51 protein-coding genes and 12 pseudogenes are annotated in these 57032 nt (G+C 61.1%); 38 read left to right on the top strand and 25 right to left on the bottom strand.

The window, feature by feature from the left end:
- Window positions 1–599 precede the first annotated feature (599 nt).
- Together RI103_RS14395 and RI103_RS14390 are read left to right on the top strand one after the other, a co-directional pair.
- Window positions 600–746, top strand: coding sequence for a hypothetical protein (locus RI103_RS14395; RefSeq protein ID WP_310812627.1), 147 nt, complete (start codon window positions 600–602; stop codon window positions 744–746).
- On the top strand, window positions 740–877 hold the full coding sequence (locus RI103_RS14390; RefSeq protein ID WP_310812626.1) for a hypothetical protein: 138 nt from the start codon (window positions 740–742) through the stop codon (window positions 875–877). The genes RI103_RS14395 and RI103_RS14390 overlap by 7 nt, the downstream gene beginning before the upstream one ends.
- Before the next feature lie 38 nt (window positions 878–915).
- Here RI103_RS14390 and RI103_RS14385 read toward each other — a convergent pair whose 3' ends face one another.
- Together RI103_RS14385 and RI103_RS14380 are read right to left on the bottom strand one after the other, a co-directional pair.
- Complete coding sequence (locus RI103_RS14385) at window positions 916–1281, bottom strand: DUF2244 domain-containing protein (protein ID WP_310812625.1); 366 nt, start codon at window positions 1279–1281, stop codon at window positions 916–918.
- A 436-nt stretch (window positions 1282–1717) separates the two neighbouring features.
- Entirely contained in the window at window positions 1718–2239 is a 522-nt protein-coding gene (locus RI103_RS14380) for a hypothetical protein (RefSeq protein ID WP_310812624.1), read from the bottom strand.
- Window positions 2240–2461: 222 nt separating this feature from the next.
- Here RI103_RS14380 and RI103_RS14375 point away from each other — a divergent pair.
- A pseudogene (locus RI103_RS14375) lies at window positions 2462–2711 on the top strand (DUF1488 domain-containing protein).
- A gap of 94 nt (window positions 2712–2805) precedes the next feature.
- A complete protein-coding gene (locus RI103_RS14370; RefSeq protein ID WP_310812623.1) occupies window positions 2806–3363 on the top strand; it encodes a hypothetical protein in 558 nt (185 codons plus the stop codon).
- A 128-nt stretch (window positions 3364–3491) separates the two neighbouring features.
- Here the strand turns inward: RI103_RS14370 and RI103_RS14365 are convergent, their stop codons facing one another.
- Genes RI103_RS14365 through RI103_RS14345 form a run of 5 tightly spaced genes read right to left on the bottom strand, consistent with a single transcriptional unit; the run spans window position 3492 to window position 8073 of the window.
- On the bottom strand, window positions 3492–3833 hold the full coding sequence (locus RI103_RS14365) for a cytochrome C oxidase subunit IV family protein (RefSeq protein ID WP_149671693.1): 342 nt from the start codon (window positions 3831–3833) through the stop codon (window positions 3492–3494).
- An 8-nt stretch (window positions 3834–3841) separates the two neighbouring features.
- Window positions 3842–4549 (bottom strand): heme-copper oxidase subunit III family protein, encoded by a 708-nt coding sequence (locus RI103_RS14360; protein WP_310812622.1) that lies wholly within the window; start codon window positions 4547–4549, stop codon window positions 3842–3844.
- Window positions 4546–5157, bottom strand: a complete 612-nt coding sequence (locus RI103_RS14355; protein WP_310812621.1) for a cytochrome c oxidase subunit 3 — start codon at window positions 5155–5157, stop codon at window positions 4546–4548. Before RI103_RS14355 ends, RI103_RS14360 begins: the two co-directional genes overlap by 4 nt.
- Complete coding sequence (gene ctaD, locus RI103_RS14350; protein ID WP_149671696.1) at window positions 5154–6911, bottom strand: cytochrome c oxidase subunit I; 1758 nt, start codon at window positions 6909–6911, stop codon at window positions 5154–5156. Before ctaD ends, RI103_RS14355 begins: the two co-directional genes overlap by 4 nt.
- Window positions 6912–6924: 13 nt before the next feature.
- Window positions 6925–8073, bottom strand: coding sequence for a c-type cytochrome (locus RI103_RS14345; protein ID WP_310812620.1), 1149 nt, complete (start codon window positions 8071–8073; stop codon window positions 6925–6927).
- Window positions 8074–8375: 302 nt separating this feature from the next.
- Here RI103_RS14345 and RI103_RS14340 point away from each other — a divergent pair.
- From RI103_RS14340 to RI103_RS14330, 3 genes and pseudogenes are all read left to right on the top strand, one after another.
- Window positions 8376–8865 (top strand): annotated as a pseudogene (locus RI103_RS14340) (DUF1269 domain-containing protein).
- A gap of 1039 nt (window positions 8866–9904) precedes the next feature.
- The gene (locus tag RI103_RS14335; protein ID WP_310812619.1) at window positions 9905–11425 is read left to right on the top strand and encodes a transglycosylase SLT domain-containing protein; all 1521 of its coding nucleotides are present in this window, start codon (window positions 9905–9907) and stop codon (window positions 11423–11425) included.
- Window positions 11426–11727: 302 nt separating this feature from the next.
- A pseudogene (locus RI103_RS14330) lies at window positions 11728–12546 on the top strand (IS110 family transposase); the annotation flags it as partial.
- A 248-nt stretch (window positions 12547–12794) separates the two neighbouring features.
- On the opposite strand, the pseudogene pqqA reads toward RI103_RS14330, so the two are convergent.
- From pqqA to RI103_RS14320, 4 genes and pseudogenes are all read right to left on the bottom strand, one after another.
- Window positions 12795–12869, bottom strand: a pseudogene (gene pqqA, locus RI103_RS14325) (pyrroloquinoline quinone precursor peptide PqqA).
- A 165-nt stretch (window positions 12870–13034) separates the two neighbouring features.
- Entirely contained in the window at window positions 13035–13193 is a 159-nt protein-coding gene (locus RI103_RS39650; protein WP_409076946.1) for a PQQ-binding-like beta-propeller repeat protein, read from the bottom strand.
- Window positions 13194–13434: 241 nt separating this feature from the next.
- A complete protein-coding gene (locus tag RI103_RS39645) occupies window positions 13435–13536 on the bottom strand; it encodes a hypothetical protein (RefSeq protein WP_409076945.1) in 102 nt (33 codons plus the stop codon).
- Window positions 13537–13951: 415 nt separating this feature from the next.
- Window positions 13952–14770 carry a DNA-binding transcriptional regulator gene (locus RI103_RS14320; protein WP_310812618.1) on the bottom strand — a complete coding sequence of 273 codons (819 nt, stop codon included), beginning with the start codon at window positions 14768–14770 and terminating at the stop codon, window positions 13952–13954.
- A gap of 213 nt (window positions 14771–14983) precedes the next feature.
- Between RI103_RS14320 and RI103_RS14315 the strand changes: the two genes are divergently transcribed.
- The 7 genes from RI103_RS14315 (at window position 14984) to RI103_RS14285 (ending at window position 22808) form a co-directional block, all read left to right on the top strand.
- A complete protein-coding gene (locus RI103_RS14315) occupies window positions 14984–16825 on the top strand; it encodes a bifunctional 3-(3-hydroxy-phenyl)propionate/3-hydroxycinnamic acid hydroxylase (RefSeq protein ID WP_310812617.1) in 1842 nt (613 codons plus the stop codon).
- A 1-nt stretch (window position 16826) separates the two neighbouring features.
- Window positions 16827–17789 carry a 3-carboxyethylcatechol 2,3-dioxygenase gene (locus tag RI103_RS14310; RefSeq protein WP_310812616.1) on the top strand — a complete coding sequence of 321 codons (963 nt, stop codon included), beginning with the start codon at window positions 16827–16829 and terminating at the stop codon, window positions 17787–17789.
- Window positions 17779–18567 (top strand): 2-keto-4-pentenoate hydratase, encoded by a 789-nt coding sequence (gene mhpD / locus RI103_RS14305; protein ID WP_310812615.1) that lies wholly within the window; start codon window positions 17779–17781, stop codon window positions 18565–18567. Before RI103_RS14310 ends, mhpD begins: the two co-directional genes overlap by 11 nt.
- A gap of 8 nt (window positions 18568–18575) precedes the next feature.
- Window positions 18576–19517, top strand: a complete 942-nt coding sequence (locus tag RI103_RS14300) for an acetaldehyde dehydrogenase (acetylating) (protein ID WP_310812614.1) — start codon at window positions 18576–18578, stop codon at window positions 19515–19517.
- 12 nt (window positions 19518–19529) lie between these two features.
- Window positions 19530–20552, top strand: a complete 1023-nt coding sequence (mhpE, locus tag RI103_RS14295; protein WP_310812613.1) for a 4-hydroxy-2-oxovalerate aldolase — start codon at window positions 19530–19532, stop codon at window positions 20550–20552.
- A 69-nt stretch (window positions 20553–20621) separates the two neighbouring features.
- Window positions 20622–21857: a 3-(3-hydroxy-phenyl)propionate transporter MhpT gene (gene mhpT / locus RI103_RS14290; protein ID WP_310812612.1), complete on the top strand. Its 1236-nt coding sequence runs from the start codon at window positions 20622–20624 to the stop codon at window positions 21855–21857.
- Window positions 21858–21938: 81 nt separating this feature from the next.
- The gene (locus RI103_RS14285; protein WP_310812611.1) at window positions 21939–22808 is read left to right on the top strand and encodes an alpha/beta fold hydrolase; all 870 of its coding nucleotides are present in this window, start codon (window positions 21939–21941) and stop codon (window positions 22806–22808) included.
- 634 nt (window positions 22809–23442) lie between these two features.
- Here the strand turns inward: RI103_RS14285 and leuD are convergent.
- Window positions 23443–24084, bottom strand: coding sequence for a 3-isopropylmalate dehydratase small subunit (leuD, locus tag RI103_RS14280; RefSeq protein ID WP_310812610.1), 642 nt, complete (start codon window positions 24082–24084; stop codon window positions 23443–23445).
- Complete coding sequence (gene leuC / locus RI103_RS14275; protein ID WP_310812609.1) at window positions 24085–25491, bottom strand: 3-isopropylmalate dehydratase large subunit; 1407 nt, start codon at window positions 25489–25491, stop codon at window positions 24085–24087.
- Window positions 25492–25636: 145 nt separating this feature from the next.
- Between leuC and RI103_RS14270 the strand changes: the two genes are divergently transcribed.
- Window positions 25637–26554: a LysR family transcriptional regulator gene (locus RI103_RS14270; RefSeq protein ID WP_310812608.1), complete on the top strand. Its 918-nt coding sequence runs from the start codon at window positions 25637–25639 to the stop codon at window positions 26552–26554.
- 178 nt (window positions 26555–26732) lie between these two features.
- Window positions 26733–27104, top strand: a pseudogene (locus tag RI103_RS14265) (ISNCY family transposase); the annotation flags it as partial.
- A gap of 100 nt (window positions 27105–27204) precedes the next feature.
- Here RI103_RS14265 and RI103_RS14260 read toward each other — a convergent pair.
- On the bottom strand, window positions 27205–27888 hold the full coding sequence (locus RI103_RS14260; RefSeq protein ID WP_310812607.1) for a glutathione S-transferase N-terminal domain-containing protein: 684 nt from the start codon (window positions 27886–27888) through the stop codon (window positions 27205–27207).
- Between the two features lie 14 nt (window positions 27889–27902).
- Between RI103_RS14260 and RI103_RS14255 the strand changes: the two genes are divergently transcribed.
- From RI103_RS14255 to RI103_RS14230, 6 genes are all read left to right on the top strand, one after another.
- Window positions 27903–28454, top strand: coding sequence for a hypothetical protein (locus RI103_RS14255; protein ID WP_310812606.1), 552 nt, complete (start codon window positions 27903–27905; stop codon window positions 28452–28454).
- Window positions 28455–29187: 733 nt separating this feature from the next.
- Window positions 29188–29964, top strand: coding sequence for a citryl-CoA lyase (locus tag RI103_RS14250; RefSeq protein ID WP_310812605.1), 777 nt, complete (start codon window positions 29188–29190; stop codon window positions 29962–29964).
- Between the two features lie 51 nt (window positions 29965–30015).
- The gene (locus tag RI103_RS14245) at window positions 30016–31149 is read left to right on the top strand and encodes a CoA transferase (protein WP_310812604.1); all 1134 of its coding nucleotides are present in this window, start codon (window positions 30016–30018) and stop codon (window positions 31147–31149) included.
- Between the two features lie 77 nt (window positions 31150–31226).
- Window positions 31227–32573, top strand: coding sequence for an MFS transporter (locus RI103_RS14240; RefSeq protein WP_310812603.1), 1347 nt, complete (start codon window positions 31227–31229; stop codon window positions 32571–32573).
- A gap of 196 nt (window positions 32574–32769) precedes the next feature.
- Window positions 32770–33309, top strand: coding sequence for a porin (locus RI103_RS14235; protein WP_310815241.1), 540 nt, complete (start codon window positions 32770–32772; stop codon window positions 33307–33309).
- Between the two features lie 90 nt (window positions 33310–33399).
- On the top strand, window positions 33400–34233 hold the full coding sequence (locus tag RI103_RS14230) for an IclR family transcriptional regulator C-terminal domain-containing protein (protein ID WP_310812602.1): 834 nt from the start codon (window positions 33400–33402) through the stop codon (window positions 34231–34233).
- 297 nt (window positions 34234–34530) lie between these two features.
- Here the strand turns inward: RI103_RS14230 and RI103_RS14225 are convergent.
- Together RI103_RS14225 and RI103_RS39640 are read right to left on the bottom strand one after the other, a co-directional pair.
- Window positions 34531–35128, bottom strand: a pseudogene (locus RI103_RS14225) (IS6 family transposase); the annotation flags it as partial.
- Window positions 35128–35238: pseudogene (locus tag RI103_RS39640) on the bottom strand (aconitase family protein); the annotation flags it as partial. The pseudogenes RI103_RS39640 and RI103_RS14225, both read right to left, overlap by 1 nt.
- A 438-nt stretch (window positions 35239–35676) precedes the next feature.
- Here RI103_RS39640 and RI103_RS14215 point away from each other — a divergent pair.
- Window positions 35677–36189 carry a cupin domain-containing protein gene (locus RI103_RS14215; RefSeq protein ID WP_310812601.1) on the top strand — a complete coding sequence of 171 codons (513 nt, stop codon included), beginning with the start codon at window positions 35677–35679 and terminating at the stop codon, window positions 36187–36189.
- 214 nt (window positions 36190–36403) lie between these two features.
- Complete coding sequence (locus RI103_RS14210; protein ID WP_310812600.1) at window positions 36404–37621, top strand: serine hydrolase domain-containing protein; 1218 nt, start codon at window positions 36404–36406, stop codon at window positions 37619–37621.
- Window positions 37622–37627: 6 nt separating this feature from the next.
- Here the strand turns inward: RI103_RS14210 and RI103_RS14205 are convergent.
- Window positions 37628–37983 (bottom strand): annotated as a pseudogene (locus RI103_RS14205) (DDE-type integrase/transposase/recombinase); the annotation flags it as partial.
- A gap of 514 nt (window positions 37984–38497) precedes the next feature.
- On the opposite strand from RI103_RS14205, the pseudogene RI103_RS14200 reads away from it, so the two are divergent.
- A pseudogene (locus RI103_RS14200) lies at window positions 38498–38899 on the top strand (recombinase family protein); the annotation flags it as partial.
- A gap of 573 nt (window positions 38900–39472) precedes the next feature.
- Here RI103_RS14200 and RI103_RS14195 read toward each other — a convergent pair.
- Window positions 39473–39946 (bottom strand): annotated as a pseudogene (locus RI103_RS14195) (IS21 family transposase); the annotation flags it as partial.
- 66 nt (window positions 39947–40012) lie between these two features.
- The gene (locus RI103_RS14190; RefSeq protein ID WP_310812599.1) at window positions 40013–40186 is read right to left on the bottom strand and encodes a hypothetical protein; all 174 of its coding nucleotides are present in this window, start codon (window positions 40184–40186) and stop codon (window positions 40013–40015) included.
- Between the two features lie 831 nt (window positions 40187–41017).
- Here RI103_RS14190 and RI103_RS14180 point away from each other — a divergent pair.
- The 8 genes and pseudogenes from RI103_RS14180 to RI103_RS14145 all read left to right on the top strand — a co-directional run.
- Window positions 41018–42238 carry a hypothetical protein gene (locus tag RI103_RS14180; protein ID WP_310812598.1) on the top strand — a complete coding sequence of 407 codons (1221 nt, stop codon included), beginning with the start codon at window positions 41018–41020 and terminating at the stop codon, window positions 42236–42238.
- A 37-nt stretch (window positions 42239–42275) separates the two neighbouring features.
- Window positions 42276–42929 (top strand): hypothetical protein, encoded by a 654-nt coding sequence (locus tag RI103_RS14175; RefSeq protein WP_310812597.1) that lies wholly within the window; start codon window positions 42276–42278, stop codon window positions 42927–42929.
- Window positions 42919–43383, top strand: a complete 465-nt coding sequence (locus RI103_RS14170; protein ID WP_310812596.1) for a hypothetical protein — start codon at window positions 42919–42921, stop codon at window positions 43381–43383. The genes RI103_RS14175 and RI103_RS14170 overlap by 11 nt, the downstream gene beginning before the upstream one ends.
- A 93-nt stretch (window positions 43384–43476) precedes the next feature.
- The gene (locus tag RI103_RS14165) at window positions 43477–44586 is read left to right on the top strand and encodes a hypothetical protein (RefSeq protein WP_310812595.1); all 1110 of its coding nucleotides are present in this window, start codon (window positions 43477–43479) and stop codon (window positions 44584–44586) included.
- Window positions 44577–45683, top strand: a complete 1107-nt coding sequence (locus tag RI103_RS14160; RefSeq protein ID WP_310812594.1) for a hypothetical protein — start codon at window positions 44577–44579, stop codon at window positions 45681–45683. The genes RI103_RS14165 and RI103_RS14160 overlap by 10 nt, the downstream gene beginning before the upstream one ends.
- Before the next feature lie 33 nt (window positions 45684–45716).
- Complete coding sequence (locus RI103_RS14155) at window positions 45717–46382, top strand: hypothetical protein (protein WP_310812593.1); 666 nt, start codon at window positions 45717–45719, stop codon at window positions 46380–46382.
- Between the two features lie 296 nt (window positions 46383–46678).
- Window positions 46679–46807 carry a hypothetical protein gene (locus tag RI103_RS14150; protein WP_310812592.1) on the top strand — a complete coding sequence of 43 codons (129 nt, stop codon included), beginning with the start codon at window positions 46679–46681 and terminating at the stop codon, window positions 46805–46807.
- A 16-nt stretch (window positions 46808–46823) separates the two neighbouring features.
- A pseudogene (locus tag RI103_RS14145) lies at window positions 46824–47915 on the top strand (IS91 family transposase); the annotation flags it as partial.
- A 423-nt stretch (window positions 47916–48338) separates the two neighbouring features.
- Here the strand turns inward: RI103_RS14145 and RI103_RS14140 are convergent.
- Both RI103_RS14140 and RI103_RS14135 read right to left on the bottom strand, forming a co-directional pair.
- Window positions 48339–48542, bottom strand: a pseudogene (locus tag RI103_RS14140) (transposase domain-containing protein); the annotation flags it as partial.
- A 234-nt stretch (window positions 48543–48776) separates the two neighbouring features.
- Complete coding sequence (locus RI103_RS14135; RefSeq protein ID WP_310812591.1) at window positions 48777–49076, bottom strand: hypothetical protein; 300 nt, start codon at window positions 49074–49076, stop codon at window positions 48777–48779.
- A 110-nt stretch (window positions 49077–49186) separates the two neighbouring features.
- Here RI103_RS14135 and RI103_RS14130 point away from each other — a divergent pair, with 110 nt between their 5' ends.
- Window positions 49187–49759, top strand: coding sequence for an HD domain-containing protein (locus RI103_RS14130; RefSeq protein ID WP_310812590.1), 573 nt, complete (start codon window positions 49187–49189; stop codon window positions 49757–49759).
- Window positions 49760–50046: 287 nt separating this feature from the next.
- Here the strand turns inward: RI103_RS14130 and RI103_RS14125 are convergent, their stop codons facing one another.
- Together RI103_RS14125 and RI103_RS14120 are read right to left on the bottom strand one after the other, a co-directional pair.
- The gene (locus tag RI103_RS14125) at window positions 50047–50583 is read right to left on the bottom strand and encodes a hypothetical protein (protein WP_310812589.1); all 537 of its coding nucleotides are present in this window, start codon (window positions 50581–50583) and stop codon (window positions 50047–50049) included.
- 298 nt (window positions 50584–50881) lie between these two features.
- Window positions 50882–51298 carry a hypothetical protein gene (locus RI103_RS14120; RefSeq protein ID WP_310812588.1) on the bottom strand — a complete coding sequence of 139 codons (417 nt, stop codon included), beginning with the start codon at window positions 51296–51298 and terminating at the stop codon, window positions 50882–50884.
- 1762 nt (window positions 51299–53060) lie between these two features.
- On the opposite strand from RI103_RS14120, the gene RI103_RS14115 reads away from it, so the two are divergent.
- The 3 genes from RI103_RS14115 (at window position 53061) to RI103_RS14105 (ending at window position 55574) form a co-directional block, all read left to right on the top strand.
- Complete coding sequence (locus RI103_RS14115) at window positions 53061–54206, top strand: hypothetical protein (RefSeq protein ID WP_310812587.1); 1146 nt, start codon at window positions 53061–53063, stop codon at window positions 54204–54206.
- 6 nt (window positions 54207–54212) lie between these two features.
- Window positions 54213–54431, top strand: a complete 219-nt coding sequence (locus RI103_RS14110) for a hypothetical protein (protein ID WP_310812586.1) — start codon at window positions 54213–54215, stop codon at window positions 54429–54431.
- A gap of 396 nt (window positions 54432–54827) precedes the next feature.
- Complete coding sequence (locus RI103_RS14105) at window positions 54828–55574, top strand: YoaK family protein (protein WP_310812585.1); 747 nt, start codon at window positions 54828–54830, stop codon at window positions 55572–55574.
- Here RI103_RS14105 and RI103_RS14100 read toward each other — a convergent pair.
- Window positions 55527–55730 (bottom strand): hypothetical protein, encoded by a 204-nt coding sequence (locus RI103_RS14100; RefSeq protein WP_310812584.1) that lies wholly within the window; start codon window positions 55728–55730, stop codon window positions 55527–55529. The genes RI103_RS14105 and RI103_RS14100 overlap by 48 nt on opposite strands.
- A 561-nt stretch (window positions 55731–56291) precedes the next feature.
- Here RI103_RS14100 and RI103_RS14095 point away from each other — a divergent pair.
- Complete coding sequence (locus RI103_RS14095; RefSeq protein ID WP_310812583.1) at window positions 56292–56546, top strand: hypothetical protein; 255 nt, start codon at window positions 56292–56294, stop codon at window positions 56544–56546.
- A 57-nt stretch (window positions 56547–56603) separates the two neighbouring features.
- On the opposite strand, the gene RI103_RS14090 is transcribed toward RI103_RS14095, so the two are convergent.
- Window positions 56604–56852 carry a hypothetical protein gene (locus tag RI103_RS14090; protein ID WP_310812582.1) on the bottom strand — a complete coding sequence of 83 codons (249 nt, stop codon included), beginning with the start codon at window positions 56850–56852 and terminating at the stop codon, window positions 56604–56606.
- Window positions 56853–57032 lie beyond the last annotated feature (180 nt).

Here is a 57032-nt window from a genome sequence, read left to right as displayed (position 1 = left end):
CGATTGTTCTGTAGTCTTGCATGATTGGATGGATGCCGTTCGTGCTGACGAGCGGGTCGCCATCGTGTGCCGATGGTCCCTGTGAGATTCAAAGGGGTGCATAGAGATGGTGGCGGCTTCACCCGAACGAGCGCGCCACCCGCTGGCTCTTCGACCTCAACACGCAACGTCCGCTTACGATCGGTCATCGGCCTTTGGACCCTGAGCGACAATGCCCGCTGTGGGTCGGTTTTGCGACGATCGCCTGTCGCTAACGTGCTTTACTTTCCGTTTTCTGAAGCGCCCCCTATCACTGTCGGCGGTCGTCGAAAGGGGCCTGTCGGCCGCAGACCGCGATGCCGAGCGTCGCGATACCGCGTTCGATGCCGTGCTGACCCAGTTGCTGACCGCAGCCGTGCTGGTCACGATGGCGGAGCGAAGAACGCCGGACATGTGCCGCTGCATGACGTCGGACAAATCGCCGACGCGCTTTATGCGCTGCTGGGCGGGGCGGTCTTTGTATGGGCGCGCTCGGCGCCACGATGGTGGCGGCGCTCGTGTCGTCCCTCGCCCTCGCGTGGGGCTTCGGTGAAATCGCGGGCTAGCGCCGTTCACTGGCCTTGCATCTGTTCGAGGCGCGACGGTTCTACGGGGTCAACGGTGACCGCAGTGTGGTGTTCGTCGCGCGCGTGCCGGACCCTCTGTCGCTCAACATCGTCGCCCAGGTGCTCAACGCTTTGCTGCTGCTGTTGGTTGCAGGATGCTGATCGCGCTGGCGAGCGGCACTGTGTTGCCCGCTGCAGAGCGAGTGCGCGGCGCATTTCGCGTGGCGCCGATCATTGGCGTGAGCATCGCGTGCGGCATCGGCATCGTCGGGGCGCTGGGCGTGTTGCTGTAAGGCCGATCGGACATGCCGGGCGATCATCGGCCGGCATGTCAACAGTCGGCCAAGATAAAGCGGCGCAATTGACGCACAAACTCCGCGCGGGCGGCGGCAGGCAGTTGCCGTCCGACGGGAATACGCTGCCAGCCGTCGCAAAGGTAGACGGCGCCATCGCTGTCGCCGACAGACACGGTCAAGCGGGCCGCGATCATCCGATAAATCGTGCGGCGTCCGCGCTCGTGTACTTCGACGATCACGAACGGGGGCGCGAACGTCAGCACCTCGCCGTCCGTCGCGTGCCTGGAGTAGGCGATAAAGGCGGTGCCGACGGCCACGGCGCAAAGCATCGAGAATGGAAGCGTGAGCCACGCGCCGAATGCGAATGCCGCTGCCACGCCGATCGCGAGGTCGAGCGCCATGAGGAACACGGTCGCGGCGAGCGACTGCCGCGGCGTGAGGGAGCAGTTGCGCTTGATGCGCCACTCCCGGCTCGGTAGACCTCCCTCGCCGTCGAAAGGGCCAGGCCCGTACGAACGCCTGAAGTATGCGTACATGATGCAAAGTCCCGCGTCGTGGTGCCATTCGTGACGCGCAATGCGCATGCCGCCAGCGTCCACGCCGCTTGCGATGTCACCGTTCCGCTCGCTGCGGTATCTACCTGTGGCACTTCATCTGCGTGCCGTTCGTCGCGACGGTGCCGGCGGTGCTCGCCGCGTCTATCGCGCAGCATCCTCGCACATGTCGACCGGCGCTATCACCGGAGCGGCCGAGCATGACGATCTCGACGAGGCGCTCATGTTGTTGCGCGGCGAGCCTTTTCTGCTCTGGAGACCGGTCGATCAACACGGCACCGGACTACGACGGGCCGCCCGCGTCCGCCTTGACCCTAGCGGATGCGTTGCGCTCCAGTCTCATGTACAGGTTCGCCGCCACGATACCGAAGACGATGTGATTGAACAGGCTGGCCCAGTTGCGCGCTTCTGCGAACCACGGAAAGAACCGTGTCATGCCGTAGAAATTAATCAGGTAAACGGCTACAGCGAAAGCGCCACCCGCCAGTGAAGCCATCCACATGCTCGAGTCAAGGTTGAACGACGTCATGATCAGACCGAGGACAAGCGCGAATACGATTGCAAGGGCAAAATGCACCACAAAGGCCGCGAGCACGATGCCAATTGAGAATGCTTGCGGCGATTGCAATGCGCCTCGCCCCAGAATGATCGCGGCGACCATGCGTGGGGGCTCCAGCACACTTCCTTCCGTCATCAGTGCCATCAGGATGACCCCTAACGCTAGGAACACAACGCCTGCAATGACGCCTGCCAGCACGGCTGCCCGCCAGTCGGGCTGGCCGTGTGTGAAATGATGGGAATCCATGTGAAGTTGCACAATTTGTCTCCCGATTGATTCGAATAATTCATTCTAGTCCTCCAACTCGCGAGACTGATAGCGTCGCATGGCTATCGACACCCCGACGGATGATCCTCGTTCTGGCGACGACGTGGCGTGATGAACTGTATGCGCAGGAGGCCCTTGAGGCACGTCAGTTGTTGGCCGCGGCAGACCTGTCAGCGGATCGATAATTAGTCTTTTCAAACACTGCGCTTTACGGCGCCCGTCGACGGCGAGCCGGTTGAGTGCGGCAATTACCGCCGAGGCGCTGGAAGTTCATTTCGGCGTCCATTCCGCGCTGGAATCCGCCTTAATGGCTGCTTTCGACAACGGCCGCAATCCTATCCGCTCGGTTTGCGCGGAATTGATCGACCAGAACGGCGGCAAAGGAGTAGTGTTACATAGCGGACTGTTCAGAGTGGGCGGCATGGAATCCGATCGCGGCATCACGGCATAGTCCCGGCGCGTGCCACCGCATGCACCCCTGTCTCGGCGCGGGTGAGGCGGGCGCCATAGTCTGCAACCGCTAGTCAACGATGGACGGAGGCCACATGTCACTCATCGTCGCAGCACGCTTTACGACATTCCCCGCCGCTGAAAACGCGGCGCAACGGCTCTTCAATGCCGGTTTTGTCGAGGAGGACGTCACACTGTTTTTCGTCAATCCGGTCGGCCAGCACGCACGTTTTCGGCCCGGCGGCGCTATCAGCGCCGACACAGACGCGACGGAGTCGCCGAAGGGTGCCGAGATGGGCATCACGATTGGCGCAGCGGTTGGCGCCGTGGTCGGCGTCGGGATCTTCGCGGCGTTTTCGGCGCCGCTTATCATGTCGCTGATCGCGGCCGGGGTGGGTGCGTATGTCGGTTCATTGGTCGGCGCGGTGATGCGCACGCGTGAAGCCGGCGACGAAGGAACCCGTGATTCCGGCGTGCTGGTGGCCGTACACGTGTCGCCGGACAGCCAGTTGGACGCCGCACGGGTGCTGCGCGATGCGGGAGGCGCGGCGATCGAACGCGCGACCGGCCGCTGGCAACAAGGGCGGTGGGCCGACTTCGATCCGCTCAAGCAGCCTGAGCTGCTCAACGAATTCAGCGAGAAGCACGCCTGATTTGAAGGTGTTTTTCGCTGAGATTTTCAGCGAGCCAGGAAACAAAAACGGCCCGGCATTTGTCGGGTCGTTTTGTATTCAGAGCGGTGCGTTCCAGGCACTCGCCTGAGGAACGGTCGGCGCAGGGGTCAGTGGAAGAAGAGTTCCCGCATGCCGAAGGTGTGATGCGCTTCGGCAGCCATCAGCACCATCAGCACCAGCAGGCCCAAGGGCGGCATCAGGATGGCGTACACCAGCGCCAGCCGCTCCCACATCATGTGCATGAAAATCGACACAATCAGCCCGGCCTTGGCGATCATGAGCACGACGATCAGCGCCCAGCGCAGCAGGCCCTGCACGTGGAAGTAATCCACCATGTACGACATCGTGCTCAGTACGAACAGCAGGCCCCAGATTTTCAGGTAGATGCCGATCGGATGCTGCTGGCCGTGCGCGGCGTCGGGTCGACGGGCGGGATCGGTGTGGTCCATGGTCTGCCTCACCACAAATAGAACAGCGCAAAGATGAACACCCACACCAGGTCGACGAAGTGCCAGTACAAGCCGGCAATCTCCACGATCTGGAAGTTGCCGTGCTCGGTGAACCCCGGCTGCAGGATCTTGCGTGCGATCAGCAGCAGGTAGATCACACCGCAGCTCACGTGAAAGCCGTGGAACCCGGTGATCATGAAGAAGCATGCGCCAAACTGCGCCGCGCCCACCGGGTTGCCCCAGGGGCGGATACCTTCATGGACGATCAGTTTGGTCCATTCGAAGGCCTGCATCGATACGAAGGTTGCGCCCAGCAGCGCGGTCGCGAGCAACAGTGCGGCGGCGCGCTTTGCGTTACGCCGGTAGCCAAAGTTGACAGCCATCGCCATGGTGCCGCTGCTGCTGATCAGGATGAACGTCATGATGGCGATCAGCAGCAAAGGCACTTCCACGCCGCCCACCGTGAGCCCGAACACTTTGGAAGTGTCAGGCCACGGCACCGTGGTCGACATCCGCACCGTCATGTAGCCGATCAGGAAGCTGCTGAAGATGAAGGTGTCCGATAGCAGGAAGATCCACATCATCGCCTTGCCCCACGGCACCTTGAAGGCTTCGCGGTCGGCCGACCAGTCGGTGACGAAGCCGCGCCAGCCGTTAGGCCCAGCGTCGGTGGGCGTGGTGGCAGCCGATTCGGTGGGGAGCGTGGGTGTGGTCATGGAGCTGCTCCATACAGCGGCCCGCAGATGGCAGCGACGAACCCTGGGGTGATCCACCACATCGCCGCCAGCAGCACGAGCCAGACAGCCAGCAGGAAATGCCAGTAGATGGCGCAAAGCGCGATGGCGCGGTGGGCGCGGAAGGGGTCCGCTCGCTTGAGAAGCGCGATCGTCACGGCCCAGGCCACCAGCCCGCCCAGCACGTGCAACCCGTGCAGGCCGGTGAGGAGGTAGAGGAAGCTATTGGAAGGATTGACGGTGACGGTCTGCCCGACCGCCGACAGCATGCGCCAGGCGGTCAGTTGTCCGATCACGAACACGGCCGCCAGTACCCCGCCTGACACCAGCCACGCCGCGCGGTGCAAGGTGATCTGCCGGGCAAGCTGCATGGCAATGCTTGCCAGCACCAGCGCGCCGGTGTTCCACCACAGCAGCGCCGGATGCGGGATCGGCTGCCAGTCGGGCTCGCGCATACGCATTGCATAGGCGAACAGCAGCAGTGAAAACAATGTCGTTGCCACCGCCATGAAGACGATCAGGCCGATGCGGCTCGCATTCGGCGACACAGGTGGCGCGTCAGGAACGAAGGAGCGGCGCAGTGTGATCATTCGCGTGCCTCTCCGGGTTGAAGCGTCGGGTGGGCGGCCGGTTCAGGCGCCGTCGCAGGCGGCTGGTTTTGCGGGACGAAATCTTGCTCCTGCCCCGTCGGGCTGTATTCGTACGCCCAGCGGTAAACGACGGGCGGCGCGGCGCCCCAGTTGCCATGCACTGGCGGCGTTTGCGGCGTCTGCCATTCCAGCGTGGTGGCCCGCCAAGGGTTGCCGTCGGCACGCTTGCCGCGCGCGAGGCTCCACGCCAGGTTGAACAGGAACAGCAACTGCGCCACTGCAACGATCAGCGCAATGACGGTGATGAACGTGTTGAGCGTCTGCGCCGAAGATGGAATGAAGCTGATGCCCTCATACGCGTAATACCGCCGCGGCATGCCCAGGATGCCGAGATAGTGCATCGGGAAGTAGATCGCATAGGTGCCGAGGAAGGTGACCCAGAAGTGCACGCGCCCAAGCGTGTCGTTGAGCATGCGGCCCGTCACCTTCGGATACCAGTGGTAGAGGCCGCCAAACACCACCAGGATCGGCGACACGGCCATCACCATATGGAAGTGCGCCACCACGAAGTACGTGTTCGACAGAGGAATGTCCACGCTCACGTTGCCGAGATAGAGCCCGGTCAGCCCACCCAGGACGAAAGTGCTGATGAAACCGATAGCAAACAGCATCGGCACGGTCAGGTGGATATCGCCGCGCCACAGCGTCAGCACCCAGTTGTAGACCTTGAGGGCGGTCGGGATGGCGATGATGAGCGTGGTGGTGGCAAAGAAGAAGCCGAAGTACGGATTCATGCCGGCGATGAACATGTGGTGCGCCCAGACCACGAAGCTCAGCGCACCGATGACGACGATGGCCCACACCATCATCTTGTAGCCGAAGATGCTCTTGCGCGCGTGCGTGCTGATGAGGTCCGACGCAATGCCAAAGGCCGGCAGCGCGACGATGTAGACCTCCGGATGCCCGAAGAACCAGAACAGGTGCTGGAACAGCAGCGGGCTGCCGCCGGCATGCTTGAGCGTCTGCCCCATCGACACCACGGCCGGTATGAAGAAACTGGTGCCGAGTGCCCTGTCGAGCAGCATCATCACCGCCGACACGAACAGCGCCGGAAACGCCAGCAGTGCCAGGATGGTCGCGATGAAGATGCCCCACACCGTGAGCGGCATGCGCATGAGCGTCATGCCGCGCGTGCGCGCCTGCAGCGTGGTGGTGACGTAATTCAGGCCGCCCATCGTTGCCGCGACGATGAAGATTGCCAGCGACACCAGCATCAACACGATGCCCCATTCCACGCCCGGCGTGCCCGGCAGGATGGCCTGGGGTGGATACAGCGTCCAGCCAGCGCCGGTCGGGCCGCCTGGCACGAAGAAGCTCGCCACTAGCACCAGCACGGCCAGCAGGTAGACCCAGTAGCTCAACATGTTGAGAAACGGGAACACCATGTCGCGCGCGCCCAGCATCAGCGGGATCAGGTAGTTGCCGAAGCCGCCCAGAAACAGCGCCGTCAGCAGGTAGATCACCATGATCATCCCGTGCATGGTGACGAACTGGTAGTAGTGGTTGGCGTCGATGAAACTGAACTTGCCCGGAAAGCCGAGCTGCAACCGCATCAGGTCCGACAGCACAAGGCCGACCAGGCCGATGGCGATGGCCGTCAACGAATACTGCACGGCGATGACCTTGTGGTCCTGGCTCCAGACATAGCGGGTCCAGAAGCTTTGCGGGCCGTGGTCGGTGTGTGCGTAAGGCATTGCGTCTGCTCCGCTAGGGTTGGGCTGCGCTGCTGGCGGCCGGGCCGCCTTGCGCTTTGATGTAGGTCACCAGCGCGGTCAGCTCCTGCTCGCTCAGGTCGAAGGTCGGCATGATGGGTGCGAAGCCCTTCACGACGCGGGCCTTCGGGTCGCGGATGAAGGCGCGCAGATAGGCTTCGTCCACCTTCGCGGTGCTGCCGTCGGCCATCGTTTCGGTCTTGCCGTACAGGCCCTTCCAGGTGGGGCCCACGAGCGGACTGCCGTCTACGGTATGGCAGGCGATGCAGCCCTTGGCCGCTGCGAGCGCCTTGCCCTGGTCAGCAAGCGCCTGGGCGCTGCCGCCTGCCGCGGCGGTTGCGGCCTGCACCTTGGCCTGCTGCCGCTGCTCGAACGTGCTCTGCTTCGCCAGCCAGCGCGCGAACGATGCTTCGTCTTCCACCACGACCACGCCGCGCATGTTGGAGTGCCCGATACCGCAAAGCTGCGCGCACAGGATGTCGTAACGCCCTGCCTTGGTCGGCGTGAACCAGAAGGTCGTCACCATGCCGGGCACCATGTTCATGCGCGCACGGAACGGCGGTACGTAGAAGTCGTGCAGCACGTCGCGCGACCGTGTCAAGACCTGGATCGGCCGGTTGAGCGGCAGGTGTACCTCTGGCGTCTCGATCAGGTAGTTGTCACGGCCGTTGGGGTCGGCGGGGTTCAGGCCGAAGGGGTTGTCGTTGCTGATGTAGCGCACGTCCGTCGTGCCCAGCTTGCCTCCGGGGCCGGCAAAGCGGAAGCGCCATTGCCATTGCTGGCCGAGCACTTCCATCTGCAGCACGTTGGGCGGCGGCCGTACGAAGTCTGCGTAGACGAAGAGCCCCGGTGCCAGCAACGCTGCTACGCCGACAGTGGTCAGGCCGATCAGCCACCATTCCAGCCGCCTGTTGTGCGGCTCGTAAGCAGCGCGATGACCCCTGCGGTTGCGGTAGCGCACCAGTGCGACCACGATGAACAGGTTGATCGCGATGAAGAGCGCGCCGGTGATGACGAGCGTGATCGTCAGCATGTCGTCCATGCGCACCCAGTTCGACGCGATTGGTGTGATCCACCAGGGACTGGCAAAGTGAAACCCCACCGCCAATACGATGATCAGGAACAGGGCAATCGCAAGCGACATAGGTCACCTCGCTGCGCGTCACTCGCTGGAGCCGCTAACAATAAAGGCTCCTGGCGTCGTTGTGCCGCCTTGCCGTACTTCGTACTGCCTGCGCCGGCAGTTCTGCCAGGACCGCTTCGCTGAACATTGTATGCGGCTCTAAAGCAAAGGTAGTCCTCTCCTCTGCATCGTGCAAGACAGCGCCAGGGGAAGCCCGCCCCCTATACGGATCGCGCGAGTGGAGGAGTCCCTTGCCGCGATGCAATGCAAAACGGCCGCCTCCAACATTGGTTGCCGAGGCGCCCGTTTTCCAAGGGCGCTGGGTGTTTAGGGTCTGTTCACGTGTGCGACGTGCGTACGACGAGTTGCTGCAGGCGCGGATCACATCGCGACATATCCATATCCTCGCGAATCACAGTGTCGCACTCGAACAGTTACCCGAGGCATCCTTGCTGCAAAGCAGCGACGTCGTGCACTCGCTCGAACGCGGCGTGGCGCTCGGCGGTGCGACTGGAGTGCTTCTCGGCCTCGTGGCGCTGGTCTTTCCTCCCGCTGACTTCGCTATTGCGGGCGGCGCCGTCATCGCATTGTCGTTGGCGGGTGCGGGCTTCGGGCCATGGACGGCCGCGATGATCGGCGTCGACGAACCAAATGCACGACTCGAGCGCTTCGTGGCGCCATACGTGATGGCCAGCTCTTATCATGGCCGACGTGCCTGCATCGCGCGAACATGAGATCGAGCAGATGGTCGCGCAGCATTTTCCGAAGGCCGATCTCGAAGGCGCGGAGCCCACGACACCGATCTTCCCCTGAGAAGCAGTCTAGACGAGGCCGTCGGCACCCTCTTTGGGTCGAATACGGCCCAATACGTGTCAAGCGGAGTCTCGACATGACACATATGCAAAAGACAGAATGGCTAGCCAAAAACACGTGAATGACCTAGTACCCACGCCCGGTGGTATTTTTGGTGGTATCGGTACCGGCAAAATTCCACGAACCCGCTCCAGCAAAGCGATAGCCGGAATTTTTCCATTCCGGCCCTGGCCCGGCACTGGATGCGATCCTGAAATGGGCGGAGCGCCGTGAAGACTTTCCATCGGCTGCGTCGAGCGTGCGTGCCTAAGGCTGACTGACCTGTTTTCCTGAATTCGAATTCTGTGGATCGTCGACGAGGTGTCTGCTGCAAGTCAACGGATGCGTCTGCATCGGTTTGGGGTGCTCTCCCAACGTTTTCGGAGTCACGCCGTCGGGTCGCGGTATGGTCGGACCGCGTCAGCGATCCGCCACTTTCCGTGATGGTGGACGAGATAAAGGCCGACGCGTTATCCGCGGTCGTCTCATGTCGCTCCCGGAGCGGACGGTGGTAAAACTTGTCCGAGCGGCTCCGTCGGGTCGTCCTGAGTCGGTCGTTGTCGGGCTCAGTGCGGCCATCTACGGCCTTTCGCTATCGTCTGCAAATGGCAGATATCGAGCGTATTGCTGACCTTGGCCGCGCGCAAACTGGGTATTGAATTCGGCCAGTGCGGCAACCTTATCCGAAGGCCGGATGATGCGCTGCACTGTTTACGCGAGCCCCGGCCTACTGACCGCAGAAGGGCTTCTCGACGCTCAGTTTGTTGGTCACGGATGTCACCCCAGAAACGCCTCTGGCGACTTTGCGACCTTGTCGATCGGCGACACGTCCGACAGAGGGGTGCTGTCACGCTGAAGGCTTGAACCGTTTTCATGCGCAACTATGCTGTAAGAATCGAGGGGCGGGTACGCAAAAAGAACCTCGAAAGCTCAGATGATTGCGTTCGTGCAACGACGGTCCAAACGGACCGGGCGCAAAGCTGAAAAAAGTTCGGTGTGTATGATGCGTTTCGCTCGTGCGTGGCTGCTATCAGGCTTGTTTGGAGCTTCGCTCTGCTTATGGAGCGCGCTTTGCGCCGCGGTTCAGCCGGCTTCCGCGCCATCGTCGGCGTCAGCATCACCGACAGCGTCCCCGCCGATTCCTGCGAGTGAGACGCGCCGCATCGATCTGACCAACAAGCCTTGGCGCGGAGACTTCGACGCGATGCTCGAGCGTCGCATGATTCGAGTTCTCGCTCCCTTTAGCCGCACGCTGTACTTCAATGATCGTGGACACGAGCGTGGGGTAACCGCGGATACCGTGCGTGACTTTGAACGATTCGTCAACAAGAGCTATGCCGATCGCCTCGGCAAGCGCCCGATCACAGTCATCATGATCCCGACAACACGCGACCGGCTATTGCCCGGGCTCGCGGAAGGCGTCGGCGATATCGCGGCCGGCAATCTGACGGTGACTGAGGATCGCCTGAAACAGGCCGACTTTGTTACCGCACACGCGCTCAAGCCGACGCATGAACTCGTTCTGACCGGTCCGAAGTCACCCGCGCTGTCCACACTCGGTGACCTGAAGGGCAAGACCGTCGACGTTCGCCGCCATAGCAGCTATTACGAAAGCCTGATCGCACTGAACAACCGCTTCCGGCAGGCGGGCAAGCCACCGATGCGAATCGTGCTGCTACCGGACGCGCTCGAGGACGAAGACGCGATGGAGATGCTGAACGTGGGCCTGCTTCAGATCCTGGTCGTCGATGACTGGAAGGCGCGCATGTGGGCGCAGATGCTGCCGAACGTCAAGGTGCACGAGAACATGACGGTGCGGGAGGGCGGCGTCGTCGGCTGGGCCATTCGCAAGAATAGCCCCCAGTTAAAGGCGGTGATCGGCGACTTCTATGAGAAGTTAATCAGGAAGCAAAGCGTAGCGGAGATCCGCCTCAAGCAGTACGTGCAGGGTGCGAAGCAGATTCACAACAACACGGAGAGTGCCGAACTCAAACGTTTCAGACAGACGGTGGCGTATTTTGAGAAGTATGGCCAGCAATACGATTTCGATCCACTGATGCTCGCCGCCCAAGGGTTTCAGGAATCGCAGCTCAATCAGGATGCGAAGAGTCGGGTGGGCGCGGTCGGCATCATGCAACTGATGCCGGCCACAGGGAAAGAACTCAACGTTGGGGACATCAAGGTTACGCAGTCGAACATTCATGCCGGCGCGAAGTATCTTGATCAACTGATGACCCGCTACTTCCAGGATGCCCATTTTTCCGAGGTGGACCGGCCGCTATTCGCCTTTGCCAGCTATAACGCCGGACCGGGAAACATCGCGAAGATGCGCAAGGAGGCTGCCGCCCGCGGACTCAATTCCGATGTCTGGTTCAACAACGTGGAGATCGTGGTGGCCGAGAAGATCGGCATCGAGACGACCACGTATGTGCGAAACATCTACAAGTACTACGCGTCCTACCACCTTCTCAAGGAAGCGCAGGCGCAGCGCAGCCGCGTGGTTCGGCAGCGGAGCGGCTGACCGGGCAACGCAAATCGTGTGGCCGACGGTTCCGCCGACACGCGGCAAGGCTACTTCGCATCGGGTGGAACGCGGGGATCGCGCGACGTGATTTGCAGCTCTCGGCCCTTGGCGCGTGTCTTCTTTGCAGTCTACTCCGGCCACTAAATGCGACGGGCCGAATGTCGCATAAGGGTCGAGATGGAATGGACACCGCCCTCCCTCCGGGGAATTGGGCACGATTGAGGGCCTCCAGGACCGAACGGCATCAATGTGCCATTAGTGGAGTTGCGACACAACCACTTATGGAACGGAGACCCCAGATGAATGCTACGACATACGGACTCGACATTGCAAAACGGGTGTTCCAGATGTACTGGGTCGACGCCCAAACTGGCGAGATCGCGAATCGGAAGTTCGGACGTGACGATTTAATTGCGTTTCTGGCGCAGCGCCCCGCCGGTCGCGTCGCTCTCGAAGCTTGCGGAAGTGCTCACTGGTGGGCGCGTAAGATTCACGCGCTCGGACACGAGGTGGTGCTATTACACGCCCAATTCATTCGACCTTTCGTGCAGACGAACAAGACCGACGCGGCGGACGCCCGGGCAATCTGGACTGCAGTGCGGCAACCCGGCACGCGCACCGTTGCCGCCAAGACAGAGGATCAGCAAGTGATGCTAAGCCTTCATCGTATGCGCTCGTTGCTCGTCAAGTTTCGAACGATGCAGATAAATCAGCTGCGCGGGTTGCTGTATGAATTCGGCGTTACGTTTCGCGCAGGACGCGTAGCAGGACTCGACGAGATCAGAGAGCGCATGGCAGAACTCGAAGACACACTGCCACGATCGATACTTCTTAACCTTCTCGAACAGTTGCGTCGCATTAACGTCTTTGAGGAAGACATCAATCAACTCGAGAAGCGGATTGGCGCCTAGCAGAAACACGAAGCGGCATGTCGTGCGATCTCCGAAGTGCCGGGTATCGGCCGCCTGACTGCAACGGCCTTAGTAGCAACAATTGGAGATGCGAAGACATTCAGGTCGGGGCGCGAGTTCGCAGCGTTTCTGGGGCTTGTTCCTCGTCAGAATGGTACCGGCGGAAAGATACGGCTGGGCTCGATCTCCAGACGTGGCGACCCATACCGAAGCCCCCAGACTGCCAATGTGAAGCGAAGGAATCCCGTGAGGAAGCAGTGGCGCTGGCAATGACAGAGGGCGTCGGCGCGTCCGAAGCCGGCGTCTTGGTCGGCACTGTCGGCTTCGCGCGCGGAACGCAACAGCGCAGCGCTGATTTCCCTCCGTCGCGCGAACTTCGCGCACGCGTCGTTTTGTCCCCAAGTTGGGCGTTTGCGCGGTGGGACAATGCAAAATCATCCTAGCGCGCCATCGGTTTAGCGCGTGGCGGTGTACATGGTGATCTCGAAACCGAATCACATGTCGGTGTAGCCAGGCGTCGTCCACTGCATGTTGGTACCTCCAGGATTGCGCTCTGGAAAAATATTCCCAGGTGGCCATAGCGAGAGAAACTGTAGTTTTTGCGTGCCCAACCGGGGTACTTGTGCGATTGTCCACCAGGCGACTCGCTATTAGCCAGCGGCATCGGATCGCGCTGCCCGAGCCATCACGCACACTTATAGACCGAAGGCGAAAACCTTCAGCGGCCCCGTTCCGTTCGACGGGCCAGTGCCCCAGAACACCATACCGTCCGCAATCGCCGGTCCGGCATTGCTCGCGCCACCGCTATTAAACGACCACAGCACTTTCCCGTTAGCGGCATTTAGCGCGTACATCGTGCCATTCTTCGGGTCGAGGTTGCATCCGAAGACCACCCCATTCGCGGTACTAACGGTTGCCTCTGCGCGGCTTCCGAGCGGGTCAGGAGGGGTTCACTTGACTGCGCCCGAGTTGAGGTTAGTTGAGGTCCAGCCTCCAGACGTGGTGGTGCCGCCTTGCACCAACTGCCAAATGCCTGGCGTCGTACCCGAACCGGTCAGCCCGCTGTTCGATATCGCAACATAAGTATCCGAGCCTTCATTGGCCGATCCCCCACTGCAGTCCACCTGTCAGTCCGCCGGGGGCGACCTGCGTGGACCAACGCACGGCGCCTGTATCTGCGTCAAATGCCCAGAACATCCCGCTTTTCTGACCCGCCCCGACAAGGCGGCCGGCGTTGCCATGAGTCCCGAAGAGCATCGGTCCTTGCACACAGTCCCAGTCCGGGCCCGCCGGATTGGGGTAGTTACCGTTGGGCGGAATGTTAAGGACGCCCGGGACGTTGAGATCGAGTCAAAGTGGTCGTTCGGGTCGATGCACGACGGTGGAGTGCCGCCACGGTTCATACAGTCAAGTACGCTCTGAGGGACCGCGTAGTTGTTGCCGGCACCCATGTACACCGTCACCGAACCTGCCGAAAACCTGCCGTTGATGACTCCAACGTCCGCCCTGGAATGTGTTTGCCGAACTGGTGCTTGCGGCCAGTTTCGGACGTTCCGCGACCGTCCACCAACGGCCGCAATGCCTCCCGAAGTAGCCATCCAACGCGCTTATCTCACGAAGGTTTTTTCTCGGACCGGGATGCATCTTCCTCGGCTTCGAGTGTCGTCACCATCTCGTCCGCGGCCAGTTTGAGTTCGGGTACGTAGCGGCGCTTCGCTTCCGCAAGCGTGACTGCGCGCGACAGAAAGACCACGTTCAGGCTCGCGAGCACGCGCTCGCGCGACACGATTGGAACCGCAACGGCGCCGATCTTGCTCTGAGCCGTCCAATCGCCGTGATTCGAACCGAATCCATCAGCGCGCACGCGTCGAACGAGATTGCGAACGAGCGCATCGCTCGACGCCAGCGCCTTTTGTTCATCGCCGCCGGCACCCGAACGTAGCAGATCGAGAATGTCCTCTCGTTCCCCGTCGGGACAACTCGCGAAATAGGCTCGGCCGGAAGCCGTCAGCAGAATGGGCAAGCGTCGGCCGACCATCGACCGATGAAACGATAGCTGACTGAACCGATGCGTCGTCTCGCGGATGATCATGGCGTCACCGTCGGGCGTCGTCAGGTCGGATGGCCACGCGACTCGCTGGAGCAATCGACCCATGATCGGCGGGGCGATGGTCGCGATGCGTTCGTCGTCCGTGAAGCCTTCGCTCAACGAACGGACGTCGAGCGTCAGGCGAAAGCTGTCGTCCGACCCACTGCGCCGAACGAACCCTTCTTCCACCAATGTCTCCAGCAAGCGACGCACCGTCGTGCGGTGCAAGCCGATCGCGTCGCTGATCTGCTGGCTCGTGACGCGACCGCTTTCGATCGCATTCAGTGCACGCAGGACCTGCAGGCCGCGCGCCAGCCCACGAACGTTTGTGTACTTCGTCACCGCTGAAATCTCCTTTTAAATCAGTCATGTGCATTCTATGCACATTTTCAAGATTTTGTTGAGCGGTTCGGGCGTGCTCCATAGACTGCATCAAAACCAACTATTCAAGGAGACGCGTGACGCACGTCACGCATGTGCTCCTGACTCTGACTGAACCAAACAGTATCGGACGCGACCACGGACCCCATCCGCTCGCGAACTTAGGAGACAGACATGCATCCCGCCATCGACACGGCGGCCGTCAGCGGCCGTCCCGAGATTGTGTCAACCGACATCGCCATCATCGGCGCCGGACCGGTCGGCCTGATGATCGCCAACTATCTGGGACTGCAGGGCGTACGCGTCGTGCTGATCGAAAAGCTCAACCAGATCATCGACTACCCGCGCGCTATCGGCCTCGACGATGAAGCCTTGCGTGTGTTCCAGTCGGTCGGCCTTGCAGAGGAACTGCTGCCCCATACGACGCCGGACCACTGGATGCGCTTCGTCACGCGCACGGGCCGGTGTTTCGCATCAATCGAGCCACGCACTGACGAATTTGGCTGGTCGCGCCGCAATGCGTTCATTCAGCCGCTTGCAGACCGCATCCTGTTTCAGGGGCTGCAGCTCTTTCCGCACGTACAGGTGCTGTTCGGACACACCGTAGCGGGCTTTACGCAGAATGACACCGGCGTGACGATCGACGCGCAGGATGCGAGCGGCGCGATCAAGTCGATCCGCGCTGCCTACATGATCGGCGCGGACGGCGGCAACAGCTTTGTGCGCCGCTTGCTCGACGTACCGTTCGAAGGGCGCACCAAGCCGAACCAGTGGATCGTCGTCGACGTGCGCAATGATCCAATCGGATCACCGCATGTCTACATGCATTGCGACCCGGCGCGGCCCTATGTGTCGGCAGCGTTGCCGCACGGCATCCGGCGCTTCGAATTCATGGTCATGCCGGGGGAAACGGAAGAAGAACTCTCGAAGCCAGAGAACATGGCGGCGTTGATCCGCAAGGTGGTCGCCGATCCGGACAAGGTCGATTACATCAGGAAGCGCGTGTACACGCACAACGCGCGTCTTGCCAGCACGTTCCGCGTGAAGCGCGTGCTGCTCGCGGGCGACGCCGCACACATCATGCCGGTGTGGCAGGGACAGGGCTACAACAGCGGTATCCGCGATGCGAACAACCTCGGCTGGAAGCTGGCGATGGTGATCAAGGGCCTGGCCGGCGACCGCCTGCTCGATACGTACACGATGGAACGGCGCGCGCACGCCCGTTCGATGATCCATCTGTCGGAGGTGGCCGGCGACATCTTCGCGCCGACGAGTCGGCTCGGCACCAAGTTCCGTGACGGCTTCGTCGGCGCGCTTGCCATGCTTCCATCGCTCAAGCGCTATTTCGTCGAGATGCGCTTCAAGCCGATGCCGCGTTATGAATCGGGCGTCGTACTGTTGGCCGAACGCGAGCAACGCGACGGCTTCCTCGCGCGTCTTCTCGAACGTTCCGGTCATACGGCGCTCGGCCGGATGCTCGGGCTGATGAGCGAGAAGCGTGAGTCGTTGATCGGTCGTCTCGTTCATGGGCGCGATCGCGCGGCCCAGTCACCTGTGGGCCGCATGTTCATCCAGCCGCGCGTGCGTTCAGTCGATGGCGCCATCGTGCGCCTCGACGATGTAATCGGCAATCGCTTCGCGATCATCGGATGGGGTTCGGACCCGACTTTCGGACTGACGCTGGAGGCACGCGAGACGTGGACACGAATCGGCGGATGTTTCGTGATCGCCAAGCCCGATGCGCAGTTGACCTACCGCGACGACGTGCCCGCAGACGTGATCGCCATCGGCGATGTAAGCGGCCGGATGAAGGACTGGTTCACGCGGGTGCCGCAATCGGTCGTGCTACTGCGCCCGGACCGCTTTGTCGCGGGCATGTGTTCGCCGCAGCAAGTGTCGTCGGACATCGCGGAACTCGCCGGCAAGCTGGGGCTGCAAACGCTCGCTTTGCGGGACATCCATTCCGCGCATGGCGTTGCGTGCGAAACGGCCGTCGCAGTCGAAGTGGGAGCCTGACATGCCGATCCTTCTTGAATGTCTGTCACACACGCCGCTGCACGGTTACCACGATCCCGCGCCTGAGATTGTCGCGGAAGTGGAGCGGGCGCAGCATGCAGCTCGCGCGCGCGTTGAAGCGTTCGATCCCGAGTTGGTCGTTGTGTTCGCACCCGACCACTACAACGGATTTTTCTATGACGTGATGCCGCAGTTCTGCATCGGCGTCGCGGCGACAGCCATCGGTGATTTCAACAGTCTCGCCGGTCCGCTCAACGTGCCCGAGGACACCGCGCTCGCGCTCGCCGAGGCCGTGCTGGCGAGCGAAGTGGATGTGTCCGTGTCGTACCGCATGCAGGTGGATCACGGTTGTGCACAAGCACTGGATGTGCTGACCGGGGGTCTTGATCGCTACCCGGTGGTACCGGTGTTCATCAATTCGGTCGCATCGCCGATGGCGTCTTCCCGCCGCTCGCGCCTGCTCGGCGATGCGATCGGGCGCCTTCTGTCGCGGACGACCAAGCGGGTACTGGCAATCGGTTCAGGCGGCATCTCGCACGAGCCGCCCGTGCCGGAAATCGCGGGTGCGAACGCTGAGGTCGCCGAGCGGCTGATCGCCGGGCGCAACCCGTCGGCCGAATCGCGTGCAGCGCGAGAGGCACGCACGGTGGCGGCAGCGAAGTCGTTCACCGCCGGCGACAGCCCGCTGCATCCGCTTAATCCCGATTGGGACCGCGCGTTTCTGGATCTGCTCGCCGCTGGCGACATCACCGCCGTCGATGACATGACCAACTCAGCGATCACCCGCGACGGCGGCAAGTCCGCGCACGAGATCCGCACCTGGATTGCCGCGTTTGGCGTGCTCGCCGCGTACGGGTCGTATCGGGCGTCGCTCGATTACTACCGGCCTATCCCCGAATGGATCGCGGGCTTCGGCGCGATGCATGCACAACCCGAGACCCAAGGAGACTTCAATGTCCAATGAGCAATTCGTCCTCGCACTGGCCGCGCGCCTGCGCGATGCGGAACACGCAAGACAACCCGTCGCACCCATACGCGGCGAGATTCCCCCCGACGATGCCGCGCTCGCGTATGCCGTGCAGCGCGCCCGCGTCGACGCGCGATGCGCTGAAGGCGAGCGCGTGGTCGGCCGCAAGATAGGCCTCACGTCGGTCGCGGTGCAACGCCAGCTTGGCGTGGACCAGCCGGACTTCGGCACGCTCTTCGCATCAATGGCCTACGGCGACAACGCGCCGATGCCACTCGCGCGCCTGATCCAGCCGAAGGTGGAGGCGGAGATCGCGCTCGTGCTAAAACGCGACCTCGTGCTGGAGAAACACACATTCGCCGATCTGATCGACGCGACCGCTTACGCGCTTGCCGCAATCGAAGTGGTCGACAGTCGCATCCAGGACTGGGACATCCGCTTCGTGGACACGGTCGCTGATAACGCATCGAGCGCGATGTTCGTGCTCGGGAGCCGTCCTGTGCCACTCGCGGAACTCGATCTTGCCGCCAGTGCGATGACGCTTTCGCAGGACAGCGAGGTGCTTTCACGTGGCAACGGCTCGGCCTGCCTTGGCAATCCGCTCAACGCAGCTGTATGGCTCGCCGATCGCATGGCGCAGTTCGGCACGCCGCTTCGCGCGGGCGACATCGTGCTGACAGGCGCGCTTGGACCGATGGTGGCTGTTACCGGACCCGGCACGTTCACCGCTCAAATTGACGGACTCGGCAGCGTCCGCGCCACTTTCACCGACTAGGAGTTTCCATGGCAACCGACAAAATCAAGGCCGCGATCATCGGCTCCGGCAACATTGGCACCGATCTGATGATCAAGATCATGCGCCACAGCAAGCATCTGGAAGTCGCCGCGATGGTCGGCATCGACGCAGCATCGGACGGCCTCGCGCGTGCCGCGCGGCTCGGCGTCGCGACGACCCACGAAGGCGTTCAGGGACTCGCGCGCCTGCCCGTATTCGCCGACATCGAATTCGTCTTCGATGCGACGTCCGCAGGCGCTCACGTGAAGAACGATGCGTTTCTGCGTGCGCTCAAGCCCGGTATCCGCCTGATCGACCTCACGCCCGCAGCCATCGGCCCGTACTGTGTGCCAGTCGTCAATCTCGATGCGCATATCGAAAGCCGCAACGTCAACATGGTGACCTGCGGCGGCCAGGCCACCATTCCGATGGTGGCGGCCGTGTCGCGCGTGGCGAAGGTGCACTACGCGGAAATCGTCGCGTCGATCAGCAGTAAGTCGGCGGGTCCAGGCACGCGCGCCAACATCGACGAGTTCACTGAGACCACCTCGAAGGCGATTGAAGCCGTGGGCGGTGCGGCGAAGGGCAAAGCCATCATCGTGCTCAATCCGGCTGAACCGCCGCTCATGATGCGTGACACGGTCTACGTCCTTTCCGAACTTGCAGACCGCGCGAAGATCGAGGCATCGATTGAGGCGATGGCCGCAGCAGTGCAGGCCTACGTGCCGGGCTATCGCCTCAAGCAGAAGGTGCAGTTCGACGAGATCACCGCCGACGCGCCACTCAACATTCCGGGCCTTGGCCGCTTTAGCGGGTTGAAAACTTCCGTGTTCGTCGAAGTGGAAGGCGCTGCGCACTATCTGCCCGCGTATGCCGGCAACCTCGACATCATGACGTCGGCCGCGCTTGCGACTGCCGAACGCATGGCCCAATCGCTTGCGAACGCTTAAAGGAGCATCGACATGAGCAAGAAACTCTACATCTCTGATGTGACGCTGCGCGATGGCATGCATGCGATCCGTCATCAGTATTCGCTCGAGAACGTGCAGGACATCGCCCGGGCACTGGACCAGGCGAAAGTCGACAGCATCGAAGTTGCGCACGGCGACGGCTTGCAAGGCTCCAGCTTCAACTATGGCTTCGGCGCGCACAGCGATCTCGAATGGATCGAAGCGGCGGCGGATGTCGTGAGCCACGCAAAAATTGCGACGCTGCTTCTGCCCGGCATCGGCACCATCCACGATCTCAAGGCAGCATACGACGCAGGCGCGCGCGTCGTGCGCGTCGCGACCCATTGCACTGAAGCCGATATCTCGAAGCAGCATATCGAATACGCGCGCGAACTCGGCATGGACACCGTCGGCTTCCTGATGATGAGCCACATGACGACGCCTGAGAACCTCGCCGCTGAAGCGAAGAAGATGGAGACCTACGGCGCGACGTGCATCTATGTGGTCGACTCGGGCGGTGCAATGAACATGAACGACATCCGCGCACGCTTTCGCGCATTCAAGGAGTTGCTCGATCCCGCCACGCAAACGGGCATGCACGCGCATCACAACCTGAGCCTCGGCGTCGCAAATTCGATTGTCGCGGTGGAGGAAGGGTGCGACCGCATCGACGCGAGCCTGGCGGGCATGGGTGCGGGAGCGGGCAACGCGCCGCTCGAAGTCTTCATCGCGGCAGCCGAGCGCCTCGGCTGGAATCATGGCACTGATCTCTACACGCTGCTCGACGCCGCAGACGATCTCGTGCGGCCGTTGCAGGATCGCGCGGTTCGCGTGGATCGCGAGACGCTGGCGCTTGGTTACGCGGGGGTCTATTCGAGCTTCCTGCGCCATTCGGAAGTTGCGGCGAAGAAGTACGGCCTGAAGACTGTCGACATTCTCGTCGAGCTTGGCCGTCGCCGCATGGTGGGCGGGCAGGAGGACATGATCGTCGATGTCGCACTGGACCTGAAGCGCGAACTCGAAGCGCGCGTCTGAACGAACACAGCCCTACCCACGGCACGATCGCCACCAAGAGCGATGCCGAACCTACATCGGAGACTTTTCATGAACACCTCAGCATCGCGCCGCGCAAGCGGCGCCATCACCATCGGACTGTGCCTCGTCGTCGCACTGCTCGAAGGACTCGATCTTCAATCGACCGGCGTCGCCGCCCCGCGCATGGCGCACGAATTTCACCTCGCAGTGGCGCAGCTGGGCTGGGCCTTCAGCATCGGTGCGCTGGGGCTCCTGCCGGGGGCCGCGATCGGAGGACGCCTCGCCGACCGGATGGGACGCAAGCGCGTGCTGATGCTGTCGGTGGCGCTCTTCGGCATTTTCTCGATTGCCACGACACAAGTCTGGAACTTCGAAAGCTTGCTCGTCGCCCGCTTCATGACGGGGCTCGGGCTCGGCGCCGCGATGCCCAATCTGATCGCGCTCTGTTCCGAGGCCGTACCGCCGCAGCAGCGCAGCACGGCGGTGGGCGCGATGTATTGCGGCATGCCGTTCGGCGCGGCAATCGCGGCGGTGATCGGCATCGTGAGCCCGGGCGATGAAGGATGGCGGCATATCTTCTACGTCGGCGGTATCGGACCGTTACTGACCCTGCCGTTGCTCGCGCTCTTCCTGAAGGAATCCGCTCAATTCATCGCGACCAGGTCCGGCGAGTCGGCCCATCATGTGACGGCTGCGGGGGTTACGCAGGCGCTGTGGAAGGAAGGTCGCGCCGGCACGACGCTCGCGCTGTGGGTCAGCTTTCTCGGCACGCTGATCGTGTTGTACTTCCTGATCAACTGGCTTCCGTCGATGGTGCTAAGCCGGGGGCTCACGCGTACGCAGTCGGGTGTCGTGCAGATGATGTTCAACATCGGCGGCGGTATCGGCGCGATCGTCATCGCGGGTCTGATGGACAGAATCGGCCGGCGGCCCACGGTCCTGGGCATGTACGCGGGCATAGCCGCGGCGCTTGCTGTGCTCGCCAGCGCGAGCACCGGCGCCACGATGGCGTTCGGCGGGCTGCTGGCGGGTCTCTTCCTCGTGGGCGGGCAGTCGGTGCTGTATGCGCTTGCCAGCAGCATCTATCCGACGCAGGTTCGGGGCACGGGCGTCGGCGCTGCCGTCGCCGTGGGCCGCATGGGCTCGATCCTCGGGCCGTCGATCGCGGGCCAGTTGCTTGCGATCGGGCAGAGTGCGTCGGTGCTGGTGGCCGCGAGCATTCCGCTGATCGCCGTGGCGGCCGTTGCGGCGCTGCTCGTAGTGGCCCGGTTTCCGCGCGGGCAATTCATGGCTGTCGCGCACTAGTGTGCCTGCCTGCTACACACATACACGGGCCTTCGTCACGTAGCGCCCGTTCCTGGTACGAACACAAACGAGGTAACTGAAATGACAGCAGCGACGAAACTTCAAAGCGAAACCGCAACCAGCAAATTCGTGAGCATCGGCGAAGGCGATACCGAACTGCGCCTGCATTACAACGATGCCGGCCAGGGTGATGAGATGGTCGTGATGCTCCACGGGTCGGGTCCAGGCGCGAGCGGATGGGCGAACTTCAACCGCAACGTCGATGCGTTCGTCGATGCCGGCTACCGGGTGATTTTGCTGGACTGCCCAGGCTGGGGCAAGAGCGACTCCGTCGTATGCAGCGGCTCGCGTTCTGATCTGAATGCGCGCATGCTCAAGGGGCTGCTGGATGCGATCGGCGTTGCACGCGTGCATATCGTCGGCAATTCGATGGGCGGGCATAGCGCGGTCGCTTTTGCTCTGGCGAACCCCGAGCGTGTCGGCAAACTGGTGCTGATGGGCGGCGGCACGGGTGGTCCCAGCCAGTTCGTGCCGATGCCCACCGAAGGCATCAAGCTGCTTCAGGCGCTCTACCGTGAGCCGACGCTCGACAACCTGAAACGGATGCTGAACGTCTTCGTGTTCGACACCGGCACACTCACCGAGGAACTGATGCAGACGCGTCTCGCGAACATGCTGGCGCGGCGCGATCACCTCGAGAACTTCGTGAAGAGCCTTGCGGCAAACCCGAAGCAGTTCCCGGATGTCGGTCATCGTCTTTCTGAGATCGCAGCTCCAGCACTCGTCATCTGGGGTCGTGACGACCGCTTCGTCCCGATGGATGTCGGCTTGCGTCTCGTGTGGGGCATGCCCAACGCAGACCTTCACGTTTTCGGTCGATGCGGCCACTGGGCGCAGTGGGAGCATGCCGCGAAGTTCAATCAAATGGTGCTTGAGTTCCTGGGGCGGTGAGGAGCGTCACGATGAGCAGGCGCGTGAAGCCGGTGCAAGATCAAAAGATGATGCGTCGCCGTGCGGTGATCGTCGGCTCCTCCTCATACAACGGACAGTCACGAACGGTACTTGAGAGGCCGCAAGGGGTCGAGTTCAGTCTGACGCGGCTGGCTAGTCGGCGTTTCCTTCGCTGATTTCAGCATCGGACCGTGTCCGGCCAGGAGCGGTCTTCCGCCATGCGCCGACCAACGTCCGTTTCCGAAGGCGGAGCCGCCGCTCGACGAAGTGACGATGATGTGCAACCGGTCCCCGGACGCAAAAGAGAACAGCTCCAACACTGAATGGCCCAACCGGACTCCTGACGCGTTCATGATCAGAAGCGGTGACGAATAGGGTGTACGAAAGTCTTCTTTCTGTCGCCTGCGCAAGCCGCATCGACGCCTATCTACGAGGGCCTCGTGGCGAGCATCGCGAGTCGGCTCGCGAATACCAGGCCGTTGCAAGGCGGCGGTATCGAGGTCGTACTGGCGAAGCGCCCGCGATGAGGGGTTTTCACGTACCTCGCTCGCGTCAGCGTGATCGTGCTTTACGTGCGGTGGTACGTGGCTTGCTCGCTGAGTCTACGGGATCTCGAAGAGATGGCGATCTCGCGTCATGCCAACCAAGGCTCAGCGGCGAAGTGGATCTTTTCGAACGCCTTTATCTGCTCGCTGTAGCTAGCCAATATCTGCCCGATTTCATCAAGGCCCGACAGCAGAGAATTTTTGCGGGAGGCATCCAGGTCAAACGGATAACTCTTCCCGCCCTGGCAAACGACGCGTTGCTCCGGGAGATCGATCGTCATGGGTGTCGGTTCGTCTGTCCGGGCCAGGTCGTTGAACAACTCTTCCACAACAGCGGTCGGCAGCCTTATCGGAAGTACGCCGTTCTTGAAGCAGTTGCCATAGAAAATATCACCGTAACTGGGTGCGATGATGGCTTTGATCCCCCAGTCGGCTAACGCCCAAACCGCATGCTCGCGGCTCGACCCGCATCCGAAGTTGGCGCGGCACAGCATGATTTGCGCGCCTTGATAACGAGGCTGATTAAGTGAGAAGTCCCGCCGCTTCGTCCGTTTGGTGATGTCGTCGCCAGGTTCGCCCGCTTCGGCATAGCGCCAGTTGTCGAACAGGTAATCGCCGAATCCGACGCGGCTCGTCAACGCCATGTACTGCTTCGGCAGGATCGCGTCGGTGTCGACGTCGGTACGGTCGATCGGCACCGGGTGGGTCTTCAGAATCAGGAATGGTTTCATTCAAAGCTCCGCTGGGTCGATGAAATGTCCGGCGATAGCTGCTGCAGCCGCCATAGCCGGGCTCACCAGATGGCTGCGGCCACCACGCCCTTGTCGTCCTTCGAAATTTCGATTCGAAGTCGACGCGCAGCGTTCACCTTCACCAAGACTGTCGTTGTTCATCCCAAGGCACATCGAGCAACCTGGCTCGCGCCACTCGAAACCTGCCTCGACAAAAATCTGGTCCAGACCTTCTTCTTCCGCCTGGTACTTGACGTTCCCAGAACCGGGCACGACCAGCGCCTGCCGGATCGTGGACGCGACCTTTCTGCCCTTCACGACATCGGCGGCAATGCGCAGATCCTCGATGCGCGCATTGGTGCACGAGCCGATAAAAATCTTATCCAGTCCGATTTCCCGAATCCGCGTTCCAGCTTCCAACCCCATGTAATCGAGCGCGCGCATTGCCGCTTCGCGCTGCTCGTGAGTCGACCCGGCAGCGGGGTTCGGTACCTGTCCGTCAATACTCGTGACCATGGCGGGCGTCGTTCCCCATGTCACCTGGGGTCGCAGGTCGCTCACATCGAACACGGCCGTCTGGTCGAAGCGAGCCGAGGGATCGCTATGCAACGTCGACCACAGCCGCTTTGCGTCTTCCCACTCTGTCCCAACTGGGCTTGACGGGCGTCCGTCGAGATAGTCGATCACCGTCTTGTCGACACCTATCAGCGCACAGCGAGCGCCTGCTTCCACTGCCATGTTGCACAATGTCATGCGGCTTTCCATGCTGAATCCGGAAACCGTCTCGCCTGAAAATTCCAATGCAAAGCCGGTCGCAAAGTCGGATTTATACCGGCCGATAAACGCCAGCGCGACGTCTTTCGCGTAGGTGCCGCGCGGTAGTTCGCCGCTGATTTGCGCGTTCAGCGTCTTGGGCCGGCGCATAACCAGACATTGCGTTGCGAGAATCTGTTCCACGTCCGAGGTACCGATGCCGAGCGCCAGCGCGCCGAATGCACCATGCGTCGTGGTGTGCGAATCGCCGCACGCTATCGTCATGCCAGGCAGCGTCTCACCCAACTCGGGTGCGACGACGTGCAGAATTCCTTGCCTGCGGTCCGTGAGCTCGAAAAAGCGCAAAGCGTATTCGCTGCAATTCTGCTGTAGCGCCGCGAACTGCCGCGTGGCCGATTCGTTGTGCATGCCCACAAGGCGATTGGTTGTGGGAATATTATGGTCGGCGGTCGCCAATACCGATGAAGCGCGCCACGGTTGGCGCGAGGCGGCACGTAAGCCGTCGAATGCCTGAGGACTCGTCACCTCATTCAGCAAGTGCCGGTCGACATACAGCAAGAAATAATCGTCATCCAGTTGTGAAACGACGTGTCGCTGCCAAATCTTTTCAAGCAGGGTTTGGGGGTAAGCCATGGTTATCCGTCATGGAAAGCGTAGGAGATGCTTGCCAGTGAGGATAACAAGCCGGGGATCGGACTGAATTGACCGTTCGCGACACCTGCTGTCACGGGCCGGCAAAGCGCTTCGGCCTGCGTTTATGTGAAGGATTGGTCAGACCATGCGTTTCGATATTGAGACTTTACGGCTCTTTATTTTTACGATTGAAGGAGGCAGTATTTCCGCCGCTTCCGAGCGGGGGAGTGTTGTGGTATCCGCTGTCAGTCGCCGCATCTCGGAGTTGGAGCGGGCCGCCGGAACGCCGTTGCTGCATCGCCGTAGCCGCGGCGTCGAGCCGACGCCCGCGGGCCTCGCGCTATATCGGCGGGCGAAGATCGTCATGGGCCATTTGCAGGAAATCGAAAATGAAATGGGCCAGCATAGAGACGGAGTGCGAGGGTTGGTGCGGCTGTCCGTCAACCTGACGGCAATGGCGCATTATTTGCCGAAGGCGCTCAAATCGTTTGTCGATCGCTTTCCCGAGGTTCAGATCGGGCTGGTTGAACGTCTCAGCGACCAGGTATCGCGGGACGTACTCAGCGGTGATGCGGATGTAGGCATATGCGCAGCATCAGGCATCGACGAAAGCCTGTCTGAACGACCTTTTCGCACTGATCGACTCGTGTTGATCACGCCAGCGGACCATCCCCTGGGTCGACGCGAAAGCGTGAAATTCGCAGAGACCCTCGACTACGAGCACGTTGGCATGCAAGACGGTGCGTCCATTCTTGCCCTTGCTACCCAGGCGGCGAAAGCGGTGGGGCGTCCAATGCGACTGGCCATTCAGGTCACAAACTTCGAGGCGATTCGCAATATGGTGATTGCCGGACTGGGAATTGCCATCATCCCGGAGATCGCACTCGCCGAACGGGATCATGCCGACTATGTGAAAGTGAGGCTCGACGAACAGTGGGCGGGGCGGCAGCTCAAGCTATTATTCAAACCCACCGCGCCCTTGCCGATAGCGGCCATGCACCTTCTCGATCACCTCTGTACGAAAGGCGGCAAACCAGAGACAGGCTCGGATCCAATGGTGTGAACGCCCGCCATCAGGCTGCAAGACTCATGGCAGTCAGGCGATGGAAGGATCGGCGAACCACCGGATCGTGCAGCCCTTTTTCGCTGCAGGATCTGCCACAAAGTGCGAGATTGTCGCGCGCGATCTGTGACCGCTCCAAGGTGCGTTTGAGTCATTCGGCCTAGATGCCCGGACGGCTCTTAAGGGTCGATCAGCGGATTTCGGGCCGACGCTGACGTGCGAGAAGCTTTGGGAATGTCACGGCATCCGGCTGGCGAAGGAAATGGTTCGTCGGCTGATGATGGACGCGGGTCTCTGGGTGCCGCGCCGGCAGCGCCCACCGAAGGTCTACCAGCCGCGCGCCCGGCGCGCACGTTTCGGCGAACTGGTGCAGATCGATGGCAGCGATCACCGCTGGTTCGAGGACCGTGCGCCGGCCTGCACGCTGCTGGTGTATGTCGACGATGCGACCAGCCGGCTGATGGCGCTGCATTTCACGGCAAGCGAATCGACGTTCAGTTACTTCGAGGCGACGCGCACGTATATCGAGCAGCATGGCGGGGAAATCGCGCACGATGCCCGACACTGGCCGCCCCACGCGCGGGCACACAACCGGGAATGGCTGCGTCCGCGCAGAGGAAGGACTGGCCGCGCCGTCGGCGCAATGATGCTCAGATGCCGAGGCGAGCGTTCTGCGGAAACAGCGCCTTGCGTGCATCGTCGTCCATCTCGGCCTTGAACGCGTGGCGCGTTGCGAGCGCTTCAGCGCTCTGCGCTGCCGGTCGGGCATTGATCTCGTCGAGAAGACGCTTGACGTTCGGCAGCTTTTCCCATGCTTGGGCGCCCAGGATGAAAGGCACTGCGCGCGCCCATCCCCATACCGCCATGTCCACCAAGGTGTATTCGTCGCCGAGCATATACCTGTGTCGGGCCAACTGCGCGTCGATGATGCTCCAGTGGCGCCACGCTTCGAACTCGTAGCGGTTGACGGCGTACTCCTTGGGCTCCGGCGCGAAGTGCGTGAAATGCACGGCCTGGCCCGAGAACGGTCCAATGCCCGTGGCCACGAACATCAACCACGAGTACATCTGCGCGCGCTCCGCCGGCGTTGTCGGCATGAACCGCCCCGTTTTTTCCGCTAAATACAGCAGGATGGCGTTGCTATCGAAGATCGTCGCATCGCCGTCGACAAGTGCCGGCGCCTTTGCATTCGGGTTGATCGCAGTGAAAGCCGGGGCGTGCTGCTCACCCTTGCGGGTATCGATAGGCACGAGTTCATAGGGCAATTCGGTCTCTTCGAGAAACAAAGCGACCTTGGCCGGGTTCGGGGCCGGACAGTAGTAAAACTTGATCATGAGGCGACCTTTGCATGAGTGAGGCCGATGATTATAGGGGCTCCCGCTTCGCTTTGCTGGGCCGCCTCCAGCATTCACGGATGAGGATAGATAGAGGGGAGCTTGTCGGCGACTTAACGACCATCGGCCGGCACGCAGACGCAAAAATCGAAACGATGGGTATGCTGCGCGCGATGGTCCGATTCAATGTCACACCGGGTAAGCGGCTCAACAACCCGCCATCCGACGACAGCGCCTTTGAGGTGCATCTGGGGTTCGACAGCGAAGCGGAGTGCGTGGCCTATGCCGATATGCGCCCCTGGCCGAACCGCCCGGTGCAGCAAACCGTCCCCCTTGGCTCAGAGAACTTCCAACTTCATATAGTCGAAGTAGCTCTCCAGCAGTTCGTGAAGGAATGCTCTGGCACGCGACGACGCCCGTCCGCCGCAATAAAACGGACCGGGGCCGATCTCGGCGACGAAAGCAGGTCCCGCGCTTGGCATGTCGATGGGGGCCTTGATCGGAGCAAGTTAGGTGCCTCCTTCCGAGCGTCAATCCCAATCACCCTGCAGTCCGCGACGGGGTGATTTCTTTTGGCCACTGACCTGTCATCGACTCCCGCAGGCGCTTGGTTGATGTCATGCGCAACGCCAATCCTGCCTTCCGGTCCGCCCGGTCACGTTGCAGAAATCGTCGGTCACGTTCCCGAAATCGGCGGTCGCGTTCGCCGAAATACGCACGCGGTTGTGCGCCCGGCCTCCCGTCAGCAACGCGGGCCGGACAGCCTCGCCAACGTGCATCCCGTCCAGAGCAACCCGCTTTGCCCCAGCGCTGCGGCAGTCCAACACCGCACGCGACCTCTTCACCCCCCATAGCGTACAGGTTCCGGCCGCACCGGAACACTCCGCGGTTTCCTCCATCGGGGTTTGTACGACGCCTGCCCGCCTGCTTCTGTGGCGCGCGCCCATGCGCACGGTCGAGGGCAGGCATCCTACAAACACAACGGACGCTTGAACTGGCTGTTCGCAGGTTTGCTGCGTGGCCGGTGAATGTGCGGCCGCGCTCATGAGTCTGATGCGTTCGGCGCTACTCAACCGATTCGATCGGTTTGGGTACCCCTATCCTCCGGGCGCCACTGGAAGTATGGACTCTGCATGGCCACCATTATTTTCGCTGTGCGAAAATATATGCGCTAGGTGAAATCACCTATAGATCACCGACTTGCACCGCTGCTACATTTTCGCCTAGCGCAACAAACGGCGTTGAGCGAATATTGCTCGACTTGAAACATCGCTCTCCATCGCATCTTCAAAGGTCGCCATGCAAATTGGAAAACCCAGTCAGCTACGCACGTCGATTTCGACCGCAACGCCTGACAGCATCACCGTCCGCAACCGGGATCTCTGCAAGGAGTTGATAGGCCACGTGAGCCTGACCGACTTCTTTTGTCTGCTCCTGACCGGCCAGCCGCCCACGGACACCCAGCGCCTGCTCCTCGACGCATCGCTCGTGTCGATCTCGGAACACGGGCTGGTCCCCTCCATACAAGCCGCCCGCATGACCTTCGCGGCAGCGCCCGAGGCTTTGCAAGGCGCAGTGGCCGCCGGCCTGCTGGGATGCGGATCGGTCGTGCTCGGCAGTTCCGAGGAGGCCGGCAAGCTGTTCGCCGGTTTGCTCGCGAAAACGCCGCAAGAGGGCACGCTCGAACAGGTGGTCGAGCGTGAGGTCTCAGCGCTGCGGGCGCGGCGCGCGCCGCTGCCCGGCTTCGGGCATCCGCTACACCAGCAGGAAGATCCGCGTGCGACGCGCTTGCTGGCCTTGGCCGACGAACACGGCACGGCAGGAGACAACGTGCGGGTCCTGCGCGCCATCGCTGCCGCGGTGCCGAAGATTTATGGCCGGGCATTGCCGATCAACGTCTCCGGCGCGATTCCCGCTGTGCTGCTGGACGCCGGCTTTCCTCTCAAGGCCTTGAAAGGCGTGCCGCTCGTCGCGCGCAGCGTGAGCCTCGTCGCCCACCTGCTGGAAGAGAGCGTGGAGCCGATTGGCTTCGCACTGGCCCATGCCGGTGAAAGCGCGATCAAGTACGTCGCGTGAACAGGCATTCCCGGAACACAACGCGGCACTGCCGCATATGGAGCAATCGAAGTGATCAAGGTATTGCAGAACATTCGCGTTATTGAGCAAGGCACCTTCATTACCGGACCGGCCACGGGAATGCTGCTCGGCGACCTCGGCGCCGACGTCATCAAGGTCGAGCAGCCCGGCGCGGGCGACCCCTTCCGGGCTTTTCGCGGCGGCCTGTACAGCCCGCACTTCCAGACGTACAACCGCAACAAGCGCAGCGTCACACTCAACACGAAAGAGGCCGGCGATCTCGCCGCTTTCGACGAGCTCATCCGTACGGCGGATGTATACATCCAGAACTTTCGACCTGGCGCGGCTGGGCGCCTGAATGTGGACGAAGCGCGTCTTCGTGCGATCAATCCTCGCCTGATCTACTGTTCGATCAGCGGCTTCGGCCAGTCGGGCCCTTCCATGGGTCGGCCGGCGTACGATACGGTCGCGCAGGCTGCCAGTGGATTCCTCGGATTGCTGGTCAATCCTGAGAACCCACGTGTGGTTGGACCGGCGATCGCTGATTCGATCACGGGCTTCTACGCCGCCTACGGCATTCTCGGGGCGCTGCAGGAGCGCGCACGCACCGGAACGGGCCTGAGCGTGGAAGTGTCGATGCTCGAGGCCATGACCCACTTCAACATGGATGCGTTCACCCACTACTATTCGGCCGACGAGGTGATGGGACCCTACAGCCGGCCGATGGTCTCGCAGTCGTACGTGATGAAATGCCGGGATGGCAAGTGGCTCGCGCTGCACATGTCGTCGCCGGAAAAATTCTGGCAGGGGCTCGCCGCGGTGATCAACCGCCCTGGCCTGCTCGAAGACCCGCGCTTTTCGACGCGCGAGGGCCGCATCGACAATCAGGAAGCCATGATCGAGGTCCTCTCGGGGGTGTTCGTCGAGCGTGATCGCGACGAGTGGTGTCGCCTGCTGCTCGAGCAGGATGTGCCGCATGCACCGATGTACGACGCCAGCGAGGCGCTGGAAGACCCGCAGGCGAAGCATCTGGAACTGCTGGTGTCCGCGCAGCACGCCACGATGGGTGAGTACAAGACTGTGCGCAGCCCGGTGAGCTACAACGGCGAGCGCTCGCTTGAGATCGTGCCACCGCCGGTGCTCGGTGAACATAACGAAGAAATCCTCGGGCCTCTGCGCGCGTGAGACGTTGCCGCGCTCGCCGGCCAGGCGCGCAGACGCATCGCTGGGTGGCGCGGCAAACATACAATCAGGAGACAATCATGGCTTTGAGCATGGAAAAAGCAGGCATGAGCGAGGTTTCGCAGGACCAGGAGAAAGCAACTTACGACAAGGTGTTCTGGCGCTGCGTGCCGCTGTTTTTTCTTTGCTACATGGTGTCGTACCTCGACCGGGTCAACATCGGTTTCGCGAAGCTGCAGATGCTGGGAGACCTGAATCTTGGCGACAATGTCTACGCGTTAGGCGCGAGCATGCTGTTCTGGGGTTACGTCCTGTTTGAAATGCCGAGCAACATCGTGCTGCACCGCTTCGGCGCGCGCCGCTGGATTGCCCGGATCATGGTGACGTGGGGTCTCGTCTCCATCCTGCTGATGTATATCGGGCCGCTGGGGCGGTTCTTCCACACCGGCTCGGCAACCATGTTCTACATGCTGCGTTTTCTGCTGGGCGTGTGCGAAGCGGGCTTCTTTCCCGGCGTGATTCTCTATCTGAACAGCTGGTTCCCCTCGCATCGGCAGAACCGCGTCATGGCCGGCTTCATGGTGGCGTTGCCGCTGAGCCTGTGCATCGGCGGACCGGTATCGGGCTGGGTGCTGCAGAACATGCACGATACGTTCGGCTTTCGAGGCTGGCAGTGGATGCTGATCGTGGAAGGTTTGCCCGCCATCATTCTCGGGCTGATAGTGCTGCTCAAGCTGACGGAAACAATCGACGACGCGCGCTGGCTCACGCCCGAAGAGAAGTCGCTATTGAAGCGCAACCTCTCGTCGGAGAACGTGACGAAGACCCACGACTTTCGCGCCGCCTTGAAGAGCCGTGGCGTATGGATTCTGTGCGGCATCCTGCTCACCATGAACACGGGCTTCTATGGCTTGTCGTTCTGGTTGCCATCCATCATCAGCGCCGCAGGACTCAAGGACGCTTTTCATATCGGCTTGCTTGCTGCTGTGCCGTATGTCGCCGCCAGTATCGTGATGGTCGCGAACGCCGCGCATTCGAACCGCACGGGGGAACGGCGACTGCATGCCGCAATTCCGGCGCTGCTGGCCGGCATCGCGTTGATTCTCAGCGCGACGTTCACGCATCAGATCTCAGTGTCGATCCTGCTTATTTCGATCGCCGCCTCCGGGATCATCAGCATCATGCCGATCTTCTGGACCTTCGCCGGGCGCCTTCTTTCAGGCGCAGCGGCAGCGGCCGGACTCGCGATGATTAACTCTATCGGCAGCTTGTCCGGTATCACGGGCGCCATGATCACCAACATGGCGAAGAACCTTACCGGCGACGTCAACAGCGGTACCTATGTGCTGGGCGGATGTCTGCTGGTGTGCTGCTGCCTGATTCTTCTGATTCCCCGCACGATGGTGTTCACCGGACGGCCGGATTAAGCCAGGTTATCGGCTAAAGCGCCGGCCACACGCCGGTAGTGCAGTTGACGGAAGCGCACTGCAAACCGTCGTCAATTATTTAGCATTCCTTTCAATAAACAAGAATTTTTTTCCTTCAATGTCATTGCATGCCAGAGTCCCACGTTCGGTGGCCTGAAGTTCGGCGCGGTACGCGCAGGGCGGCCAGCCCGGCCATCTGGCAGCCGGCAGTGCGCAAAGTTATGGCGTCTCATACAGCCGCGGCAACCTGAATCTCGCCGCCGCGTACACCAGCGTGAACAATACGACCATCACCCCGGCCACGACGATCGGCGTACCCGACCTGTTCGGCACGCCGCAAAGCGGGACGATTGCCCTCGACCGGATGTCGACCGTCGCGGCGGGAGGCAGCTATCGGTTCGGGCCCGCGCTGTTGCATGGCGTGTGTGCGCTCACCGACATGAAGAGCGGCGGTTCGACCGCCGTGCTAAGTACGTGGGAGGGCGGTGTAACCTATTGGCTGACGCCCGCGGTATCGGTGCTCGGCGGCTACGCGTACTCGAAGCTGAATGAAGACCGCTGGGGTCAATACATGCTCTCCGCCAACTATTTCCTCTCGAAGCAAACCGACCTCTATGCCTTGCTCAACTACGAGCATGTGCATGACGAGAACGTCAGAGCCACGCTGTTCACCGCAACGCCTTCGAGCGGCGCCAACCAGACCATCGTCAGCCTGGGCATCCGGCATCGGTTCTGACGCATCGCTGCCAGGATTTTCTTGCGAAATGTTTTTCGTCCTGCGAAAATTAGAGTAGTTAGCCCTGTTGATGACCGTCTACCTTCTTTCATGACTCAAACACCTTCTGACCGTATTGATGAGACTCATCGGGACTTCGTGGCCGCGCTTGCGCGCGGCCTCTCGGTGATCCAGGCCTTTAGCGAAAATCAGCCGGAAATGACATTGAGCGAGGTCGCCCAGGCAGCGCAGATGAACGTTGCCACTGCCCGGCGTGCGCTGCTCACCCTGCACTCGCTCGGGTACGTCGGTATGCAGGGCAAGCGTTTCCTGCTGTCGCCGAAAGTGTTGTCGCTCGGGGTGGCGTATCTGCGCTCGATGAATTTCAAGGACCTGGTCAACCCCTACCTGCAAGAAGTCGCCGACGAGTATCGTGATTCCGTGTCCTTCGCGGTCCTCGATGGCGACGACGTCGTCTACCTCGCCCATGTACCCAGCAAGCGCAGCATCACGCGACGCGCGTCTGTTGGATATCGGCTGCCCGCCTTCTGCACGTCGCTCGGGCGGGTCCTGCTGGCCAACCAGCCGATCGAAGAACAGCAACGTCTCCTGGCGCGCGCGCCTTTTCCGCAATACACGGCTAAAACCGTGGTCCAGCGCGACGACCTCGCCCGCGAATTCGCAAAGGCCCTGACCGACGGCTTTGCCACCCAGCAGGATGAGATCGAAATGGGCGTCGTATCGATCGCGTTGCCAGTCTGCGATCCCCAAAGAAACGTGATCGCTGCGATCAACTGCTCCTCCGAGACAGACCGCACCACGATCGAGGATTTGATTGCCACGCGCCTGCCGGCCTTGAGGGAGGCGCGGGCCCATATCGAATGGGCGCTTCGCAGGGCGCCTGCTCTTGTTCATTCGATCCGCTCGTCCTGGCGCGCGGCGTAGTTCCATTGCCAACCAGGACGTTAAGCTAGTCAGCTCTGCTGGCGCTGATGCGGCAACTCCCTCTTCCTGGATTACCGGTTGGCGAAGCGTGAGCTTCGCCTGTGGTAGGGTGGTTGCACATTTCAGTACATCTATTTTCATGGACCTCGAACTCTGGTCGTCGGACCCGGAAACCGCATACCTGGAGTGGCAACGCGCTGAGGCGACTGGCGCGGATCGGCGCGTGTTCGCTGAACAGTCTGTCGGGTGTTGTCAACTTGCCGAGCTTGAGACGGAAAGGCGGCAGGTGGTGATCGTTTAGAATTCAGTCGACGGATTCTGGGCGAGTTGAGTGAATTCGCGCCAGTCAGCGAACCTTGCTGCAAGCTGTTTGCGATACAGTGAAGCGCGCAGCAGATGTCGCTTGAGCGCGAAATGTTGCCGGATCACGCCCCGAAGGAAGTCCCCTCTGGGGGATGCGACGCTCACGTTCACGCGTTGGTTGGTGGCTGTTCTCAGCCCGGTTGTTCACCCGGGCTGCCGCCTTGACGAACGCATGCTTCACGCTCGCAAGTTCCGGAATTTCCGCCTTTGCCGCTGAATAGCTGCGCAGCTGATCGATGACGATCTTGCGAGGCGTCGGGCATGAACGCATCACACGCTTGAAGAAGCGTCTGGCCGTGGCTTTGTCGCGCCGCTTTTGTAGCAGGATGTCGAGTTCGGCGCCGTGCTCGTCGACCCCACGCCACAGCAAGTACGGTTCGCCACGCAGCGTGACGAACATCTCGTCAAGGTGCCACGTGCTACCCGGCTTGCGTCGCGCCGCTTTTACCCGGTGAGCAAACCCTTCACCAAACTTGGCGCACCAGCATCGGATCGTCTCGTACGTGACGGTCACACCGCGCTCGAAGAGCAGCCGGAGCCGGGCACGACCAGCGCCTGGAGGATGCGCCGGGCGACCTTGCGACCGCGCACCACGCGGGCGGCGTTGCGCAGATCCTCGATTCGGGCATTGGTACACGAGCCAGGTATGGGCCTGGCTTTGGGCGGCACCTACAAAAAAGCCGTCCAACCGCTCTTTAAGCTCCCGGTGACTATCCGCAGCTGAAGCTTGCGATTATTTCGCTAGACGAAAAACTATGCGCCAGGGGAAATACTGATTGGCGCGGCCGGGAGCTGTCTATATATTTCGACTAGCGCATAAAAATGCACGTAGCGAATAAATGAGCCGTCTGCAACGCCCTTAGCCCGGAGTTGCCGGCCGGATATTCGCGCGCCGAATACTCGATGAAAATCGATTAGCATGGAGAGGAAGATTGAAGTCTGCTGAGCGCCCTACGACGGCCATTGCATGGGCCTTTCCCGCTCGCGTCATCGTCCGTGATGAGGATCTTTGCTCCTCGCTGATCGGACATCTCTCCTCACCGAATATTTCCACTTCCTTCTTCTCGGATGTCAATTCCCATGAATGAGTTCTCGGATTTCGCTCCACTTCTCGTCGACCCGCCCACTGTCTCCGGTTTCGCCACCACTTCGTGGGGCGAACACGCACGCGTGCGCCTCCGCGGCACCCAGACCGATGGGCGCTTATCGATGCTCGTTTATGAATGTCCCGCAGGCTTCGGACCCGTGCGCCATCTGCATCGTGAGGACGATGAGATCATCCTGATGGAGCGAGGCACTATCGCGGTGTGGACGCCGCGCGAATGCCGCACAGCCGGGCCAGGCGATGTGGTCATGCTGCCCAAGGGCGTGCCGCACGCCTGGCGCTCATACGGCGACGAGCGGGTCCGGTTCCAGGTGATCGTGACGCCCGGAGAGTTCGAGCCGTTCTTCGAGCGCATCGTTGAGCGGAACCTCACTTTCGCGGATCAGGCTGAGCTCGTCACGGTCTCATCCGAGGCTGGGATGGATATCATTGGCCCACCGTTGAACGATGAAGAAGTCGCGACAATCTGCGCCGGCGGGCGCGTCTGAAAGCAGCGCCCTTCCGCCTTGAGGTTCTCGAGAGCCGCGCCGTCGCCACGGCGCTGGCAAGCCCGACGGAGGCCGGCAATGGCCTCGTTCATGGCAGCATACCTCGGCGCAGCGTGCGTTCCGGTGCAGCCTCGGCGGCGTCATCGCTGGCTGCATCAAGCCTTTGAATAAGCGGCTGAAGCGCCGCGACAATGTGTGAATTGGAGATGCATTAGTGACTGAGAGCCTCAAACAAGCCTGCGACGCCGTACTGTCCCGCGTCGTTGCGGACCAGCCGCGTCTGCCGGGCGTGGTGGCAATGGTGACCGACCGCGCCGGCACGCTGTATTCCGGTGCCGCTGGAGAGCGGATCCTCGGCAGCGGCGTGCCGATGACGACCGACACGGTCTTCGCGATGTATTCGGCCACCAAGGCGATCGCCGCCACCGCAGTGCTTCAGCTCGCGGAGGCGGGCCAGCTCGATCTCGACGCACCGGCGAAAGCCTACGTGCCGGAGCTCGGCCAGCTTGAGGTGCTCGAGGGGTTTGACGCCGACGGCAAGCCGGTTCTGCGCGCGCCGAAGCGAGACATCACAACCCGCATGCTCCTTCTTCACACCGCCGGGTTTGCCAACGACGTTTTCAACGAGACCTATCTGCGGTTGCGACAGAGCCTCGGCCTGCCGTCAACGGGCACGGCCAGGAAGGCGTCCCTGATGATGCCGCTCCTGTTCGACCCCGGCGAGCGCTGGGAATACGGCAGTGGGGTCGACTGGGCGGGGCAGGTCGTCGAGGCGATTGCCGGAAAGCGTCTCGGCGAGGTGATGCAGGAGCGGATCTTCGCGCCGCTCGGCATGACGAGTACGGCATTTACTCTCACGCCATCAATGCGCGAGCGGCTGGCACGTGTGCACCAGCGCGGCGCCGACGCATCGCTGGAGCCGCTGATGAATTTCGGGCCTACGGCGAACCCCGAGGTGGATATGGGCGGCTCCGGGCTCTACGGGACCGTCGAAGACTACATCAGGTTCATCCGCATGTGGTTGAATCACGGGATGGGCGATCACGGCCGCGTGCTGAAGCCGGAAACCGTCGCCATGGCCGTGCAGAACGGTCTCGGCGATAAGAAGATCAAAGCCTTGCCCGGAGTGATCCCGTCGCTTTCCAACAACGCTGAATTCTTTCCCGGCCTGTCAAAATCCTGGGCTCTCAGCTTCATGCTCAACGACGAGCCCGCGCCGACCGGGCGCCCTGCGGGCACACTCGCATGGGCGGGGCTCGCCAATTGCTATTTCTGGATCGACCCCACGACGCAGGTCGGCGGCTTCTGGGCGACCCAGATCTTTCCCTTTGTCGACGCGACCGCCATCGGCGGATATCTCGATTTCGAAACGGTGGTCTACGAGGTTGTGTCTCGACAAGGCGGCAGGACGAGCAAGTCCCAATATGATTAGGGCTGCTTACATAGTAAGCGAATAGAACTGCGCGGCAACCGTTCGGTCGACGTCGTCGTCGTTCATCTGCCCCTTGCGGATCATGTGCATGAATTCGATGCCGGCGAGGTTGATGGGCGCACGCCGGAAATCTTTGAAGCCACATCATCGGCTTGACGATTCGTTTGATGGCGCGGTGATCCTGCTCGACGATGTTACTCAGGTACTTGTTCTACCGGTCCTTGATCGGCATTGACCGCTCGGCGTTGAGCTCTCGGGCTCGTCCGTTCTTGTCAATGGCCTTTTCGAAGAAGCGGCGTGCAGCGAGCGGCCTTGTCACGATGGGCGCGCAGCAGGAAATCGACCGTGTTGCATTCCTTGTTGTTGAAGTTCGCAAACTCCGCTAATGATGTCCGTTGGAGCGCTAATCGTGCCCATTAATTCTGCTAGCGCGGCTTTTCTACCGCAACGCAAACTCACTGCCCGACACGACTGACTAAGCGCAGGACGCCGCCGCGCTGAGCAATGTCCACACAAGAGGATGTTGAAGGCCCCCGATGTGACACACAAAGTGCCGTACTGTATGGCGCTTTTGATCTGCGCACTGAGATGGGCCCCTTCCGAAGATCAAAAAAAATGACCATCGCTATTCGCACTTGCTGCCGCTTAAAGCGAATGCACCTATCATGCTCCTCTACAACCGCATGAGCCGAACTCGCGGACGCGCCAAACGCGTTAGCAAAATCAACGGACATCCGAGCGTGCGTGCGTTGCTGAAACGCAACGCTAGAAAGGCATGCGAAACCTCTGCTATGCCTTATTTTGCGGGGCGAAAATACAGTCTTACAGAAGATCCTCTTCCCCCGTCGCATCCGTCGTGGCGTCGGGAAGGGCGATGTGCTGTGGAGCACGATCGATCACTCGCGTGCGCTGCAGATTCTGCACAATCCCCGTTACGCCGGCGCATTCGCCTACGGGCGCACCCGCACTACCTGCAACGCCAAATTCAAGCCCGTGCAGTTGCGGGTGCAGCAGTCTGACTGGCAGGTGCTGATCCCGGATGCGCACGAAGGCTACATCTCCTGGGCGGAGTACGAACGCAACCAGGCGATGCTCGCCAACAATGCGAACGGCTTCTCGCCGGGTCTGCGCGGTCGCATGCCGCGCAACGGCAGTGCGCTGCTACAAGGGCGGCTGCTTTGCGGCCGCTGCGGCGCACGCATGCGGGTGCGCTATGAGCCGAAGGACGGGCAACTACGTCCCTACTATATGTGCAACGAGGCTGTGGTGCGACAGGCCGGCAAGCACTGCCAGTGGGTGCGCGGGACCGCGGTGGATGAGGCGATCAGTGCGTTGCTGCTGCAGACGGTGGCGCCGGCGGCGATCGAGGTGGCGCTAGCCGTGCAACAAGAGATTGCCCAGCGCGTGGAACAGGCCGCGGCGCTGCGCGAAGCACAATTGCAGCGGGCCCGTTACGAAGCCGAACTGGCACGCCGGCGCTACCTGAAGGTCGATCCCGAAAACCGGTTGGTGGCTGATGCACTGGAGGCTGACTGGAATGCGCGACTGCGCCAGCTCGATACGCTACAGCGTGAGCACGAGCGACAGCGCGAGGCCGATCGCACACTCCTTGACGAGCCCGCACGCCGACGCATCATGGCGCTGGCCTCCGACTTCCCTCGCGTGTGGAACGACGCACGTACAGGTGCTGTTGAGCGCAAGCGCATGCTTGGACTGCTCATCGAAGACGTGACGCTCATCGTCGGTCAGCAGGTCGAGGTCCATGTACGCTGGCGCGGCGGACGTACGCAGAGCCTGTCCGTGGAACGGCCACAGCCGATGTCCAGGGTGCGCAAGACACGGCCCGAGGTCCACAAAGATATGCGCGCGGCGTCCGGTGGTCAGCGGCAACGTGGGGCCGGCAAAGTCGACAAACAGCTTCTCGCCAGCGCGGTGGATCTGACGCATCGAGCGCTTCAGTCGTTTCGTGAACGCCTTGTAGTGCTCGCAGAACTGCGTATAGCGGTAGGTCTGCCGGTCGGCAAATTCAGCCTGGTACTCCTCCCACAGCAACGTCAGTGTCACGCCCTTGCGGCGCAACTCCTGATGGATGCGTCCGTAGTCGGGCTGGGCGTAGGCGGCCGGCCCCGTGGGCTTGCCTAGAAGCCGCCGCTCGAGTTCGGCTTCGTCCATCTCGCAGGCGCTCGCCCAGTCCAGCCCGGCGGCACCTGACAGTCCAACGTACTTCGTGACCACGCCCTTGGAAATGCCCAGCGACGCGGCAATCCGGTCGTGCGAGAAGCCACCGTCGAATTTGAGTCGTAAAACGTCCTTGATCATGCGCATGTTCATCCGGTGCGCGGGCATGCTCTCTCCGGCAAAAGCCGGCGAGCATAGCCCGCGTGGTTGATGTCATGCGCAACGCCAATCCTGCCTTCCGGTTCGGTCGGTCACGTTACCGAAATGCCCGGTCACGTTGCCGAAATCGCCGGTCACGATCCCGAAAAGGCCGGTCACGTTCGTCCGAAATAATTGGCCTTTGGTCTCATATGCGTGCGGCGGCGCATATGGGTCGTCGTCGTGCATGCCCGATCATTCCGACTCGTTTGCTGGCGCTCAGCAGGGCACCAGTTGCTCGGGTCCCTTCTGCCCACAGATTTTCTTCTGCACATTACTCAGCGCGCTACCCGGCGATGCGCCGTTCGGCGGACGCACGCCGGCTCAACGGCGAGTGTATAGCTCCATATGGAAATCAACGGCGCTGAATGGCCTTTCGAGTGTCACAGATCGGCCGAGCTTCGGACGTTCGCAGTCCAACTTTGAAAGGCTGAAGTGGGTCGGCTTACGCCCGTCGCATATTTCATTGTGATCTGCGAACGACCGAGGCTTGCGTCGGACCGGGTCCGGCCACCTGCGGTCGTTAACCCACACTCGCGGTTGGACATTCGAAAGTCGGCTCCGCCCAGTCAACGGACTTTATGCGATGCGAACCTGTCCAGATGGAGCTTGAGATAGTGAGCCTGCTGCTCGCTGGAAACTTTTCTTAAGTTCGCCGGGATGCCCAGCCTGGCTTGAATCAGGGCTTCGCGGTGATGTCGTGCCTATCGGCCCCTTTCGGCTGCCTTAAGAAAACACTCCGATAGTTTGTAAAAATGCGCGAGGCGCGGCCTGCGATAGCTCGATCTGTTTGCGTCGCGGATCATCGGTGTCGGCGAGCGTGATCCAACCTCTATCGTGCCAAATGCAGAAAACGAAGACAAGGCTGGATGCCAACGCTTTGCGGGCAATGGGATCGCGTGACATAGATTTTTCGTTGGTCCCCTAAAGTCTTCCCACGCCGCGCCGATATCCAGTTTTAAGTGGGACCACGTCCTGATTGATATAAAAAGTATAACGAAATTGAAAGTTAATTCACCCATGCACTTTACGAAGCCGGCAAGAGAATTGATCCATGCGGCCCTGCTTGCCGCCTTCGGCGCCTGTCTTTTGGCGGCCGCACCCGAGCTTCGTGCGGGACAGCTCGACATTGTTTCCGTGACCGCGACGGGCTTCGGTTCAAGCGCCGCGTCCGCCACGGTTGATGCCGTGCGCAATGGTGTCGCCTCGGTGAACGGCGAGCGGATCGAATCGACGGAGCGCGTCAGAAAGTCTTCGACCTCATCCACGGGCGTGGAGGCGCAAAGTTCACGGACCATCGATGACGACATTCGCCGCACCACCAACGGCGTCGTCAAGTCGTGGCGCGCATTGTCAACGCAGCCTTCCAATGGCGGCTACCAGGCGACGGTGCAGGTCGGTGTGGTCGTGCTCAGGCAGTCGGAGCAGATGAAGCGCATCAAGATCGCGGTCGTTCCGTCGCACGGTCAGGCCGACGCCAACACCGCAGCAATCGTCGATGGCATCACGACTGATCTCGTCGAAAGCCGCAAGTTCGCCATTCTCGACCGGCAGCAGAAGGAAGCGATCGAAGCGCAGATGTCTCAGATTCGCGCGGGCACGCAGATCGAGGATTTCGCGCGGCTGTCCTCGGGCGTCGCGCCGGATTTTCTCGCCATCGTCACGACGGGGGCAAGCGCGGGATCGGGCGATGGCGCGACGCAGATTCGCGCGCAGATCAAGGTCATCGATTATTCGAGCCGGCAGATCAAGTTCGCCGAACAGAAGTCGATCAACGTCAAGGCCGGCGACCGGTTCCCGACCAACAAGCGCCTGCTCGGCGTGGCGCACACGCTGTCGCGCGATCTGCTTCAGTCCATCTATCCGCCGTTGGTCGTCGGCAATGACAACGGCACGCTGACCATTGCCGAAGGTTCGAGCTATTTCAAGGTGGGCGACAAGTGCTCCGTGCGTCTCATCGAAAGCACGCTGAAGGACCCTTACACGAAGGAATTCCTCGGCTACAAGAGCAGCGAAGTCGGCACCGCGACCATCACCTATAGCGATGCGCGCGTTTCGCAGGCGACGCTCGATAACCCGCAACCGCTCGACGCGGGCAAGGTCGCGGCGCGGAAGTATCAGGCGTGGCGAGTCGCGTCATCGGCGAGCGACATCTTCAATTCGATGTCGGCCGACATGGGCGGGCATCCTGACACAGGACATGCGCGCGCGGAGAGTCACTCAATCGAATCGGATTACTAATCAATCTAAACGCCTCCAACAACGTAGACATCACATCATGAACATCAAAAAAGCAGTCACCTGTCTCTTCGGTTTCGTAGTTGTGTCGCACGTCTTCGCGCAGCAAGGCCCGGCATCCGGAGACGGCGATATCCCGCTCGGCGGATTCCCCGGCTGTTTCGTCGCGCCGCCCAAGGATTCATGCGATGCGCGCATTCTGTGCACCGGCGTCGGCACGTTGTACGGCAGCACCGGCACGGATCTGCAGGCGGCGACGCAGGAGGGATCGATCGAAGCGCGCAACGAACTGGCGAAATTCTACAGCAGCAAGCAGAAGGCCGAGCAATCCCTTTCGACCATTCGCGAAGACGCGCAGCGCAGCACCTCGGATGGCGGCAAGGCAACGGCATCGTCGACCAAGCGCCTGATCGCGTCGGTCAGCAGCACGAGCGCGGAATCGATTCTGTCGGGCGTGCAAGTGGTGTCGCGCGAAGTCGATATGAAACAGCAGACGGTGACGGTCAAGGTCGGCGTGAGTTGCAAGAGCCAGGCGGCGGCCGCGCAATCGCAGGCGGGCTTGACGCGTTCCGCCTATGCGCCGAATACGGGCGCAAATGGTCAGTCTGTCGCGCCGCGTGCGGAGGAATACCGCACGCCGCCGGGACAGTTGTCGAGCTTCAAGCAGACGGTGCCGCACGCCGATGAATTCTAAGCGGCTCGCGCTCGCGTGTTTGCTCGTGCAGATGGTGGCGCATGCGTCGGCATCGTGGGCACGTGATGTCTGCGATGACGACGGTTTTCGCCCAGTCCGCGACGGGAAGATCCGCAAGTGGAGCGAAACGGGCGAAGACTGGATCGAATTCCGCACGACGCGCGAATGGCTGCTCGAACGATACGGCCCCGGCCGCGCGCTGCCGCAAGTGGCGGCGCAGGCCGCGAGAAACGCGCTGTTCGTCGAGCTCGATCGCGTGAAGCCCCGGCCCGATGCACGCGCGGCGCTCGATATCCGCGATATGCAGAGCGTTGCCGCGTCGTGTCGCGGCAACGAAGTCTTCGATTTCAAGGTTCCGTGGACCGGTTTGAGTTGGACCACGGGACAGTTCGATCCGGATGCGTTGATGCCGCCGGTCAGAGCCTTTCTCAAACAGAACGGCGTGATCGACTGATCAGGCATGACGATTAACAGGCTGCATAACTCCTTCACTGACATGCGACACCTGCTACTCAAACTGATTCTTTGCGTTACGTCTTGCATTGCGATGAACGCGGCGAGCGCGAAGGACCTCTATTTCGCTGGCTTTTCCTTCGCGGGCAATTTCTCGCAGAACTCGCAGCGCTATCAATACGCCGAAGCGCTCAAGGAAGAAAAAGCGACGAATGGCATGAACGTGCTCGATGCTGCGCTCAAGGATCAGCTCGCCACGCTCGATCGAAGCGACATCACACTGAAGTACGGCCTGGGCGATACCCACTCCGGCAATGCCAACGCACTCGCGTTCGCATTGCAGCAGGAAAGCGTCGAGGACGTGAAGCGCGGCGACAAGGACGTCTACGTGTATCGCGTGATCGGGGACGTGCTCGTCTTCGACATGCAGACGAAAACCCTGCTGCTCGACATTCCCGCCATGGCGCAGTATCAGGATGTCGGCGCGCCGGGCCGCACGTCGGACGAACATAGGAGGGTCTTCCGGAACATGTATCTCGACAAGTCGTTCGGCGCCAACATCTTCGCGGAATGGGTGCGACGCCTCAAGGACGCGCCGGTCGGCAAAACCTATACGTCATACATCGGCGTGCGGAACGTGACCATCGCGCCGGAGGCAGAAGCCGTCATTCCGGATATCCTGAAGGAGAACGACGCCTATCAGACCGAAGTGGCGCAAGCCTTCGAATACAGCCTGGCGTCTGCGCAGAACGTGGGCCTTGTGCCTTACACGAAGGGTCAGGCGATCGGTCAGAGCATGGTCGCGCGCTTCGCCAACGGCGACAGCTACACGCTCAATTTGCCGGAGCCGGACTTCGTCATCGATATCCGAGTGCGGGCTTTCCGCCGTGCGCAAATACAGACCAACGCGACCGAACAGTACGTGTTCGGCTCGTTCATCACGCTGGATGTCGAGCAGCCGCAGCTGCAGACGAAATACGTCAGCGCCGACTTCAAAAACCTCAATTACGTCGTGCTCGACCGTTCGGAAGGCTTCACGCCGAACGATTGGGATGCGTATCAGACCAGCCTGCGCCGCCTCTTCACCGTGCTCACGCAACAGATCTCGAAGCGCGATTCGAAAACGCTCGCCGAGATGACCAAGGCGCCGGACATCGACAAGCAAATGACTGCATTCAAGGGGGTGGTCGACAAATGCATGTGATCAGGAACGCACGACGCGCGTTGATCGCGTTGACGCTGATGACGCCGTTGTTCGCATCGGCGGATGTGGTGCAGGTGCGCGGCACCGTGACCGTGCCGTACTGGACGGGACTCTTTTCCAGCGCGCCGGATGCGGCATCCAACAAGGCCGCGTTCGGCGCGGCGAAGCTAGCGGCATGGGACCTTTACACGTCGCGCTTCAACGACGCGAAGATGAAAACCTATCTCGCGAACAAGGACCGCTTCACGGGTAACATCGATGAATATGTCAAGGATCTGACGATCGTCGATCAGCAGACCGATGCCACGTCGCACACCTTGCGCGTCGCCGTGCGGGCCAACATCAATGAGACCGCCGTCGATTCGATTCTCGATGCGACCTCGGTGGCATCGCATCAGGGCACGGGCAACGGCAGCACGCTGGTGTTCGTGTTCCTCGCTCGCGAAGTGATCAAGTCAAAGTCCTTCGATGCGCGCGTGTCGAAAGTCGAGAAGACCGACTCATCCAGCACGTCGATGGAAAAGGCCGTCGATTCGGACGACGTCGAAGCCACCGGCAGCCGTAGCTCCGGCATGAAGGAAGTGACTTACGGCGGTTCGGTCGAGCGCAAGCGCGCGCAGACCGTCTACGACGTGACGAGTCCCGAGGATGTCACCGCCGCCATGAGCGACGTGCTCAGTACGTCGGGCTTCGAGATCGCGGGTTACGACGATGTCGTGGCGAACTGCGGCGGTGTCGACCGGACCATCGTCATGAAGGAATTCGGCGCGAGCGATGACATGACCATGCAGACACGCCGCTCGATGATTGGCGCATCGCGTCAGTGCGGCGCGTCGCTGTTCGCGACCGGAACCATCGACGTGGGCGTGCAGGACACCGATCCCGTGACTGGCAACAAGCGCGTCTTCGTCTCGGTGCGCGGTCAGGTGTGGGACATCCGGCAAGCCTTGCCGAGAAAGGTCGCGTCGGTCGGTCCGGTGCAGTTCGCGGGACTCGGACCCGATGAAAGTGTTGCGACGCGCAATGCATTGAATCTGGCGAGCCGCAACGCCGCCAAAACGTTGGTCGATCAATTGAACGCCAAACAAATCCACTAGCAGTCCATCCGACAACAAAAGGAATAAGAAGCCATGAAACTCCGTACCCTTCCCGCTATCGCACTGGTTGTTTCCGCTGTGTATGCATCGCCTTCGATGGCGTTCGGTTTGCCGTCGATTCCCGGCATCGGCGGCGGCAACTCCGCGGCGAGCGTCAACGTCGATGCGCTCACGACGCAGCAAACCGACCTGCTGAAATCGATGGCTGTGTCGCTGCTCAATCTGTCGAAGGCGCAGGCGATGATGTTCACGGCGCTCGGCGACGATGAACGCGCCAAGGCCGCGCAACTCACGGTCGACTCACTCGGCGGCGGCACGCTGACCGGCAAGGACGGCATGAAGAAGGCTCTCGAAAGCAGCCTCGAACTCAATGACTACGCGAAGCAGGATATCGCCAAGGCCGGCACCCTGAGCGACGCGAGCAAGGCGACGTTCGCGAAGTCGCTCGTGCCGTACGGCCTGGGAACCGCAGGACTGGTGAACGCCGGCAAGAAGGCCGCGGACGCGGGCCAGTCGCTCGCGCACACAATGGACCCGACCATCCTCTTCAAGCTCAGCAGCCTGCTGTACGTTGCCAAGGAAGCGCCGACGCTCATGTCGGCGTTCGGCAGCACGACGAGCCAGCTCGTGACATATGCGACGTCGCAGGGTATCGATACGTCGGCGATCAAGGTGGCCGGCGCGAACATGGGGGACTGAGTGGTTCGATGGTGAAGTTTTTCACCGTCGCCGGCGAGCGCATGTGAAGAGGACGCTCGCCGCGACCGCAGTCTCTCGGTTGCCAGCGGGCGCGCCTTCTTGTCATCGGCCAGTTGCGACGGCGGGACCAAGAGGCCGCCCTTGTTTAGATTTGTAGGATGCCTGCCCTCGACCACGGACATGAGCGCGGGCCGCAGGCGCATGCGGGCAGGCGTCGTACAAATCCCGATGGAGGAAACCGCGGAGTGTTCCGGCGTGGCCGGAACCTTTAGCGGTATGGGGATTGAAGAGGTCGCGTGCGGTGTTGGACTGACGCAGCGCTGGGGCAAAGCGGGTTGATGTCGACGGGATGCACGGTGGCGAGGCTGGCCACCGACCTGCTGCGCGAAGTCACCAGTCCGCTGGAGAACCTGCACCGCACCTGAAACACAGAGCACCTCCGTGCCCGAAGTCGCGGACGTCTTCCGCGCGCATGGGCCCGCGTGGCGACAAACCGTACAGTTGAGCCTGGGACAGCTGAAGGTGATGTCGGCCATTGAACAGTGCCGCAGCGCGGCACTGGGTGGACATGTGTTGCGCTGCTCCGGATGCGAACAGATCGAGCTCGCCTACAACTCGTGCCGTAACCGCCATTGCCCGAAGTGTCAGGCGAGCGCCGCGCACCGGTGGCTCGAGGCACGTCAGGCCGATCTGCTACCGGTCGAGTACTACCACGTCGTCTTTACGCTGCCCGCCGCGATCAGCGCGATCGCCTGGTACAACAAGGCGGTGATCTACGGCCTGCTGTTCGATGTTGCCGCCGAAACCCTGCGCACCATCGCCGCCGATCCGAAGCATCTGGGCGCGCAGATCGGCGCGACGCTGGTGCTGCATACGTGGGGCTCGGCACTGACGCACCATCCGCACGTGCACGGCATCGTCCCTGGTGGAGGCCTGTCGCCTGACGGCGAGCGGTGGGTCGCATGCCGGCCCGGCTTCTTCCTGCCGGTGCGCGTGCTCTCGCGCCTGTTCCGGCGCCGTTTCCTGGAAGAACTCGCGGCAATGCATGGTCGCGGCCAGCTACGCTTCTTCGGCGAGTATGCCGCGCTCGCCGATCGGGCTACCTTCGCCCGGTGGCTCGCGCCGTTGCGCGCGTGTGAATGGGTGGTGTATGCGAAGCGCCCGTTCGCCGGACCCGGGGCCGTACTCGCGTATCTGTCGCGCTATACGCATCGCGTGGCCATCTCCAACCGGCGACTCATCGCGCTCGATGAACGGGGCGTGACCTTCCACTGGAAGGATTACCGCGCCAGAGGGCGCACCCGCTACAAGACCATGACGCTAGAGGCCGGTGAGTTCATGCGTCGATTCCTGCTGCACGTGCTGCCCGGTGGGTTCCACCGCATCCGTCACTATGGGCTGCTTGCCAATCCGGTGCGACGGCAGAACCTGGCGAGCATACGTGCGTTGCTGCACGCCCCAGCAGTCACTGACGCCAGCGATGACACATCTGCGGATACCAGAGCGCCGACCTTTGTCTGCAAACACTGCGGCGCCCCTTCGAAAGCGCCTTCGACACCATCCCGACCCAGGTTCGCTTCAGCATCCGGTGGTAAGGCTGACGGTGAGCTCGCTTTATTCCCCATAGCCGCCCAAGTTTCCGGCCGCGTCGGTTCACTCCGCGGTTTCCTCCCTCGAGCCTTGTCCAACGCCTGCCCGCATGCGTCGTCATTTACTCATGGGCTGCGGACAAGGGCAGGCATCGAACAACGCTTAACGGCTTGAGACGGTCGCAGACGAAATCATGGACTGGAGTAACCGGACGCCACTGATATTCGGCCTGTGACCATTTATCCAGATTCGCAAGCGCTAAATCGAACACACGACCCCGCGGTGTGAACGTCGCCCAGCGGCGTAATTTTCTAGTGCTAACGGAGCGCGGCGCGACTTGCGATCTTGCGTGCGGAGCTACTGTCGTCAGGGGATGTTCGTGGAGGTCTGCGGTGGCATGAAGTCAAACGGCAGCAGATCGCTGATGTCGACGTCCGGCGGTCGTTGCGGCAGCTCGGTAAGGACGTGGCGCAGATATAGGTACGGTTCGACGTCGCAAGCGCGGCACGTGAGCACGAGGCTGTAGATGACGGCACTGGCTTTCGCACCGGCGACCGTGTCGCTGAAGAGCCTGTGGTGCCAGCGAAAGCTTGCGTAAGCGGCTTGCCTTAGGCCATCCCCAGCTTACGTGTGCGCGCCTGGCATGAGGGATGACGGTCCTGCGTGGTTAGGTTGCGATTCGGCGGACCGGTCGATTTATGCAGCTTGTTTGCAACACGCCTTGGCACGAGCTCGTCGATGGGATTGGTCTAGTAGTCAGCAACGCGAGTCAGGACATAGGCAAGGTATCGTCAGTGGGCAGCGCTAAGTGGTTTTGGTACGCGCCTTCTCTTCGCAACGCGAGCGAGCATAATCCCAAGCAGAAAAAGGGACCAACGGGCCATTCTCATTGGCAACGATCCACGGATCCGGACCGAAAGCCTTATAGCTCTCAAACAGGTCGCGACCCGTCATCCCCGGTTCGTGCGCCTCGGCAAGAAAATCATCAACTATGCGCCGCGCTTCCGCGAGAGCTGAGGCCATGTCCAAAAACATCCTTGGGCCAGAGCGATAATCTTCATCGGCATGATGCGCGTTGTCGTCTTCGTACATTTTGACTGTCATGGTAGCCTCTTTGTGGGCGTTTCGTATCCTCATGATATTACCTGACAGCGCACAGGTCGGACCATCACAGGCGCGATAAGGCGCGAGCTTTTCTATTACTCACAAAATCCATGCTCACAAGTAAATTCTCCCAGGCTACTGCACTCGCGCTAGAGCTGCACGCCACACAGGTCCGCAAGGGCACGCGGATCCCTTACGCGTCGCATCTTCTGGGCGTGGCCAGCCTCGTCCTGGAAAATGGCGGCGACGAGGAACAGGCCATCGCCGGCCTGCTGCACGACGCTATCGAAGATGTTGGCGCGGACGCCGCCATCAGCATCCGTGAGCTCTTCGGCGATCGGGTCCTGCGCATAGTTGAGGGCTGCACTGATGCCGTACCGGATGCAAAGGGGGAGAAGCCCGACTGGCGGACCCGCAAGGAAGCGTATCTGGCCCACCTAGAAGGCGCCGACAAGGACGTGTTATTGGTAGCCGCGTCCGATAAACTGTACAACGCGCGAGCGATCCTGACGGATCTCCATGCCATTGGGCCAGCCGTATTTGACCGATTTACCGCCGGCCGGGAAGGCACCCTCTGGTACTACGCCGAGCTGGCCTGCATATTTCGCCGCGCACTTCCGGGGTCCCTGTCAAACGAGCTCGCGCGAACCGTCGACGCGATTGGCGCTGTAGCAGGCCACTGACGAGAGGCATGATTTCGGCAATCAGATGCATACCTGCCCGGCAACAACCTCCGACGTCCATGCTGGTGATGGGGAATTGTTCAGCGTGCAGCGCACGCCGGCGTCGGTGCCCGTCCTGAGCCGGATGCCGCAGCAACAGATAACTGAGGCGTCGTCGCCATCGCCGTGCGCTCCGCATTGCGCGCATCGGTACCGGTGCCGGCCGTCGGTGGAATTTCCGAACAACACGCGGCCAAAACATGCCCGACAGCAATGTGCGGCAAGCTTCCAGGATGCGTCCTCGTCGTTCATCCGCCGGTCTCCCAGATCTGCTGCAAGGCGCGTGCACCGGGCTGCGCCTGCCATCCAAATTGCACGGAACACGCCTCGTCCCGCAGGACTGCGACGATCAACTCCATGGCGTCAAGGCTTCGCTCGACCGTCATACTCTTCAGCGTACCGCCTGTCACATAGCTGATCGAGCGCCGATGCAGCGGCGCGAGCTTGACCGGCCTAGTGCCTTTGGCATTCTTCCCCACGACCTGCTCACGCTGACGGTTGTAACAACTGATGCACAGATGCTTGGCAATCAGGCGCGACGCAGTCAGGTGGCACCGTGCGCAGATCTTCACAGCCCGGAACGGTGAGGGGTTCGCGTTGATCGCTCCGGCGTGCCGGGCGCCGATTCGACAGTTCTTGCAGGTGATCCACCGGGCGTTGGCGGTCGCTACGCCTGCGGCCTTCCAGCGGTCGCCACAAGCGTCCGTGGAAAGCGTCGCTCGCAACCGGTCGCAGACAAAGTGTTGCCGGCATGGAAGTTCAGCAAACTCGAAGTACACAGGCATTCGGATATCCAGTTTCAGGGCCGTCAGTTTGAAGGAGTGCCGACCCGGCCGGCCTGGGATGGATAGCGTCGACGCCGAACCATTTCCGCCGCGTTCACGTCCACTTTCGCTGCCGCGTCAACTTGCCGGCGCAGGCACGCAAGCGAGCTCTTCAGGAGTATGGTCGGGCGTCCACTCTGTTCACGCAGCTTCACGTCAGCGTGAAGCACTGTCAGGCGCTCGTGAAGGGCAGCAGCAATCAAGATTGACGGGGAATTTCCGCGGACGCCGGTCCTAGATGCGTGCAGAAACGCCGGATTCAAAGGCTCCATCGGCCACACACTTCTTTCAATGCAGCGAAAACGCGCTCGCCGGTTTCGCGGTCTGCCTGCAGGATCGCGCCAGTGATCGCGTCGTGCATCTGCTCAAGGCGCTCGACGCTCCACACCATCTCGGAGTGTTTCAGCGCGAGTGCCAGATTCGTGGCCCGCATACGGTGTGAAACCGCCAGCATCTGGGGATTCTTGACACGGCGCGTGCCGTCATCGTTGATGGCAACGGCGTAATCCGATAACAGCCGGGCGTCAGCGATCATCCCGTCGAGTTCACTGTAAAAATTGATCGCGCTTCGCATACCGTGGCGATCGCCATCCGTTACCGGTGCGGGCGGCCGGGCCGGATGAGGAACCACGGCCGCCACCTCTTCAACCAGGTTCCGATCCTCGTCGCGCGTCATCTTGACCCAACGGTGCCATGTGGGAACTGGAACGTCAGGAAACCGCAGGCGAGCGCGACGCGGTCCATCGACTGGGCCATGCATGCACGTAAGCTCGCGGATGGTCTTGATCGCTTCGAGGCGTGCGGGGTCTGGAGGGCGTGCCATAAGAACTGACGTTGGCTGTTTCGATACATTTTCGTTTCACGACGCAGCGTGCGTGCGATTTTTGCGCCGGCGACCGGTTAATTTTGAGAGCAAGCTCGGTTCTCGCCTTCGGGCTTGGACGGCCCAATTGGCTTCCGTGATCTAAGAGCTCAAATCGCTGGGCAGCTTCGTTGACGCGGGCTGCCCTGTGGTCCCTCTTCCGCCGAGTTTCCTCCCGGCTTTAATCGGCGAGGCGCCAAACTCGGGTAGATCATCAAACCGATTTGGAATGGGTTTCCGCAAAGTCGCAGATCGCTTAAAACACGCCACAAGACGCTGGGCGGGTCGGACCGAGCCCTCCCTATCGCCCATGCCAAAGAGCGCCGTGCAGACCCCTTAAAACCTGCTACGCAGGCTCTCGCCAACCACGCACGCCTCCCACAAAAGCGTGCACCTGAAAATGCTGCGATGGTGGCGTCTGCCAGGGCGCCTCCTCGCTGTAACCGCCGTAACCACGCAGTTTCACCCATGGTTTCACGGTTTCATCAATCAAATCAAAGCCTTATATATATGAAACCATGAAACCATAGAAATATAGATAGATACATATATAAGGTTCTCTGTGTGTGGCTTACGGGTTGTGAATGTGTATATATATATGTCCGGTTTTTTGGTTTCATGGTTTCGGTTTCGCTGAAACCCCCGACCAGCATGGGTTTGAGGCGGTTTCAAAGCCCAGTTTCGTCTCAGTTTCATAGTTTCACTATGCCTATTTATTGAGCGAAATAGCCGTTATCTATCGGTAAACGTGACCACATGGTTTCAGCATGGTTTCGCGCAATGCCCCGCCCAGCATGGCTGAAACCATTGTGCCAACTGAAACCATCGCCGAATAGATTACGCACGCGCGAGGCTTTCATCGCGACCTGAGACGGACCGGCGGTCAGGTGATGGACTGGCTCGATGGCGGACGCGCCGATTCGGGCGCAAGCCGCCATTGTCGGTGCCAGTTGCCACGACGGAGCAAAGAATGGACTTGCGCTAGGATCGATGCCCGAGGTTGGTGCTCGCCGGTCAGCGGCACCAGGAACGAAGTGCCGCGCAAGTCAATGCTTTGGCGCGAATCGGCCACCGGGTTTCGAACTACGTGCCTGATCGGCAGTGGCAGCGATCAAGGTGGAGCACTCGGTCGCAATGAACTCTGTCAATGACGTTGGCAGGGCAACGCAACCTGTGCTCTGGACGGTTGCTCGCATTGGTATCGGGTGCGTGACGCGATGTGCGCCGAACGGAGGGGTTCAGGGAGCGAGTGCCAGCTGTAAGCTCTTCGCTGGCCGAATGGAAATCCGCATGCGCGTCGGCGCTAAGCAATTTGCATTACGCCGAATTTACGCCAATTCGAATAGTTTTCTCGGCAGATATAGGCCTTCATGCTGATGGCTGGTCCCCTGACAGAATTCATACGTCAAGACTGGCAGGGCGCTGCGGGCATTTTTGAGATTTCTATACCCCCACCGATACCCCTAAAATCCGTCTCCTGAGGAAATACGGGTGCGATTCCGCCGCGCGGTCAGATTGCGAACACCAGCCAATTGTGCCTAAATAGCGCCGGATAACAAATCGGAGCGGGGACAAGATGGGCGACGTTGTAGGTGATATCAAAGTTGAAGATCTTTTGCAAGTGCCGAAGGTGCCGCTAGATACTGCGGCCCTGCGCGTTCTGCGCTGGGCTCATGATCTGTCGTTGCTTCGGCCCGAGGCATACTTTCCAGGGGACGCTTACGGTCACCCGGAATTTGACCAACTTACGGACGGCGCTGTTGCGTTTCTACGCCAGAAGCAAATTCGATTTGTCGGTGTGAACGGCAGCAAAGGCGAAATTTCGCTCTTTCTCAATAAAGCTGCCCCGGGCGACCGAATGTTGAAGTCGTTGCCTGCTTTTTCGGATGGATACCGATTGCGCTTCCGCCAAGGCAATCCTGACGCCGTTTCTCCGGCGAATGTCGCCGAAGCCGCAACTCCATGCGCAGTACATGTCGCGAACGGGGGCGTACGCTACACATGCGGAAGCTCGATTTCTGTCGGCAACGCGCAAGCCGCGGGTACTCTCGGATGTCTGGTGCGTGACGCCACGGGGCAGCTATTCGGCTTGTCCAATAATCATGTTTCGGGCAGTTGCAACTATTCGCCCACCGGCCTTCCGATTGTGGCGCCCGGCATTTTGGACGTATCGCCCCACAATCCGTATCCATTTACGATAGGAGTGCACGCCCGGCAATTGACGATGCTAATGGGTGATCCTACCGTCGTCAATTCTCAGGAAAACCAGGATGCCGCCGTATTTCAAATCACGAATGATCAGCTCGTGTCGTCGATGCAGCAGAATTTCTACGACACCCCGGCGACAGCGCTGCCGCTAAGTGCCGGCATGGAAATCGAGAAAGTTGGTCGCAGTTCTGGGCATACCCGTGGCCGTGTCATATCCCAGCTAATCGGGCCCGCTAACGTCAACTACGCTGCTCCCCAATACAACTTCAACGGTGTCGTATACTTCGACAATATGTTTTTGGTTCACGGGATCGGAGATCGTTTTTCGGAAGGCGGGGATTCGGGGTCGCTCGTTGTGCACACGGATGCGGGCGGGGTGCGTCACGCTGTTGGGATCGTTGTAGCTGGTGGCGCAGACTCATCGGCACCGGGTCAAAAACTTTCGATGATTATGCCGATCGCTCCTATACTGGCCTTATTCGGGATGAACTTGGTCGCCGGGCACAACGTCTAACAAAACATGAAGCCACTGGATGCCGCAAAACATCTGTATGAAACACTCACCGCCCCGCGAGGGACGGTAAATGTTGCGGCTGTGCCCGATACAAAATCAGGCTATCTGCTTCAGATATGGGTGGCGCCGGGCTACGTGCTGCGGGATGTACCGTCGACGTTCGACGGATACCCGGTCAGGATCGACGCGCGCCCGCGCATCAGCGCTGATTCCAGATTCGCATAATCGGTAATTTTTCCGGCAAAAGGCCTCTAAGTAGCGGGGCCTTTTGGCTGGGTCGGTTTGGCCGGCTGCGGTGCGAGCACCTATCCTTTATATTCTGGATCTTCCCCCTTGCCCCGCGAGAGGTGACAAACGCCAGTTCTCCGGTTCTGTATCTTGTCTGTCAACGTCGGGCGTAATTTCCCCCGAAGTGTCGAAGTAAAAATCCCCACCCTTGTACGAGCGGTGATCAGCCGACGTCGTGATCAGGTGAGCTCCTACGGGGACGGCCGGGTCGCCCGCGAGCCTCTTACCGGCGGCCGAATGCGATGCCGGATGTCATCCTCACGAATGTTACGATCTTCGGCGTCAGGCCGTCCGACGGACGGTACGCACAAGCGGCACAATTGAGCGCTCAGTATGCCCATCAATTATCTTCGTGGCTTTACGGCACCGGAACGGACCGACGTGACGAACCGTCGTTTGGGGCGTTCGCTGGCATTTGTCGCCGGCGCGGCTAATGCAGGCGGATTTCTTGCCGTTGGTCAGTACACTTCGCACATGTCCGGGATCGTTTCGTCGCTGGCTGACAATGCCGTGCTCGGCGATGCAAGCCTTTTCGTTTCGGGGCTCAGTTCGCTTTTTTCGTTCCTTGTTGGCGCGGCTGCGTCTGCGATCCTGATCAATTGGGGTCGTCGGCGGAATCTGCACAGCGTCTACGCGACACCGCTCGCGATTGAGGCAATTCTGCTGCTGTGCTTCGGGCTGCTCGGCTCGAACCTTGAACACCATCGGGTTCTTTTCTTGCCTGCCACCGTCTGCGTCCTGTGCTTTGTCATGGGGCTACAGAATGCGATGATCACGAAGATTTCGCGATCGGAGATTCGTACGACCCACGTCACCGGCCTGGTAACGGATGTCGGCATCGAACTGGGCAAGATGCTCTACTGGAATACACGCTCGATTGCCGGGGAAGGGATCGTCAAGGCGGACAAACAGAAGCTCGCGCTGCTCGGTTCGCTGCTTCTTTCGTTTATTGCCGGCGGTCTGGCGGGGGCCATCGGTTTCAAATATCTGGGATTTGTATCGAGCGTGCCGCTCGCTATCGTTCTGCTCACACTAGCCGTTGTGCCTCTGGTCGATGATGTGCGCGGCGAGCGCTGCTAGTGCGCAACTAGCGACCGTGCCCACCGCCGCCGTGGCCGCCGCCATGCCCACCACCGTGGCCGCCACCGTGGCCGCCACCATGGCCGCCGTCCCAGTGTCCGTGGCCGTGGTCCCAACCGCCGTGGTGGTAATCCCCGCGATGGTAACCTCCGCCACCGCCACCGCCAGCCCAGACGTTGATGCTTCCGTAGCCGTATGCGGGCACATAGGCGGGACCATATCCCAGGTCTGCGTACCCGTAGCCCGCAGGATATGCGACGCAGCCCGACAGGGCGACGGCCAAACCAATAACTGTGAGAAGTCTGCGCATGTTGCACCCCCTTAAAAGATCAGAGCGGGGGTGCGGAACGAAGTTCGGGCCGAATTGTGTCCGCAGATTACTGGCGCGCCGAGAGCGCTACTTTGAGCGCAACAGACGCGCCGCGCATGTTTGGTGGATGCCGCAAATCACCGGCGATTCATAGTCGAGCATCCAGCCATCGACAAAGAGCGGCACCAACGAGTGCTCTCCCGTCAGCCCAAACGTCTCCATAACCTGCGGCGCCAGTTCAGCCGCTATTTGTCCGAGTGGAGCGCGGTCCTGCCAATCAAAACGCCCTCCATTGGCCTTGCACCAGATGCGACCTGATTCAACCGGGTGATCGGTGCCGCCGCGCTCTAAAGATTCCCGTAACGGGGCCGTTAATACGCACGTGTTCCCTGAAATCGGAGTGCGGAATGATCAAAGCAATTGGCGCAGCGGCAGCAGCAACGTTTTTTGTTTATGAGGCAGCGACGATCGGCTATTCCGCGCTCATGCTCGCCGTCGCTGTGCCGGCTGAGCAGCGGTGTGAACGTGATGCAATGGAAGCTGCGCTTCAGATGGAGCGTGATCCGCAAACGGCTGATTCGCAATTTGTGGCTGTGGGCAACACGTGTCAAAAGTCAGTGTCGATCATCAGCGCTCTGTTGCCTCCCGGGCTCAAGCCATAACCGACAGCCCAGTCTTCACTTGACGCTTGAAGCGATGTTGTCTGGCGACGCGTCTCGCTAGCTCTCATCGATTGGGACTTCGTAGCGCGTGCCACAGGCCTTGCAAACGACCGGCTCAATACTTCCTTGTGCATCGAGTGGTACAAGCGGCTGCTCTTCGCCGTTAAGGAAACAGACCGGGCAGGGGAGATGCCCGTGCGGCCCTAGCTTGGACCAACGGTCGACAAAGTGTTGAATCTCCATAGGCGGCGCGTCGATCGCCTCAAGATGATCCAACAAGACGTGGAAAAGCGGAGCATTCTGCATGTTGCCTCCGTAGGCGGTATGCAAAAATGTTACCCGGACGTACACGCGAACGTGAGCTCAGCCTCCTGCGGCGTCCACCCGCGCATACCATGCGTCTGCATATCAACCTGATGCATCTGCTTCCCTTGTTGGGTGCAGTACTCATCCGCGCGCTTTAGGCTCGACGCCTTTACCTCACCC

It is taken from the genome of Paraburkholderia sp. FT54, from assembly GCF_031585635.1.
In the GTDB taxonomy this organism is placed as follows: domain Bacteria; phylum Pseudomonadota; class Gammaproteobacteria; order Burkholderiales; family Burkholderiaceae; genus Paraburkholderia.
The sequence above is the reverse complement of the archived record's forward strand: the minus strand, read 5'-3'. Positions and strand labels throughout refer to the sequence as shown.

Coding starts and splice junctions, on each gene's coding strand:
- RI103_RS14390 (WP_310812626.1), top strand. CDS start 740: ATGCTGATCGCGCTGGCGAGCGGCACTGTGTTGCCCGCTGCAGAGCGA.
- RI103_RS14385 (WP_310812625.1), bottom strand. CDS start 1,281: ATGGCGCTCGACCTCGCGATCGGCGTGGCAGCGGCATTCGCATTCGGC.
- RI103_RS14380 (WP_310812624.1), bottom strand. CDS start 2,239: ATGGATTCCCATCATTTCACACACGGCCAGCCCGACTGGCGGGCAGCC.
- RI103_RS14370 (WP_310812623.1), top strand. CDS start 2,806: ATGTCACTCATCGTCGCAGCACGCTTTACGACATTCCCCGCCGCTGAA.
- RI103_RS14365 (WP_149671693.1), bottom strand. CDS start 3,833: ATGGACCACACCGATCCCGCCCGTCGACCCGACGCCGCGCACGGCCAG.
- RI103_RS14360 (WP_310812622.1), bottom strand. CDS start 4,549: ATGACCACACCCACGCTCCCCACCGAATCGGCTGCCACCACGCCCACC.
- RI103_RS14355 (WP_310812621.1), bottom strand. CDS start 5,157: ATGATCACACTGCGCCGCTCCTTCGTTCCTGACGCGCCACCTGTGTCG.
- ctaD (WP_149671696.1), bottom strand. CDS start 6,911: ATGCCTTACGCACACACCGACCACGGCCCGCAAAGCTTCTGGACCCGC.
- RI103_RS14345 (WP_310812620.1), bottom strand. CDS start 8,073: ATGTCGCTTGCGATTGCCCTGTTCCTGATCATCGTATTGGCGGTGGGG.
- RI103_RS14335 (WP_310812619.1), top strand. CDS start 9,905: ATGATGCGTTTCGCTCGTGCGTGGCTGCTATCAGGCTTGTTTGGAGCT.
- RI103_RS39650 (WP_409076946.1), bottom strand. CDS start 13,193: ATGTACGCGCTAAATGCCGCTAACGGGAAAGTGCTGTGGTCGTTTAAT.
- RI103_RS39645 (WP_409076945.1), bottom strand. CDS start 13,536: ATGTTCTGGGCATTTGACGCAGATACAGGCGCCGTGCGTTGGTCCACG.
- RI103_RS14315 (WP_310812617.1), top strand. CDS start 14,984: ATGCATCCCGCCATCGACACGGCGGCCGTCAGCGGCCGTCCCGAGATT.
- RI103_RS14310 (WP_310812616.1), top strand. CDS start 16,827: ATGCCGATCCTTCTTGAATGTCTGTCACACACGCCGCTGCACGGTTAC.
- mhpD (WP_310812615.1), top strand. CDS start 17,779: ATGTCCAATGAGCAATTCGTCCTCGCACTGGCCGCGCGCCTGCGCGAT.
- RI103_RS14300 (WP_310812614.1), top strand. CDS start 18,576: ATGGCAACCGACAAAATCAAGGCCGCGATCATCGGCTCCGGCAACATT.
- mhpE (WP_310812613.1), top strand. CDS start 19,530: ATGAGCAAGAAACTCTACATCTCTGATGTGACGCTGCGCGATGGCATG.
- mhpT (WP_310812612.1), top strand. CDS start 20,622: ATGAACACCTCAGCATCGCGCCGCGCAAGCGGCGCCATCACCATCGGA.
- RI103_RS14285 (WP_310812611.1), top strand. CDS start 21,939: ATGACAGCAGCGACGAAACTTCAAAGCGAAACCGCAACCAGCAAATTC.
- leuD (WP_310812610.1), bottom strand. CDS start 24,084: ATGAAACCATTCCTGATTCTGAAGACCCACCCGGTGCCGATCGACCGT.
- leuC (WP_310812609.1), bottom strand. CDS start 25,491: ATGGCTTACCCCCAAACCCTGCTTGAAAAGATTTGGCAGCGACACGTC.
- RI103_RS14270 (WP_310812608.1), top strand. CDS start 25,637: ATGCGTTTCGATATTGAGACTTTACGGCTCTTTATTTTTACGATTGAA.
- RI103_RS14260 (WP_310812607.1), bottom strand. CDS start 27,888: ATGATCAAGTTTTACTACTGTCCGGCCCCGAACCCGGCCAAGGTCGCT.
- RI103_RS14255 (WP_310812606.1), top strand. CDS start 27,903: ATGAGTGAGGCCGATGATTATAGGGGCTCCCGCTTCGCTTTGCTGGGC.
- RI103_RS14250 (WP_310812605.1), top strand. CDS start 29,188: ATGCAAATTGGAAAACCCAGTCAGCTACGCACGTCGATTTCGACCGCA.
- RI103_RS14240 (WP_310812603.1), top strand. CDS start 31,227: ATGGCTTTGAGCATGGAAAAAGCAGGCATGAGCGAGGTTTCGCAGGAC.
- RI103_RS14230 (WP_310812602.1), top strand. CDS start 33,400: ATGACTCAAACACCTTCTGACCGTATTGATGAGACTCATCGGGACTTC.
- RI103_RS14215 (WP_310812601.1), top strand. CDS start 35,677: ATGAATGAGTTCTCGGATTTCGCTCCACTTCTCGTCGACCCGCCCACT.
- RI103_RS14190 (WP_310812599.1), bottom strand. CDS start 40,186: ATGCACGACGACGACCCATATGCGCCGCCGCACGCATATGAGACCAAA.
- RI103_RS14180 (WP_310812598.1), top strand. CDS start 41,018: ATGCACTTTACGAAGCCGGCAAGAGAATTGATCCATGCGGCCCTGCTT.
- RI103_RS14175 (WP_310812597.1), top strand. CDS start 42,276: ATGAACATCAAAAAAGCAGTCACCTGTCTCTTCGGTTTCGTAGTTGTG.
- RI103_RS14170 (WP_310812596.1), top strand. CDS start 42,919: ATGAATTCTAAGCGGCTCGCGCTCGCGTGTTTGCTCGTGCAGATGGTG.
- RI103_RS14165 (WP_310812595.1), top strand. CDS start 43,477: ATGAACGCGGCGAGCGCGAAGGACCTCTATTTCGCTGGCTTTTCCTTC.
- RI103_RS14160 (WP_310812594.1), top strand. CDS start 44,577: ATGCATGTGATCAGGAACGCACGACGCGCGTTGATCGCGTTGACGCTG.
- RI103_RS14155 (WP_310812593.1), top strand. CDS start 45,717: ATGAAACTCCGTACCCTTCCCGCTATCGCACTGGTTGTTTCCGCTGTG.
- RI103_RS14135 (WP_310812591.1), bottom strand. CDS start 49,076: ATGACAGTCAAAATGTACGAAGACGACAACGCGCATCATGCCGATGAA.
- RI103_RS14130 (WP_310812590.1), top strand. CDS start 49,187: ATGCTCACAAGTAAATTCTCCCAGGCTACTGCACTCGCGCTAGAGCTG.
- RI103_RS14125 (WP_310812589.1), bottom strand. CDS start 50,583: ATGCCTGTGTACTTCGAGTTTGCTGAACTTCCATGCCGGCAACACTTT.
- RI103_RS14120 (WP_310812588.1), bottom strand. CDS start 51,298: ATGACGCGCGACGAGGATCGGAACCTGGTTGAAGAGGTGGCGGCCGTG.
- RI103_RS14115 (WP_310812587.1), top strand. CDS start 53,061: ATGGGCGACGTTGTAGGTGATATCAAAGTTGAAGATCTTTTGCAAGTG.
- RI103_RS14110 (WP_310812586.1), top strand. CDS start 54,213: ATGAAGCCACTGGATGCCGCAAAACATCTGTATGAAACACTCACCGCC.
- RI103_RS14105 (WP_310812585.1), top strand. CDS start 54,828: ATGCCCATCAATTATCTTCGTGGCTTTACGGCACCGGAACGGACCGAC.
- RI103_RS14095 (WP_310812583.1), top strand. CDS start 56,292: ATGATCAAAGCAATTGGCGCAGCGGCAGCAGCAACGTTTTTTGTTTAT.
- RI103_RS14090 (WP_310812582.1), bottom strand. CDS start 56,852: ATGCAGAATGCTCCGCTTTTCCACGTCTTGTTGGATCATCTTGAGGCG.